Annotated in this window: 47 protein-coding genes (1 of these 47 running past the window's edge); 25 read left to right on the forward strand and 22 right to left on the reverse strand. The window is 71.8% G+C overall.

The genetic code is table 11. From position 1 onward, the window contains the following. The first annotated feature begins 28 nt into the window (after positions 1–28). Together TR46_RS05930 and TR46_RS40725 are read left to right on the forward strand one after the other, a co-directional pair. Entirely contained in the window at positions 29–523 is a 495-nt protein-coding gene (locus TR46_RS05930; RefSeq protein ID WP_084717976.1) for an SRPBCC family protein, read from the forward strand. Positions 524–1214: 691 nt separating this feature from the next. Beyond that, the gene (locus TR46_RS40725; RefSeq protein WP_063770534.1) at positions 1215–2867 is read left to right on the forward strand and encodes a hypothetical protein; all 1653 of its coding nucleotides are present in this window, start codon (positions 1215–1217) and stop codon (positions 2865–2867) included. 375 nt (positions 2868–3242) lie between these two features. Here the strand turns inward: TR46_RS40725 and TR46_RS05950 are convergent, their stop codons facing one another. From TR46_RS05950 to TR46_RS05965, 4 genes are all read right to left on the reverse strand, one after another. After that, positions 3243–4763, reverse strand: a complete 1521-nt coding sequence (locus TR46_RS05950; protein WP_152626311.1) for a hypothetical protein — start codon at positions 4761–4763, stop codon at positions 3243–3245. A gap of 131 nt (positions 4764–4894) precedes the next feature. Then, positions 4895–5281 carry a nuclear transport factor 2 family protein gene (locus tag TR46_RS05955; protein WP_201776371.1) on the reverse strand — a complete coding sequence of 129 codons (387 nt, stop codon included), beginning with the start codon at positions 5279–5281 and terminating at the stop codon, positions 4895–4897. A gap of 145 nt (positions 5282–5426) precedes the next feature. Further along, a complete protein-coding gene (locus tag TR46_RS37695; protein WP_052432571.1) occupies positions 5427–9356 on the reverse strand; it encodes a glycoside hydrolase family 3 C-terminal domain-containing protein in 3930 nt (1309 codons plus the stop codon). A 385-nt stretch (positions 9357–9741) separates the two neighbouring features. Further along, positions 9742–10629, reverse strand: a complete 888-nt coding sequence (locus TR46_RS05965; RefSeq protein ID WP_042394652.1) for an SDR family oxidoreductase — start codon at positions 10627–10629, stop codon at positions 9742–9744. Between the two features lie 83 nt (positions 10630–10712). Between TR46_RS05965 and TR46_RS05970 the strand changes: the two genes are divergently transcribed. After that, positions 10713–11285: a TetR/AcrR family transcriptional regulator gene (locus TR46_RS05970; RefSeq protein WP_042394655.1), complete on the forward strand. Its 573-nt coding sequence runs from the start codon at positions 10713–10715 to the stop codon at positions 11283–11285. Here TR46_RS05970 and TR46_RS05975 read toward each other — a convergent pair. Next, positions 11269–12255: a LysR family transcriptional regulator gene (locus TR46_RS05975; RefSeq protein ID WP_042394659.1), complete on the reverse strand. Its 987-nt coding sequence runs from the start codon at positions 12253–12255 to the stop codon at positions 11269–11271. The genes TR46_RS05970 and TR46_RS05975 overlap by 17 nt on opposite strands. A gap of 135 nt (positions 12256–12390) precedes the next feature. Here TR46_RS05975 and TR46_RS05980 point away from each other — a divergent pair, with 135 nt between their 5' ends. The 3 genes from TR46_RS05980 to TR46_RS05990 all read left to right on the forward strand — a co-directional run bounded on the left by TR46_RS05980 (position 12391) and on the right by TR46_RS05990 (position 15454). After that, positions 12391–13665 carry an MFS transporter gene (locus TR46_RS05980; RefSeq protein ID WP_042394662.1) on the forward strand — a complete coding sequence of 425 codons (1275 nt, stop codon included), beginning with the start codon at positions 12391–12393 and terminating at the stop codon, positions 13663–13665. A 69-nt stretch (positions 13666–13734) separates the two neighbouring features. Continuing rightward, on the forward strand, positions 13735–14118 hold the full coding sequence (locus tag TR46_RS05985) for a TIGR03618 family F420-dependent PPOX class oxidoreductase (protein WP_042394665.1): 384 nt from the start codon (positions 13735–13737) through the stop codon (positions 14116–14118). Positions 14119–14185: 67 nt separating this feature from the next. Next, on the forward strand, positions 14186–15454 hold the full coding sequence (locus tag TR46_RS05990; protein WP_042394667.1) for an ion channel protein: 1269 nt from the start codon (positions 14186–14188) through the stop codon (positions 15452–15454). A gap of 100 nt (positions 15455–15554) precedes the next feature. On the opposite strand, the gene TR46_RS05995 is transcribed toward TR46_RS05990, so the two are convergent. The 5 genes from TR46_RS05995 to TR46_RS06015 form a co-directional block, all read right to left on the reverse strand. Next, a complete protein-coding gene (locus TR46_RS05995; RefSeq protein WP_269084242.1) occupies positions 15555–16745 on the reverse strand; it encodes a lipid-transfer protein in 1191 nt (396 codons plus the stop codon). Then, on the reverse strand, positions 16742–17185 hold the full coding sequence (locus TR46_RS06000; protein ID WP_042394670.1) for a Zn-ribbon domain-containing OB-fold protein: 444 nt from the start codon (positions 17183–17185) through the stop codon (positions 16742–16744). Before TR46_RS06000 ends, TR46_RS05995 begins: the two co-directional genes overlap by 4 nt. Before the next feature lie 133 nt (positions 17186–17318). Next, the gene (gene eno, locus TR46_RS06005; protein ID WP_042394672.1) at positions 17319–18602 is read right to left on the reverse strand and encodes a phosphopyruvate hydratase; all 1284 of its coding nucleotides are present in this window, start codon (positions 18600–18602) and stop codon (positions 17319–17321) included. Positions 18603–18681: 79 nt separating this feature from the next. Then, a complete protein-coding gene (gene gap, locus TR46_RS06010; RefSeq protein WP_042394674.1) occupies positions 18682–19680 on the reverse strand; it encodes a type I glyceraldehyde-3-phosphate dehydrogenase in 999 nt (332 codons plus the stop codon). A 285-nt stretch (positions 19681–19965) separates the two neighbouring features. Then, positions 19966–20922, reverse strand: coding sequence for a GlxA family transcriptional regulator (locus TR46_RS06015; RefSeq protein WP_042394885.1), 957 nt, complete (start codon positions 20920–20922; stop codon positions 19966–19968). 220 nt (positions 20923–21142) lie between these two features. On the opposite strand from TR46_RS06015, the gene TR46_RS06020 reads away from it, so the two are divergent. The 4 genes from TR46_RS06020 to TR46_RS06035 all read left to right on the forward strand — a co-directional run bounded on the left by TR46_RS06020 (position 21143) and on the right by TR46_RS06035 (position 24840). After that, a complete protein-coding gene (locus tag TR46_RS06020; RefSeq protein WP_042394678.1) occupies positions 21143–21997 on the forward strand; it encodes an SAM-dependent methyltransferase in 855 nt (284 codons plus the stop codon). A gap of 9 nt (positions 21998–22006) precedes the next feature. Beyond that, positions 22007–22819, forward strand: coding sequence for an SAM-dependent methyltransferase (locus TR46_RS06025; RefSeq protein WP_042394680.1), 813 nt, complete (start codon positions 22007–22009; stop codon positions 22817–22819). Between the two features lie 105 nt (positions 22820–22924). Then, positions 22925–24328: a S1C family serine protease gene (locus tag TR46_RS06030; protein ID WP_063770535.1), complete on the forward strand. Its 1404-nt coding sequence runs from the start codon at positions 22925–22927 to the stop codon at positions 24326–24328. 83 nt (positions 24329–24411) lie between these two features. Beyond that, entirely contained in the window at positions 24412–24840 is a 429-nt protein-coding gene (locus tag TR46_RS06035; RefSeq protein ID WP_042394692.1) for a hypothetical protein, read from the forward strand. Between the two features lie 44 nt (positions 24841–24884). Here the strand turns inward: TR46_RS06035 and pip are convergent, their stop codons facing one another. Next, positions 24885–25841: a prolyl aminopeptidase gene (gene pip / locus TR46_RS06040; RefSeq protein ID WP_042394697.1), complete on the reverse strand. Its 957-nt coding sequence runs from the start codon at positions 25839–25841 to the stop codon at positions 24885–24887. A gap of 49 nt (positions 25842–25890) precedes the next feature. Between pip and TR46_RS06045 the strand changes: the two genes are divergently transcribed. The 5 genes from TR46_RS06045 (at position 25891) to TR46_RS06065 (ending at position 32845) form a co-directional block, all read left to right on the forward strand. Further along, positions 25891–26682, forward strand: a complete 792-nt coding sequence (locus tag TR46_RS06045) for an SGNH/GDSL hydrolase family protein (RefSeq protein WP_084717988.1) — start codon at positions 25891–25893, stop codon at positions 26680–26682. Positions 26683–26926: 244 nt separating this feature from the next. Beyond that, entirely contained in the window at positions 26927–28771 is a 1845-nt protein-coding gene (locus tag TR46_RS06050) for an ABC transporter substrate-binding protein (protein WP_042394699.1), read from the forward strand. Between the two features lie 46 nt (positions 28772–28817). Continuing rightward, positions 28818–29771, forward strand: coding sequence for an ABC transporter permease (locus TR46_RS06055; RefSeq protein WP_052432572.1), 954 nt, complete (start codon positions 28818–28820; stop codon positions 29769–29771). Next, entirely contained in the window at positions 29758–30723 is a 966-nt protein-coding gene (locus TR46_RS06060) for an ABC transporter permease (protein WP_084717990.1), read from the forward strand. Before TR46_RS06055 ends, TR46_RS06060 begins: the two co-directional genes overlap by 14 nt. A 61-nt stretch (positions 30724–30784) precedes the next feature. Further along, entirely contained in the window at positions 30785–32845 is a 2061-nt protein-coding gene (locus tag TR46_RS06065) for a dipeptide ABC transporter ATP-binding protein (RefSeq protein ID WP_042394702.1), read from the forward strand. A gap of 28 nt (positions 32846–32873) precedes the next feature. Here the strand turns inward: TR46_RS06065 and TR46_RS06070 are convergent, their stop codons facing one another. From TR46_RS06070 to TR46_RS06090, 5 genes are all read right to left on the reverse strand, one after another. Continuing rightward, positions 32874–34061 carry an aminotransferase-like domain-containing protein gene (locus TR46_RS06070; protein ID WP_042394705.1) on the reverse strand — a complete coding sequence of 396 codons (1188 nt, stop codon included), beginning with the start codon at positions 34059–34061 and terminating at the stop codon, positions 32874–32876. Between the two features lie 53 nt (positions 34062–34114). Further along, complete coding sequence (locus TR46_RS06075) at positions 34115–34921, reverse strand: class I SAM-dependent methyltransferase (RefSeq protein WP_042394894.1); 807 nt, start codon at positions 34919–34921, stop codon at positions 34115–34117. Positions 34922–35037: 116 nt separating this feature from the next. Continuing rightward, complete coding sequence (locus TR46_RS06080) at positions 35038–35850, reverse strand: glycoside hydrolase family 16 protein (RefSeq protein WP_152626312.1); 813 nt, start codon at positions 35848–35850, stop codon at positions 35038–35040. A gap of 115 nt (positions 35851–35965) precedes the next feature. Continuing rightward, complete coding sequence (locus TR46_RS06085; protein WP_152626313.1) at positions 35966–36493, reverse strand: phosphatase PAP2 family protein; 528 nt, start codon at positions 36491–36493, stop codon at positions 35966–35968. Positions 36494–36771: 278 nt separating this feature from the next. Continuing rightward, positions 36772–37203: a DUF6299 family protein gene (locus tag TR46_RS06090; protein WP_236655214.1), complete on the reverse strand. Its 432-nt coding sequence runs from the start codon at positions 37201–37203 to the stop codon at positions 36772–36774. A gap of 205 nt (positions 37204–37408) precedes the next feature. Between TR46_RS06090 and TR46_RS06095 the strand changes: the two genes are divergently transcribed. Further along, on the forward strand, positions 37409–39580 hold the full coding sequence (locus TR46_RS06095; RefSeq protein ID WP_042394714.1) for a SpoIIE family protein phosphatase: 2172 nt from the start codon (positions 37409–37411) through the stop codon (positions 39578–39580). A gap of 32 nt (positions 39581–39612) precedes the next feature. On the opposite strand, the gene TR46_RS06100 is transcribed toward TR46_RS06095, so the two are convergent. Continuing rightward, positions 39613–39987 (reverse strand): hypothetical protein, encoded by a 375-nt coding sequence (locus TR46_RS06100; protein ID WP_042394718.1) that lies wholly within the window; start codon positions 39985–39987, stop codon positions 39613–39615. A 246-nt stretch (positions 39988–40233) separates the two neighbouring features. After that, positions 40234–41196, reverse strand: coding sequence for a Ppx/GppA phosphatase family protein (locus tag TR46_RS06105; RefSeq protein WP_042394721.1), 963 nt, complete (start codon positions 41194–41196; stop codon positions 40234–40236). A 214-nt stretch (positions 41197–41410) separates the two neighbouring features. Between TR46_RS06105 and TR46_RS39125 the strand changes: the two genes are divergently transcribed. Continuing rightward, positions 41411–42469: an LUD domain-containing protein gene (locus tag TR46_RS39125; protein ID WP_042394724.1), complete on the forward strand. Its 1059-nt coding sequence runs from the start codon at positions 41411–41413 to the stop codon at positions 42467–42469. Positions 42470–42525: 56 nt separating this feature from the next. Continuing rightward, positions 42526–43188 carry a class I SAM-dependent methyltransferase gene (locus tag TR46_RS06115; RefSeq protein WP_201776373.1) on the forward strand — a complete coding sequence of 221 codons (663 nt, stop codon included), beginning with the start codon at positions 42526–42528 and terminating at the stop codon, positions 43186–43188. Positions 43189–43233: 45 nt separating this feature from the next. Here the strand turns inward: TR46_RS06115 and TR46_RS06120 are convergent, their stop codons facing one another. Together TR46_RS06120 and TR46_RS06125 are read right to left on the reverse strand one after the other, a co-directional pair. Then, a complete protein-coding gene (locus tag TR46_RS06120) occupies positions 43234–44322 on the reverse strand; it encodes a mandelate racemase/muconate lactonizing enzyme family protein (RefSeq protein WP_042394727.1) in 1089 nt (362 codons plus the stop codon). Positions 44323–44377: 55 nt separating this feature from the next. Beyond that, on the reverse strand, positions 44378–45532 hold the full coding sequence (locus tag TR46_RS06125) for an ROK family transcriptional regulator (RefSeq protein WP_042394730.1): 1155 nt from the start codon (positions 45530–45532) through the stop codon (positions 44378–44380). 297 nt (positions 45533–45829) lie between these two features. Here TR46_RS06125 and TR46_RS06130 point away from each other — a divergent pair, with 297 nt between their 5' ends. The 7 genes from TR46_RS06130 to TR46_RS06160 all read left to right on the forward strand — a co-directional run bounded on the left by TR46_RS06130 (position 45830) and on the right by TR46_RS06160 (position 57124). Continuing rightward, complete coding sequence (locus TR46_RS06130; RefSeq protein WP_084717992.1) at positions 45830–47965, forward strand: fibronectin type III domain-containing protein; 2136 nt, start codon at positions 45830–45832, stop codon at positions 47963–47965. Between the two features lie 32 nt (positions 47966–47997). Continuing rightward, positions 47998–49035: a carbohydrate ABC transporter permease gene (locus TR46_RS06135; protein WP_042394732.1), complete on the forward strand. Its 1038-nt coding sequence runs from the start codon at positions 47998–48000 to the stop codon at positions 49033–49035. An 11-nt stretch (positions 49036–49046) separates the two neighbouring features. Continuing rightward, positions 49047–49988: a carbohydrate ABC transporter permease gene (locus TR46_RS06140; protein ID WP_042394735.1), complete on the forward strand. Its 942-nt coding sequence runs from the start codon at positions 49047–49049 to the stop codon at positions 49986–49988. A 52-nt stretch (positions 49989–50040) separates the two neighbouring features. Beyond that, positions 50041–52461 (forward strand): glycosyl hydrolase family 95 catalytic domain-containing protein, encoded by a 2421-nt coding sequence (locus TR46_RS06145; RefSeq protein WP_042394739.1) that lies wholly within the window; start codon positions 50041–50043, stop codon positions 52459–52461. After that, on the forward strand, positions 52455–53474 hold the full coding sequence (locus TR46_RS06150) for an acetylxylan esterase (RefSeq protein ID WP_042394742.1): 1020 nt from the start codon (positions 52455–52457) through the stop codon (positions 53472–53474). Before TR46_RS06145 ends, TR46_RS06150 begins: the two co-directional genes overlap by 7 nt. Continuing rightward, positions 53471–54820 (forward strand): ABC transporter substrate-binding protein, encoded by a 1350-nt coding sequence (locus tag TR46_RS06155; RefSeq protein WP_236655215.1) that lies wholly within the window; start codon positions 53471–53473, stop codon positions 54818–54820. The genes TR46_RS06150 and TR46_RS06155 overlap by 4 nt, the downstream gene beginning before the upstream one ends. A gap of 93 nt (positions 54821–54913) precedes the next feature. Further along, positions 54914–57124 (forward strand): alpha-galactosidase, encoded by a 2211-nt coding sequence (locus TR46_RS06160; RefSeq protein ID WP_042394745.1) that lies wholly within the window; start codon positions 54914–54916, stop codon positions 57122–57124. A gap of 91 nt (positions 57125–57215) precedes the next feature. Here TR46_RS06160 and TR46_RS06165 read toward each other — a convergent pair whose 3' ends face one another. Together TR46_RS06165 and TR46_RS06170 are read right to left on the reverse strand one after the other, a co-directional pair. Further along, positions 57216–57386, reverse strand: coding sequence for a DUF5670 family protein (locus tag TR46_RS06165; RefSeq protein WP_042394748.1), 171 nt, complete (start codon positions 57384–57386; stop codon positions 57216–57218). A gap of 155 nt (positions 57387–57541) precedes the next feature. Then, on the reverse strand, positions 57542–57671 hold the final stretch of the coding sequence (locus TR46_RS06170) for a class I SAM-dependent methyltransferase (protein WP_042394751.1). The gene runs 611 nt beyond the window's last position; the window shows 130 of its 741 coding nt (coding positions 612–741); its start codon lies beyond the right edge, outside the window; it ends in the stop codon at positions 57542–57544.

A 57671-nucleotide genomic window follows, 5' to 3' on the forward strand; every position in this document is an offset into this window, starting at 1 on the left:
GCACTACGAGACAAGGATGCGATCGCTCATGACCACACACTCCGCGGGCAGCCGCGAGACGAGCACAGCAGGCACAGCGCGCGCCGAAGGCGGCTACTCGACATCGTTCACGGTTCAGCAGTCACCGCAGGAGGTCTTCGCCGCCGTCCTGGACGTGGGCGCCTGGTGGACCGGTCAGGTCGAGGGGCGCGCCGACGAGTTGGGGGCCGAGTTCAGCTACCGGCATCCCCCTCAGCACTACAGCCTCCAACGCGTCGACGGCCTCGAACCGGACCGTCGCGTGGTCTGGCGGGTGACGGACAGTCATCTGTCCTTCGCTCCGCATCCGGAGGAATGGACCGGCACCGAGATCGTGTTCGACATCGTCCCCACCGCCGACGGCACCGAGCTGCGGTTCACCCACGTGGGCCTGGTGCCGGAAGTCGAGTGCTTCGGCGCGTGTTCCACGGGCTGGCTGCACTACATCAACGGCAGCCTGCGCAGCCTCGTCACCACCGGGGAGGGCCTGCCCGATCCGTGGTGACCGGCCGGCGTGGGCGGCGGGCGCGGGTCGTCGGGCGCGATGGCGACGGGCCGCGGCGGCGCCCGCTCCCGACCGTGGTCCTGCCCGCCGACATGGCGCCCAGCAGCGTCGTCGTGGTGTGGAACGAGGGCGACAGCAACCCGCTGATCTGCTCCTTCGTGCAGATCGCGACGGCCGCCTACCGCGGCTGACGCCCGGGGGATCCGGCTTGTCCCGGATTCGGTCGAAGGGACCTGTAACGGCCTCGTAAGGACTCGCCGGCCGCCTGTGGAGAACATCGACGGCACCCTGCCGCGAAGCTTTCGGCGGTGCTCGCGCGGACCGGCCCCACCAGGGGTTCCGCGCCGCGGGGACGGCGGGCGGGTCGCCTGGGGCGGCAGGGGAGGTTGGTTCCCACCGGGGCCCCATATCCGTGTTTACCCGGATATCCATGGCCCTGGAGCACCCTGCTCCGGTTCTGCAACTATCGGCCAGCAGAGCAGTTCCCCCGCGGGAAGAGGAGCTGCCGTCCCCGAGTGCGGCCGCGAACACAGCATGACGCGGCCGCCGGATAGGAGTGGGTTCGATGGCAAGCAACCGTTCACTGCGCAGGCGCTCACAGCCCCTGCCCATGCCGCCACTGCGCACGCGCCGATCGTGGGGTCAACGAAGCAGACAACGCAGGAGGCGGTCCCTGTGGGCCGTCCTGACGGTGGTGCTCACCGTGGTGGCCGGCGGACTGGCCACCGCCCTCGCGGCCAACAATGCCGCGCCCGCCGCCGCGCCCAACCCGAACTGCTCGCTGATCATTCCGGCCAACCCCTTGACCGCACAGGGCCTCGCCACGCCCTACCAGTTGACCGCGACCAACGCCGGCGGCGGCCCGTGCAACGAGGCCAACGCCAACCAGTCCGCCTTCGTCGAGGCGGCGATCCTCACCAACAACGGCCAGTTGACGCTCTACGACCCCCTGGTGATCGACCAGGGCACCCAGCCCGCCGCTGCCACCGTCACCCCGCAGGTGCCCGCCGGATCGACCGTGGGCATCTGGTTCGGCTTCAACGGCACCAACCTCACCCTGCAGTCGGCCAACGGCGCCAACGCCCTCCAGCAGGGCAACTGCGTCAACGGCACCCAGGGCTCCATATTCGGCCAGTTCTCCTACTGCAACGCGCCGGCGTTCTTCCAGACGGCCAACCAGCAGATCCAGGCCAACATGCTGCAGGTCCCGGCCGCCGGAACGGCCAAGGACGGCCAGGCCTGCCCCACCGTGCGTGACTTCTCCGTGGTCGACCAGGACCAGAGCGACAACGTGGTGACCCACTACGTGGCAACCGGCAACGGGACGACGGCGCAGAACAACGCCGCGAGCAAGGCCGCCCTGCAGAACCAGAACCTCGTCGACCTGGCGAACGGCAGCGACAACCTGCTGCTCACGCAGTTCATCGACCCGGCCCTGGGCTGCACGCCGTGGACCCGGCCCGACCAGTCGAGCGACGGCGCGGCGTCCGCGGCGCTTCCGCTGGACGAACTCTCGGCCGCAGCCAACCAGCAGGCGCCCATCGCCCTGGTTCCGCTGAACGACCCGATGACCGTCAACAACAACAACCAGGACCCCAACAAGGCCAACCTCTACCGCCAGGGCGTGGACCAGACGCCGATCGGTGGCGCGGACAACGGCAGCGGCACCACGTACTGCCAGAGCTTCTTCGGCTCCGCCAACGGCATCCAGCGGGTCTTCAAGGACCAGGCGATGTTCCAGAACGCGCCGTCGGTGGACGCGGCGATGGCCACCAACCTCTTCACCTTCCTGGCCATGCGAGCCAACCAGAGCTTCACCAACCTGGGCTGCGGCGGCCTGCTCAACGCCGCCAACCCGATCACCCTGACGATGAACGGCAACGGCGTCGTCACCGCGGCTACCTTCACCCCGCTCGGCCAGACGACCCCCGTCGCGGCCGCCAGTTGCACGCCGTCCGCGAGCGCCGGCGCGCCTACGGCGGCGGGGACCGCGAGCGCCTCGGCGCCGGCCGGCATGTCGGCCACGCCGACAGCCGGTTCCGCCGGCGCGTCGGCCCCGGCAGCCGGCACCGCACCGGCAGGAGTCGGTAGCGCGACAGCGATGGCGAGCACCGGCACCGCGCCGACGGCAGTCGTCGGTACAGCCACCTCGGTGGCCGGTACGGCAGGCGTGCCGTCGACCGCCGCCGCCATGCCGTCGGCAGGCAGCACCTGCACCGCGGCCGCCGGCTCGTCCGCCCCGGCGGCCGGCAGCAGCACCGGCACGGGTGCCTCGGCTTCGCCCATGCCGACTGCCACCTTCGGCGGCGGCACGGGGATGAGGCACCATCACCACCACATGTGACCGACCCCTGGTCACCGCATAAGAGGTGCCGCAGGCTCCCGGAGCCTGCGGCACCTCTGTGTCTCCGGTGATTTTGTGTCTCCGGTGATTTTGTGTCTCCGGTGACCTGAGCCATTTCCTGCACAGCTGCGCAGTTTCGGTCGACTTTCGAGCGGCCCTCGAAATGCGGAATTCACTGAGCAATGCACACGGAATGGTTCGGCCCCACGCCGTTTCCGCTCAGGTGGTGACGAACTATCAGTGGGAGCCACCCCACCGGACACCCACCCCACCGGCCACCCACCCGGCCGGACACCCACCCGATGGCGCATCAAGCAAGGCACTGGGCCCCCCGAGCGCTTCGCTCGGGGGGCCCAGTGCCTTGGGGTCAGCGGGTCACCAGTGGGAGCCCGCGTTGGTGCTGGAGGAGGGGGTCGGCATCGAGGCCGAGGTGCCCGGTGCGCCGCCAGCCGTCAGCGAGGGCATCGGCGAGACGGACACGCTCGGCGAGGGGGACATGGTGGGTGAGGACGTCGGGGAGGAGGACGTACCCGACAGGCTGACCCGCAGCCGGGCCAGGAAGAGGTGCGTGGTGGTGGGCCAGCTGCCGCCGCGGTGGTAGGAGGCCGGGGTCTGCTGGACGAACGCCCAGGCGAGGTCCCCGTTGCCGAGCACCACGATGTTGCCGGAGACATGGATCGTCAGGACGAGATCCACCGTCAGGAACCGGCCCTGCGAGTCGACCAGCCGGAAGTGCGTACCCGCGTACTGCCCGTTGCGGTAGGCGTCCCAGGTGACCAGCATCGCGTTCCGGCCGTAGGGCGCCATGTGCACGTTGAGGTTCTGGGTCGACTGGTCGCCGGTGAGGACGACCGAGTTCGCCTGCTTCCAGTGGCTGCCGTTGAGGAAGACGAGCACGACCTGGTCGGTCTTCCAGCGCGGGTTCACGCTCCAGGTGAGGCTGCTCTTCTTGTAGGTGACGGGGCCGCGTGCGGAGAGGGCGACGACCTGGCTGCCCTTGCCGTTCGTCATCTGCTCGACGCTGCTGCTCGTCGAGGACCCGGAACCGCCGTCGTCGTAGCAGGTCCCGTAGGAGGTCGAGCCCGAGGAGAGGGAGCGTCCGACGTCGCCGCGGCAGCCCCACTCCCAGCCGCCGGGGAGGACCTGTCCGGAGCCCCCGACCAGGACCATCTTGTCGCCCCACCGGCCGGACGAGGAGCCGCTCGTGCCGTGCACGGTGAAGTACGCCGTGTACTGGCTGCCGTTCCAGGCGAGTTGGCCGTTGAGCGCCGGTGAGCTGTCACGGCTGGACGAGCCGGTCAGCTTGACCACGAAGACCAGCCGGCCGTTGGCGACCCGGATGAGCGCTGCTGCGGTCTCGCCCATCCTGTTGTGATCGGCGACGCGGGTCAGCAGGGTGAAGCCGTTGTTGAAGGCGACCAGGCCGCCGACCTCCCGGGCCCCGTTGATCACCACGTCCGGCCCGCGCCGCTGCAGGTTCCGGTCGACGGGCGTGACGTGGATCGAGTTGGCCGCCTGCCAGGCCACCTCCAGCGTTCCGTTGGGCGCGACCGCGGTGACGGTCCGTGTCCAGGTCGGGATGCCGTTGGTGGACGGGGACAGGAAGCTGAAGGCGGAGCCGAGCTTGACCGTCGTGACGGAGATGTTCGCCGCGAGGGTGCTGCTGCTCATCATGGTGGGCGCGGTGACCGCCGCCGAGACCGGAGCAGGAGCTGCTCCGCCGACCGGAGTCGAGGTGCTGGGCGGTGCCCCGGACACCGGGGTCGACGGCGGCGCGACGTCCGCGAACGCCAATCCGCCGACCGCGGCGAGGGCCATCGCCACCGGGATTCCGATCACGATCCGGCGCTTGCGCCGGGCCGCACGATCCCTGACTTTTATTCGCATGCCGGGCATTTCTGCTCCCTTTCGCTTGGACGGGATACAGACTGCCCCTCCCGGAGCCCAGGAGTCCGCTCCGGAAGCGTTGTGTAAGACAGCGGTAATGCGGCGCCTTCTGCGTCAGGAATTCCCGCTCCCAAGGGAATTCACCCGATCACCGAACTCGCGTGGGCCGCGAGGACTCGCCACGCGCCGTCGGCGTGGACCCAGGTCCGGGTGTAGCGGAGCCGAGCCGCGAAGGACTGGCCTGCGGCCGTGCCCTTGAGACCGGCCAGCACATGGGTGATACCGGTCGTACCGGCGACCCTCAGCCGCAGGTCCTCCTGGTCGAACGCCTCGACGACCAGGGTCCGGGTCCGGTGGGCCTCCAGGTCCTCCTCCTTGGTGAGGCAGCGGCCGTCAGGACCCGTGTAGACGACTCCGTCGTCCAGCAGCCGGTCCAGCGCCTCCACATCGCCCGAGCGAACCGCTGACTGCAGTTCCCGCTCGGCGTCGCTCAGAGCAGCCTCGAGTGCGGTCTGATCCATCGTCATACCCTGGTCCCCCTCGTCCGATCGGCCGCTCGGTGCACGTGGCCGGCTGGGCCACAACGCTACCGTGCGCGAACGGGTCCGGCTCCGCCGCATCCGCGGCGGAGCCGGACCCCGTCCCTCTCATCGGCCTAGCGGTGCGCCGTGCTCACTGCACGACGGACCAGATGAAGGTGGCCGAGCCCGACACCCCCCTCGGGTCGGTCGCGGTCACCGTCACCGTGTAGGTCCCCAACGTGCTGCCGGCGCCGGAGACCGTGCCGTTCGACGCGATCGCGACGCCGGGCGGCAGTCCGGTCGCGGTGAAGGCGAGGGTCTGCGACGCGTCGGAGTCCACGGCCTGCATGGTGAAGGAGGCCGCCGCGCCCTTCGGGCTGCTGTAGCCGAAGGGGTTGACCACGCCGACCGTCTCCGCGCCCGGCACACCGGAGTTCGGTGTGACGTTGGCGCTGACCGCCGTGTTGGTCAGGGAGACGCCCGCGCCGGAGGCTCCTGCGGCGATCTGGCCGGTCAACTCCTTGGCCAGGCTGGTCGATCCGGTCAGCGGCAGGCTGTTGGACGCGTCCCCGACCTTGATCGAGTAGCTGCCCGCCGGGGCCTCCCACTGGTTGTCCGCCGCCGACCAGGAGGCCAGGTCGTGGATGCTCAGCGGGAAGGTGACCGTCGCGCTCTGCCCGGGGTTGAGCGTCTGCCGCTGGAAGCCCCTGAGCTGTTCCGGCGGATCCTGTCCGGCGGCCGGGTCGCCGACGTACAGCTGCGCGACGTCCGCGCCCGCCACCGACCCGGTGTTGGTGACCGTGGCGGTCACCGTGGCCGTGCCGTTGGCGTTGAAGGCGCCGACGTTCAGGTTGGAGAAGGAGAACTTGGTGTAGGACAGTCCGAAGCCGAACGGGAAGGCAGGGGTGATGTTCTGCGACTGGTACCAGCGGTAGCCGATGTTCACGCCCTCGCTGAAGTCCACCCCGGTCGAGGTGCCCGGCCACTGCGCGGTGGTCTGCGCCGGGACCTGGCTCAGACTGCTCGGCAGGGTGACCGGCAGCTTGCCGGACGGGTCGGCCGTGCCGAAGATCAGTGCGGCCATGGCGGCGCCGGTCTCCTGTCCGCCGTACCAGTTCTCGAAGACCCCGGCGACCGAGTTCAGCCACGGCATGACCACCGGCGAACCGCTGTTGATGACCACGACGGTGTTCGGGTTCGCCGCGGCGACGTCCGCGATCATCGTCTCGTCGGTGCTGGACAGGTCCAGCGTGGTGAGGTCGGACTCCTCGCCCTCCGGCGCGTTGACGTAGACGATGGCGTCGGTCGCGGCCTTGGCCGCGGCCACCGCCTGCGGGATGTCGGTGGTGCCGTTGTCGTTGCCCTGGGTGTAGCTGACCTTGACGTTGGGTCCGGCGGCGTTCTGGATGCCGGTGATCGGCCAGATCGTGTTGGAACTGGTGACCGTGCCGCTGCCCCCGCCGGCGAGTTCCACCCCGGCGCCGCCGTCGGTGCCGATCACCGCGATGGACTCGGTGCCGTTCGGGTTGAGCGGCAGCAGGCCGTTGTTCTTCAGCATGACCGTGCCCTCCTCGCCGAGCTGCAGCGCGGTCTGCTGGTGCGCCGCCGAGGTGACACTGGTGGAGAGGTTGCCGCTCTGCGGGTTGTCGAACATCCCGAAGGCGAACATCTGGGTGAGGATCCGGGCGGCGTTGGAGTTGAGCGTCGCCTGGCTGAGCGTGCCGGCCGTGAGGGCGGCGGACAGGGCGCCGGCGTCGGAGAAGGGCATCGCCACGTCCATGCCGGCCACGGTGGAGGGGACGCTGGAGTAGTCGGCGCCCCAGTCGGAGGTGATGTAGCCGCCGTAGTTCGCCTCGTCGTCGAGTCCCTGCTGCTGGATGTCGGCGTTCTGGCAGGAGGCGGCGCCGTTGACGACGGCGTAGGAGCACATCATCGCGGCCGGTGCGGACTGCTTGGCGGCGGACTCGAAGGGCGCCAGGTAGAGCTCCTCCAGCGACTTCTGACTGACCGTCTCATTGTTCTTCCCGTTGGGGTACTGCTCCTGGTCGTAGGCCGCGGTGTGCTTGACCATGGCCATCACGCCCTGGCTCTGCAGACCCTGCACCTCGGCCGTGGTGATCTGGCCGGCCAGGTACGGGTCCTCGCCGTAGGTCTCGTAGGTCCGGCCCCAGCGCGGGTCGCGCACCAGGTTGGTGGTCGGGCCGAGTGAGACGTTCACCCCCTTTCCGGCGAACTCGTTGCCGATCGCCGTGCCCTCCTGCTTGATCAGCGCCGGGTCCCAGGTCGCGGCGGCGTTCTCGCCGTCCGGGAAGGCGGTCACGCCGCCGGCCCCGTCACCGACGCCGTTGGGGCCGTCCTCCATGTTGGTCGGCGCTATGCACAGGTTGGGAATGCCGGGGATGTGCCCGATGTAGGACGTGGTGCCGTCGCCGGCGACCAGGCTGAGCTCCTCCGACTGGTCCATGGTGTCGAGCACCTGCTGCACCCGCTGGGCGACCGGCGCGGTGGAGCCTACCCAGGAGCAGCTGCCGTTGCCGCCGCTGCCGTTGCCGCCGCTGATCGGGGCGACCGTGGTCAGGCCGTAGACGCCGAGCTCGAAGATCGAGTACCCGAACTGGGTGGCGCGCGCGGTCCCGTTCATCCGGACGTAGCGGGCGGTCACCGAGAGCGGGAAGGACTGGTTGCCGCCGGTCCCGGTAGTCGTGGAGTAGACCGTGGTCCAGGCCGAGCCGTCGGTGGACACCTGGAGCGAGAACCCGGTGGCGTACGCAGCCTCCCAGAGCAGGCCCACACTGCAGATCTGCTGCTGCGAGCCGAGGTCGACCTGCAGCCACTGCGGGTCGCTGGCGGCGCTGGACCAGCGGGTGCCCGGGTCGCCGTCGGTGGCGTCCGGTGCGGGGTAGTCGGTGGCGTCCTGGGTCGAGGAGGCCGTGGTCGGGTGGTCCAGGGCGAGGTCCTGGGTGCCGCAGTACTCGGTCGGGCCGCCTCCGCCTCCCCCGCCGCCGCCGCTGGATCCCTGGGTGAAGGCCAGGTAGTGGTAGTTCCAGCCGTTGGCGTCCTGATCGAGGGTCAGTGTCTGCACGCCTGCCGCGAGGGTGATGCCGACGGTGACGGTGGTCCAGGTCTGGTAGCCGCCGGTGTTCGGCACGGCGACCGGGCCGGTGAGGTTGGTGCCCGAGGCGTTCGCGATGTGCAGCGCGTCGGTGATCGCGTAGGGCGAGGCCACCCGGAAGCTGACGGTGTAGATCCCGGCAGTGGCCACGGTGACCGTGTAGTTGAACCACTGCCCCGCCGCCGTCCAGCCGACGTCGTAGGGCGCACCGGCCCCGGTGGCGTCCTGGGTGTCGGCCGTGGACTCCAGGTCGACACCGTCCGACCGGTAGCTGTCCGCGGTGCCGTTGGCGGCGGCGACCTTGTACGCCACTCCGCTGCCGCCGGTGTCGTAGTTGGCCCCCTGCACCGTGCCCGGCACCGCACCCGGCGTGCCGCCGAAGGGCTGGTCGCTGCCCGAGCCGCCGGATCCGCCGCCGGCCGAGCTCAGGGTGAAGGCCAGGTTGTGGAAGTTCCAGCCGTTGGAGTCCTGGTCGACGGTCAGCGTCTGCACCCCGGCCGGCAGGGTGACGCTGGCGGTGACGGTGGTCCAGGTCTGGTAGCCGCCGGTGTTCGGAACGGCGACCGAACCGGTGAGGTTGGTCCCCGAGGCGTTCGCGATGTGCAGCGCGTCGGTGATGCCGTAGGGCGAGGCCACCCGGAAGCTGACGGTGTAGATCCCCGCGGTGGCCACGGTGACGGTGTAGTCGAACCACTGGCCCGCTGTGGTCCAGCCCACGTCGTACGGGCCGCCGGCCGCGCTGGTGTCCTGCGTGTCCGCCGTGGACTCCAGGTCGATCCCGTCGGCGCGGTAGGCGTTGGCGGAGCCGTTGGTGGAGGCGACCTGGTACGCCACGCCGCTGCCGCCGGTGTCGTAGTTGGCGGCCTGCACCGTACCCGGCACCGCTGCCGGAGTGCCCCCGAAGGGCGCGCTGCCCGCGGCGAACGCCGCGCTGCGCACGCCGACCAGCGACACGGCGAGCAGGGCCACGACGGTGAGCAGTGCACGGAACGCGGGCCTGCGACGGGCCGGCCGGGATCTGCCGCGTGCGGACGCCGGCGGCCGTGGGAGGGGGAAAGGCTTCATTGCGTTCCCTTCAGTTGCCAACAGGGCATGGCGTATGCCGGTAGGGCATGGCGTATGCCGGTAGGGCATGGCGAAGCACAGCCGGGTGGTGGTGGCTGGGCGCTCAGGTGTCGTCACAGCAGTCTCAGAGAGCGCTCTCTAGAGAGGTTTAAGGTAGCGCTACGGACATGTCAAGCGTCCCGCCGACCGCACCGGTACCGGAACCTGTCCACCCCTCGCCCGACAACTGACGGGGCCTCACCTGTCGCTACAGGCAAGGCCCCGCCGGAGCTGTTCGCAGTGGTGCCGGTCAGGCCGGGTAGTCCCCTGCTGCGAGGTCTTCGAGCAGGCTCGGACCGGTGGGCTGCCAGCCGAACCTCTCACGGGTGACGGTGCTGGTGGACGGCTGGTCGATGCCGAAGATGGTGCCGAGGAAGCCGAAGCCCTCGGCCGGGACCGCTTCGGTGGGCAGTCCGAGTTGGCGGCCGATGGCCTCGGCGATGGCGCGCATCGGGTCGCCTTCGTCGGCGACCGCGTGGGCGACGGTTCCCGGGGCGGCCTCCTCCAGGACCAGCCGGAAGAGTCGGGCGGCGTCCTGGCAGTGCACGGCCGGCCAGCGCTGGGCGCCGTCGCCGACGTAGCCGGAGACACCGGTGCGCCGGGCCGCCTGGATCAGGACGGAGGCGAAACCGAACCCGGTCCGCTCGCCGCGGCCGTGGACCGAGCGCGGCAGCCGCACCACTGCCGAGCGCACGCCCTGGGCGGCGAGGTCGAGCACGGCTCGGGCGTTGCGGCCGCGGCCCCCGGCCGGGCCCTCGGTCGGCGCCGGGTCGTCCTCGGTCGAGGGACGGCCCGCGACGGCGGGGGTGCCGGACGCGATCACCAGCGGTTTGCCGCTGCCCTTGAGGGCGGCGCCGAAGGCCTCGACGGCCAGGCCCTCCTCGGCGACCGACCCGGCGAAGTTGCTGAAGTCGTGACCGAAGGCGAGGTGGATCACCCCGTCCGCCTCGCCGGCGCCGGCCCGCAGGCTGTCGGGGTCGGCGAGATCGCCGCGGAACGCGGTGGCCCCCGCGGCGGTGACGGCCTGCGCCGAGGCGTCGGAGCGGGCCAGGGCCAGGACCGTGTGGCCCGCGGCGATGAGTTCGGGGACGACTGCGGACCCGATCAGCCCGCTGGCACCGGTGACGAAGACGCGCATGGGAACTCCTCCAGGCTATGGGACCTTTGTCCCATCACCGTACACCAGTGATGGGACAAAGGTCCCATGGATAGGATGGACCAATGCCCCGATGGGAACCCGACGCACGCGAGCGGCTGGTCGCAGCCGCACTACACCTGTTCACCGAACAGGGCTACGACAACACGACCGTCGCGGAGATCACCGAACGCGCCGGCGTGGCCAAGAGCACCTTCTTCCGGCTCTTCCCGGACAAGAGGGAAGTCCTGGCCGCCGGGCAGGAGGTGCTGTCGCGGCTCCTCACCCAGGGCATCGCCGCAGCGCCCGAGGACGCCTCGCCGCTGGCCGCGGTCGCCGCCGGTCTCGACTGCGCGGCCGAGGCCATGACACCCTTCAACCGCGAACTCGCGCCCCGCGTGCGCGCCGTCATCGCCACCAGCGCCGAACTCCAGGAGCGCGACCAGCTCAAGCAGGTCGGCCTGGGCGCGGCCATGGCGGACGCGCTGCGCGCCCGCGGCGTGCCGGACCCGGCCACCGCCCTGGCGGCCGAGATGGGCGTGCTCGCCTTCAAGGACGCCTTCGCCGCCTGGACCGTCCCCGGCAATGAGCGTGAGCTGGGCGAGCTGGCCCACGAGGCGCTGGACCGGCTGCGCGGCTCACTCACCGACCTCGGCTGACAACCGCCCCCTGCGCACCGGAAGGTGACGGCCCGGTAGCGGGGATCGTCCAGTCGGGCATCCAGGTCCCGGCGTCCTCGCGGCCGGGAGCGGTGGCGGCGAGGTGGGCGCGGAGGGCGGCCAGCGCCGGGTGGGGGTTGTCGCGGTGCCAGAGCAGCGAGTGCGGGTAGACGGGCGTCGGGTCGGTCACCGGGATGCGGCGCAGCCCGTAACCGGCGGGCCAGACCAGGCGGGTGTGCCCGCCCGTGAAGGTGGCCAGGGCCGGGGTGTCGGCGACGGTGTCCAGGAGCGCGTCGGAGCCGAAGTTGGGGCCGGTCGCCTCGATGGTCAGACCGAACTCGGCGACGAGGTCGTCGTAGTAGGCGGCCCACTCGGTCCCGGGGACGATGCCGGGCATCCAGATCCGGTGCCCGGCGAGCTGGGCCAGGGTCACCGACCGGGCGCCCGCCAGCGCGTGGGCCGAGCCGGTGAGCAGGTCGAGGTGTTCGTCGAGCACCCGGACGCACTCGATGTCCTCCGGCAGGGGCCGGCCGGGCACGGTGACGGCGCGGAAGGACGCGTCGATCGCACCGGACCGGATGGCGGCGACAGCCGCGTCGATGTCGAACATCATCACCACGTCGAGCTCGATCTCGGGCTGCGCGCGATGGAAGCCCCGCATCAGGCCCGACGCCGCGCCGCGCGAGGAGAGGATGTCGACGCGCAGCGGACGGCGGCCGGTGCGCACGGACGCGACCGCGCGCTCGGCGATGCGCACCAGTTCGCGCGCGTGGGGCAGGAAGGCCTGACCGTCGATGGTGAGCTCGGCGCCGCGCGGGGTCCGGGTGAAGAGCCGTACGCCGAGGTTGCGCTCCAGCGCGGCGATCCGCTTGGAGACGGCCTGCTGGGTGAGTCCCAACTCGGCGGCGGCCTGCTGGAACTGCCCCGCATCGGCGGCGGCGGCGAAGGTCCGGACGGTGTCGAGGTCCACGTCGGCACCCTACAGGTACAACCGTTGGTTGTGGCTGGACGGCTCCGTGGTTGTTTGACCTCCGGGTACGGCACTCGCTTTGATGCTGCTGATCGCGGATCGGTTGTGCGGGCGAGTGGCGAGGGGCGGTCGGACATGAGCAGCGGGCACCGGCTGGGAGACCTGCTCGGGCATCGGCTGGGGTGGCGGTTCGGGTGGCTCTGGGGAGCCTACGGGACCAGCGCGCTCGGCACCTGGCTCGCCTTCGGCGCGTTCCCGCTGATCGCCATCCGGGTGCTGCACTCCGGACCGGCCGAGGTCGCCGCGCTCTCCTCGGTGGGGGCGGCGGTGGGCGCGGCCGTGGCGGTGCCGCTCGGCCCGTGGGTGGAGTTCCGCCGCAAGCGGCCGGTGCTGATCGCGATGGACCTGGCCCGGTTCGCCGCACTGCTGACCGTCCCGGCCGCGTTCGCGCTCGGCGTGCTCACCTTCGTCCAGCTGCTGCTGGTCTCGGTCGTGGTCGCGGCCGCCGACATCACCTTCCGAGCCGCCTCGGGCGCCTACCTCAAGACGCTGTTGCCGGCCGAGGACCTGCTGGTCGCCAACGCCCGGTTCGAGTCCACCTCGTGGACCACCACGATCATCGGACCGCCGCTGGGCGGCGCGGCGATCGCCCTGCTCGGTCCGGTGGCGACGGTGGTGGCCGACGCGGTCAGCTACCTGCTCTCGGCGCTGGGCATCCGCGCGAGCGGGAGCCAGGAGCCCCGGCCGGAGGACCGGGCGGGCGTCCGTATGCGGCCCGGGGACCTGCTCGACGGCTGGCGCTACATCCTCGCCGACCCGACGCTGCGCCCGCTGTTCTTCAACACCGCCCTGTTCAACGGTCTGGTGATGGCCGCGCAGCCGCTGCTGGCGGTACTGATGCTCGGCCGGCTCGGGTTCGCTCCGTGGCAGTACGGCCTCGCCTTCGCCGCCCCCTCGGTCGGCGGGCTGCTCGGTTCGCGACTGGCCCGACCACTGGTCACCCGGTTCGGGCAGCACCGGGTCCTGGTCGCGTTCGGGGCGCTGCGCGTGCTCTGGCCCGTCGGCCTGGCGTTCGTCGGACCGGGCAGTCGTGGGCTGCTGCTGGTGATCGGCGTGGAGCTCGGGATCATCTTCTGCTGCGGGGTCTTCAACCCCGTCTACGCCACCTACCGCCTGGAGCGCACCGCGCCCGAACGGGTCACCCGCACGCTCTCCGCCTGGACTGTGTCGACCAAGGCCTCGACGGCGCTGCTGACCGCCGTCTTCGGCGTGCTGGGAGGCCTGCTCGGCCCGCGTACGGCCATCGGGCTGGCCGGCGTGCTGCTGCTGGCGACCCCGCTGCTGCTCCCCCGCCGCGCGGCGGCAGGTCACCCCGAGGCGGCGCCGGCAGCGTCGCCCAGCCGCGCCTGACGCGTCGACAGCTCGGATCGCTCTAGAGTGCTTGAGTCTCCAGAAGGACCCCCGGGAGGAGAACTCCGGATGCTCACCCCTGACGTACGCCGCGCCCTCGACGGCACCTCGCTGGCCCACCTGGCGAGCGTGCTGCCGAACGGGTCGCCCCACTCCGTCCCGCTCTGGATCGGAACCCGGGGCGATCACATCGTGTTCCTCACCGGCCCGAACTCGCGCAAGGCACGCAACCTGCGCCGCGACCCCCGAGTGGCACTCTCCCTGACGTCGGCGGACAACCCCTTCGAGCCGGTCATCGTGCGCGGCCGCGTCGTCGAGTGGCTCGAGGGCGACGCCGCTTGGACCGTCATCGACGAGTTGGCCGTCAAGTACACCGGTCAGCCGTACTCGCGCAGCGAGGAACGCGTGGTCGGGGTGATCGAGCCCGAGCGGCAGCGGGTCGGTATCGGCTGAGCGGTTCGGGTCACGACCCCGTGTCGTGATCCCTGTCCGTCATGGATCGGTGACAGGGTCGACGACCATGGCGACCGATACCACCGTGCCCCTCCCCGGGAAGCTCGTTGCCGTCCAGCTGAGACTGCTGCCCTGGGCGGCGCTGATCGGGATCGCCTGCTCGGCCGTCCTGCTCGGCGTCGGCAAGGTCGAGGAACTGATCCACCACCTGCTGTGGCAGCACCTGCCCGGTTGGCTGGGCATCCACGACGGCGCCCACAACCGCTGGTGGATCGTCGCCGTGCTGACGTTCGTCGGCCTCGCCGTCGGCCTGACGGTCCGTTACGCCCCTGGCCACGCCGGGCCCGACCCGGCCACCGAGTCGCTCGTCGCACCGCCGATGCCGGTGGCCGTGCTGCCGGGACTGCTGCTGGCGACCGTACTGGCGCTCGGCGGCGGCGTCAGCCTGGGGCCGGAGAACCCCATCACCGCCGCCAACATCGCCCTGGCCTGGTGGTTCGCCCACACGGTGCTCAAGCGGCAGGACACCGCGACCTGGGTCGCCCTGGGCGCCGCCGGCACCGTGGGCGCACTGTTCGGCACCCCCGTGGCCGCCGCACTGATCCTGTCAGAGGTGCTGGTCAGCCGTCCCGGGCAGCGCATGTGGGACCAACTGCTTGCCCCGCTTCTGGCGGGCGCCGCCGGTTCGCTCGCCACCACGGTGATCGGCGCGCCGTCACTGTCGCTGACGCTCCCGCCCTACCGGGGCTTCGAACTCGTGGATCTGGTCTCCGGCACCGTGATCGTGCTGTCGGCGACGGCCCTCGGAGTCGCCGGCGCCTACGCCTTCCCCTATCTGCACACGTGGTTCCACTCGATGCGCGCCCCGGTCCTGATGCTCGGCGTCGGCGGCCTGTGCCTGGCCGTCCTGGGCGCGATCGGCGGGGAGATCACCTTGTTCAAGGGCCTGGACCAGATGAACGAACTGGTGACCGGGCTGCCAGGATTCGGCAACGCCCAACTGCTCATGTACGCCTTGGTCAAGCTTGCCGCCCTGATCACCGCCGCGACCTGCGGCTTCCGCGGTGGACGGATCTTCCCTGCCGCGTTCGTCGGCGTCGCGGCCGGCTGCCTCTCCCACGGGCTCGTGCCCGGCGTCCCGCTCGCTCTGGCCATCGGCGCCGGCGTGATGGGCATGGTGACCGCAGCGACCCGGCAGGGCTGGCTCAGCCTCTTCATGGGCGTGGCGATCACCGGCGACCTCAAGCTGCTGCCGGTGCTGTGCGTGCTGATCATCCCGGCCTGGCTGCTGTGCGTCGGCCGCCCGCCGCTGCAGATCGAGCACCCGCAGGCATGACCAGCCACCGGACCTGTCGCGCTGAAACCGACGTACGGCGGCACCCCGGTCTACGCCCCGATCACGCTCCGGCTCCACGGCAAGCAGGGCTGAAGTGCCGTCAGGTGCTCAGCACGACGGCCGAGCCGTGGCCGAACAGGCCCTTGTTGGCGGTGATGCCGACCCGGGCACCGTCCACCTGGCGTCCGCCCGCGCGGCCCTGGAGCTGCCAGGTGATCTCGCAGACCTGGGCGATGGCCTGAGCGGGCACCGCCTCCCCGAAGCAGGCCAGCCCGCCGCTGGGGTTGACCGGGATCCGCCCGCCCACCGCGGTCTCCCCGTCCCGCAGAAGCTTCTCCGCGCCACCCGCCTCGCACAGCCCCAGGTGTTCGTACCAGTCCAGTTCCAGCGCCGTGGCCAGGTCGTAGACCTCGGCGACGTCCACGTCCTGCGGGCCGATGCCGGACTGCGCATAGGCCGCGTCGCCGATCGAGTCCATGAACCCCCGTGTCGGCGGGGCGGCCACGGCCGTGGAGTCGGTGGCGATGTCCGGCAGCTCCAGCACCGTGTTCGGATAGGTCGGCGTGACGCTCGCGACCCCCCGGATCCGCACCCCGGGCGACGCCCCGCCGTGTCGGCGGTAGGCCGCCTCGCTCATCAGCACCAGCGCCGCCCCGCCGTCGGAGGTCGCGCAGATGTCCAGCAGGTGCAGCGGATCGGACACGATCGGCGAGGCCAGCACCTCCTCCGCGGTGACCGCCTTCCGGTACCGGGCCCGGGGGTTGGCCAGACCGTGCCGGGCGTTCTTCACCTTCACTTCCGCGAAGTCCTCGGCGGTGGCCCCGTGCAGGTCCATCCGGCGGCGCGCCGCCAGCGCGAAGTACGCCGGGTTGGTCGCCCCCAGCAGCCGGAACCGCAGCCAGTCCGGGTCCGCGGGCCGATCACCGGCGTTCGGCGCCAGGAAGCCCTTGGGCGTGGTGTCCGCCCCCACCACCAGGGCGATGTCACACAACCCGGCCAGAATCCGGGCCCGCGCCGTGTCGATGGCCATCGCGCCCGAGGTACAGGCACCGTAGGCACTCGCCACCTGCGCCCCCGACCAGCCCAGAGCGCGGGCGAGGGTGGCGCCGGCGACGTACCCCGCATAGCCGTTGCGGACCGTCTCCCCCGCTGCCACGAACTGCACCTCACGCCAGTCCACCGCGGCGTCCGCCAGGGCCTCCGAGGCGGCCCGCACGCCGTACTCGACGAACGGACGGCCCCACTTGCCCCAGGGGGTCATCCCGACCCCGGCCACGATCACGTCGTTCACCGCGCCACCCCCGCCGGACGCCACTTCCAGATCGTGTACTCGTGCTCGTCGTCGCAGAACAGCGTGTCCACCACCAGCTCCACCCGCGCCCCCACCCGCAGGTCCTCCACCGAGACCCCCGCCACCGCCTGGCCCAGCACCACCAGCCCGCTGCCGTCGACCTCCACCGCCACCAGCGTGCACGGCTCGTACGGTTCCAGGGCCGGAACGAAGGGAGCCGGCGGCTGGTACCGCAGATCCGTGTAACTCCACACGGTGCCCCCGGGCCCCAATCTCACCTCGGTGAACTCGCTCCCGCCGCAGGCCGGGTTGGGACAGCGGAAGCTCGCGGCCGGAAACGCCACCGCGGCGCAGCCGTCGCACCTGCTGCCGACGAGGGCCGGTCCACCGTCCTCGGTGAACCAGCCCTCCGCGCCCAGCGCGGGCGTCCTCGTCCTCATCGCACCCCTTCCCAAGCCCGGAGCCGGAGCCGCAGTTCAGGTCGTACCTGACGGGTCTAGCCCATGGCGCTGTGACTTGGAAGGGGCACGCGACCGGTGATCGCTCACGCCGGCCCTGCGGGACTACGGCGGGTCAGGCGCGCACATACAGCGCCGAGCGGCCCGCGTACCGGGCCTGGGAGCCGAGTTCCTCCTCGATGCGGATCAGCTGGTTGTACTTGGCCGTGCGGTCCGAGCGCGACATCGAGCCGGTCTTGATCTGTCCGCAGCCGGTGGCGACGGCCAGGTCGGCGATGGTGGTGTCCTCGGTCTCGCCGGAGCGGTGCGACATGACCACCGTGTAGCCGGCTTTGTGGGCGGCGTCGACCGTGGTCAGCGTCTCGGTCAGGGAGCCGATCTGATTGACCTTCACCAGGATGGAGTTGGCCACCCCCTCGCGGATGCCGTCGCGCAGCCGGTCGACACTGGTGCAGAACACGTCGTCGCCGGTGAGTTGGCACCGGTCGCCGAGGACGTCCATGAGCAGCTTCCAGCCCTTGAGGTCGTCCTCCGCCATCGCGTCCTCGATGGACGCGATCGGGTAGCGGGAGACCAGGCCGGCCAGGTACTCGGCATGCTCCTCGACGGTGCGCTCGACGCCCTCGCCCGCATAGTGGTAGACGCCGTCGCGGAAGAACTCCGAGGTGGCCGGGTCCATGACCAGGGTGATGTCCTCGCCCGGGGTGTAGCCGGACCGTTCGATGGCGTCCACCACGAACTGCAGCGCCTCGTCCGCGGTGCTCAACGCCGGGGCGAAGCCGCCCTCGTCGCCCACGCCGGTGCTGTGGCCGGCGTCGGACAGCGACGTGCGCAGGGTGTGGAAGACCTCGGAGCCCATCCGGACCGCGTCGAAGAAGTTCTCCGCCCCGATCGGGGCGATCATGAACTCCTGGAAGTCCAGGGCGTTGTTGGCATGCGCCCCGCCGTTGATGATGTTCATCATCGGCACCGGCAGCAGGCGCGCGCCGGCGCCGCCGACGTAGCGGTACAGCGGCTCGCGGTGGGCGAGGGCGGCGGCCTTGGCCGCGGCCAGCGAGGCGCCGAGGATCGCGTTGGCGCCGAGGTTGCCCTTGTTGGGCGTGCCGTCGAGACGGATCATGGTCTCGTCGACCAGGGCCTGGTCCTCGGCGTCCAGACCGAGGAGCTCCCTGGCGATGGCGCCGTTCACGGCGTCCACCGCCTTGCGCACGCCCTTGCCGTGGAAGCGCGCGGGGTCGCCGTCGCGGAGCTCGACGGCCTCGTTCGCGCCGGTGGAGGCGCCGGAAGGAACTGCCGCCCGACCGAGCGAACCGTCCTCCAGCAGGATGTCGACCTCGACGGTCGGGTTGCCCCTGCTGTCGATGACCTCGCGTCCCAGGACACGGGTGATCGCAGTCATGTCTCTCCTAGGGTCGTCAGCTGAAAGCGCATCAGCTGCATCTGCATCAGTGCGGGTGGGGTGATGAACCGCTGTGCGGTCAGGAGGCGGCGAGCAGCTGAAGGGTGTCGATCACGCGGTTCGAGAAGCCCCACTCGTTGTCGTACCAGGCGACGACCTTGATGTGGCGGCCGTCGACCCTGGTGAGGGCCGAGTCGAAGATCGCCGAAGCCGGGTTCCCGGTGATGTCGGCGGAGACCAGCGGGTCGTCCGAGTACTCCAGCACCCCGGCCAGCGGGCCCGCCGCGGCGGCGCGGTAGGCCTCCAGCACGTCCTCGCGGGTCACGTCGCGGGCGACGGTGGTGTTGAGCTCGACGATGGAGCCCACCGGGACCGGCACCCGGATCGAGTCGCCCGACAGCCTGCCGTCCAGCTGCGGCAGCACCAGGCCGATGGCCTTGGCTGCGCCGGTCGTGGTCGGCACGATGTTGACGGCGGCGGCGCGGGCGCGGCGGGGGTCGCGGTGCGGCCCGTCCTGCAGGTTCTGCTCCTGGGTGTAGGCGTGCACGGTGGTCATGAAGCCGTGCTCGATGCCCGCCAGTGCGTCCAGGACCGCGGCCAGCGGGGCCAGGGCGTTGGTGGTGCACGAGGCGTTGGAGACGATGGTGTGCAGGTCCGGGTCGTAGGCGTCGTTGTTGACGCCGAAGGCGAGGGTGACGTCGGCGCCGTCGGACGGGGCGCTGACCAGGACCCGCTTCGCGCCCGCGTCCAGGTGCACCCGGGCGGCCTTGGCGGCGGTGAACCGGCCGGTGGCCTCGAGCACGATGTCGACGCCGAGTTCGGCCCACGGCAGCTGCGCCGGCTCGCGCTCGGCGAGCACCTTGATGCGGCGTCCGTCGACGACGAGGGTGTCCCCGTCGACGGCCACCGGGCGGCCCAGGCGGCCGGCCGTGGTGTCGAAGGCGAGCAGCCGCGCGAGGGCGGCCGGCTCGGTCAGGTCGTTGACGGCGACGACGTCGAGGTCGCTGTCGCGCTCCAGCAGCGCGCGCAGCACATTGCGTCCGATGCGGCCGAAACCGTTGATGGCGATGCGGGTCATGACGCTGTCCTTCCAGGTCCGTTCGGGTACGCCTCCAGGCTCGCCCGGCGCGCGCCGCCGTGACAGCGGCGTGATCGCCATGGTCCGCAAGGATCGTGCCACCCCGGCCGGCGGCCCGACTGGGGGCCGCTGGCTGGCTGGGCGCGCACGCAGCGAATGAAGCAGAGCCCCGCCCCCCGGGGGGCTGCAACCGAACCGCGGTGGGCAAGTTGCAGCCGCACAGGGGCGCGGGGACTGCGCGCCCAGCCGGCAACGGTCAGCAGTCGACTCCGGGCCCCGCAGTGGCTACTCGCCCCGGGTGAAGGTGCGCCGGTACTCGCTCGGTGTGGTGCCGAGGATGCGCTGGAAGTGGAGCCGCAGGTTCGAGCCGGTACCGAGGCCGACCTCGGCGGCGATCTGCTCGATGCCGAGATGCGAGCGCTCCAGCAGCTCGCGGGCGGTGTCGATGCGGGCACGCATGATCCACTGCATCGGCGTGTACCCGGTCTCCTCGGCGAAGCGCCGCGAGAAGGTCCGGGGCGAGACCGCCGCCTCCCGGGCGAGGATGTCCAGGGTGAGGGGCTCGCCGAGCCGCCGCAGCGCCCACTCGCGGGTGGCGGCGAACCGCTCGCCGAGCGGCTCGGGCACGCTGCGCGGCACGTACTGCGCCTGTCCGCCGCTGCGGTAGGGGGCCGCGACCAGGCGTCGGGCGGCGTGGTTGGACGCGGCCACGCCGAGGTCGCCGCGCAGGATGTGCAGGCACAGGTCGAGGCCGGAGGCGGCGCCCGCCGAGGTCAGCACGCTGCCCTCGTCGACGAAGAGCACGTTCTCGTCGACCCGGACCAGCGGGTGCTTCGCCGCCAGCGCCCGGGTGTAGTGCCAGTGGGTGGTGGCGCGCCTGCCGTCGAGCAGGTCGGTGGCGGCCAGCGCGAACGCCCCGGTGGAGATCGCGGCCAGCCGCGCGCCCCGCTCGTGGGCGGCCAGCAGCGCGTCGACGACCGCCTGCGGCGGATCCTCGCGGTCCGGGAACCGGTAGCCGGGGATGAAGACGATGTCGGCCCAGACGAGGGCCTCCGGACCATAGGCGACGCTGTAGGACAGCCCGTCGCCGCCGGTCACCATCCCGCGCGCCGCACCGCACACCCTCACCTCGTACGGCATGCTGGCGCGGGTCGTGAACACCTGCGCGGGAATGCCCACGTCGAGCGGTTTCGCACCCTCCAGGACCAGGACGGCGACACGGCGGCGACGCGAGACGGGCACGGGACGATCGTACGTGCTGGACCGGCCTGGCCTGCGCACGCCGCGATCCGGCGTGGTGTCCGAGGCGACCGGGTCCTCCGCGTCGGACCCGGACTCGCGCTCGGGCGTGCGGCTCGGATCGAGTAGCATTCTCACGATCATGCAGATGATGCCATGTCAATATCGGGCATCCCCCTGCATGTTGGGACCTCCACAGCGAACTGACGGGTCGAGGAGAGACATGACTGCCGAGAACTGGGACTGGGCCGTATCCGACGGCAGCCTCCCGGCCAGCGTCGACCTGCGCACGGACATACCGCACCCGGCCCGGATGTACGACTACTACCTGGGCGGGAAGGACAACTTCCCCGCCGACCGCGCCGCCGCCGCACAGGTGGTCCAGCTGCTGCCGAGCGCCCCGGCCGGCTCCCGGGCCAACCGGCGCTTCCTGGGCCGGGCGGTGCGCTACGCCGCCGAGTTGGGCATCCGTCAGTTCCTGGACATCGGCACCGGCATCCCCGCCTCCAACAACACCCACGAGGTCGCCCAGGCGGCGTCCCCGGACGCCCGGGTGGTCTACGTCGACAACGACCCGATCGTGCTCACCCACGCCAGGGCCCTGCTGCGCGGCACCGCCGAGGGCCGCACCGCCTACATCGACGCCGACTTCCGCGACCCCGACTCGATCCTGCAGGCCGCACAGACCAAGGAGCTGCTGGATTTCACCCAGCCGGTCGCGCTGCTGGTGGTGGCCCTGCTGCACTTCTTCTCCGACACCGACAACCCGCAGGCGCTGCTGGCCCGCTATGTCGAGGCCCTGCCGCCCGGCAGCCTGCTGATCCTGACCCACGGCACCGGCGAGCTGATGGACCCGGAGATCGCGGCCCGGATCGAGGACACCTACACCAAGTCCGGACTCAACATCCGCTCCCGCACCCATGTCCAGGTGCTGGAGTTCTTCAAGGGCCTGGAGCTGGTCGAGCCCGGTCTGGTGCCGGTGCACGAGTGGCGCCCGGACCCCGACAACGAGGACGACCGGCTGATGACCCGCGAGGAGGTCGCCGGCTACGGGGGCGTCGCCCTCAAGCGCGGCTGAACGGACGCCATGTCCGGACTTCGTGTCGATCTGCCCCATCCGGCCCGGATGTACGACTACTACCTGGGAGGCAGGGACAGCTTTCCGGCGGACCGCAACGCCGCCGCCCGGGTCGTCGCGCTGTTCCCGCAGGTCCGCAGCACGGCCAGGGCCAACCGCCGGTTCCTCGGCCGGGCCGTGCGCTTCGCCGCACGGCAGGGGATCCGGCAGTTCCTGGACATCGGCACCGGTATCCCCACCGCCGACAACACGCACCAGGTGGCGCAGACGGTGGCCGCCGACGCCCGGGTGGTCTACGTCGACAACGACCCGATGGTGCTCAGCCACGCCCGCGCCCTGCTGCGCGGCAACGCCGAGGGCCGCACCGCCTTCGTCGACGCCGACTTCCGCGAACCGGCGGAGATCCTGCGCTCGCCGCAGGTCACCGAGGTGCTGGACTTCTCCCTGCCGGTCGCGCTGATGGTGGTCTCGCTGCTGCACTTCGTCCCCGCCGAGGACCGCCCGGAGCAGGTGCTGCGGCAGCTGAAGGACGCGCTGGCCCCCGGCAGCGCGCTGATCCTCTCGCACGCGACCGACGCGTTCACCCCGCCGGAGATCGCCGCCCACGTCCTGCGGACCTACACCGGCGCGGGGACCAGCCTCACCCCGCGCAGCCACCGCGAGGTGCTGCGCTTCTTCGACGGCCTGGACCTGGTCGAACCCGGCCTGGTGCCGGTGCACCGGTGGCGCACCGAGGACGCCGAAGACCTCGGCCTGACCAGCGAGGAGGTCGCCGGCTACGCCGGCGTGGCGCTGAAGCCGGGCCCGGGAATTGCAACCTGATCCTCATCCCTTCTTGACACGGTCCTCAGGACCGGAGCACAGGATGAGGGTTCAGGAGAAGCGGAGACCCGGACAGGTCCGGGTCGGCGGCTGCTGGAGGCTCTCGTGAGTGACGGCCAGGGACAGTACGGCGCGACGGGCACGGCAGGCGGCGGCTGGGGGCCGCCCTACCCGCCGGGAGAACCCTCTGCCGAGGGCAGCATGAGCGGCTACCCCCCGCCGCCGGTCCACGGCGCCCCTCCCGCCGGTCCGCCGCCGAGGCGGCCGCGCAGGCGGGGCCGAAGGCTGGGCACGTCGGTGATGCTGCTGGCCGCGGTCGGGGTGGGCATCGGGATCGACCACGCGTTCTGGCGTCCCGCGGCTGCTGCCCCGGCTTCGTCGTCGGCGTTCGGCGCGAACGCGACTCCCCAGCCGGGCGCCTCGCTGCAGCCCGGCGCCGGGGGCGCGACGCCCTCCCCCGCCTTCCCGACCACGCCCACTGCTCCGTCCACCCAGGGGGCGGGACCGGGGGCGGCCGGCGGTGACCCGGCGGTGGCGGCCAAGGTCGAACCGGCACTGGCGATCATCAACGTCACCCTCGGCTACCAGGACCTCCAGGCGGCGGGCACCGGCATGGTGCTCACGTCCAGCGGTGAGATCCTCACCAACAACCATGTGATCAGCGGAGCCACCCAGATCTCCGTCACCGACGTGGGCAACAACCGCACCTACACCGCCGCCGTGGTCGGCTACGACGCCGCCGAGGACATGGCGGTCCTGCAGTTGCAGAACGCCTCGGGCCTGACCACCGTGCAGATCGGTTCGTCCGCCAAGACCGCAGTGGGCGACCAGGTCACCGCCATCGGCAACGCCGGCGGGACCGGCACGCCCACCGCGGCCTCCGGCAGTGTGACCGCGTTGAACCAGTCGATCACCGCCGGCGACGACGCCACCGGCTCCTCCGAGCAGCTGCACGGGCTGCTCCAGGTGGACGCGGACATCCAGCCGGGCGACTCCGGCGGCCCGCTGGTGAATTCCTCCGGCCAGGTCATCGGGATGGACACGGCCGGCTCCGCCTCCTCCGGCTTCCGGCAGAACGCCACCCAGGGCTTCGCCCTGCCGATCGACTCGCTGGTGCCGCTGGCCCAGCAGATCGAGGCGGGCAGGGCGAGCGCGGCCGTGCACATCGGCGCCACGGCATTCCTCGGTGTCGAGGTCAGCAGCGGCAACAGCGCCGGCGGCGGCCTGGGCAACGGTGGGGGCAACGGCGGCGGCAGCGGCAACAACGGCACCGGCGTCAACGGCGCGCTGGTCGCCGGGGTGCTCAACGGCTCGCCCGCCGCGCAGACCTCGCTGGCGCAGGGTGACGTGATCACCTCCGTCGGCGGTCGGACGGTGTCCGGTTCGGCGGCATTGAGCGCGATCATGGCCACCCACCGTCCGGGCGACAAGGTCACCGTGGTGTGGACCGACACCTCCGGCACCCGGCACAGCGCCACCCTGGTCCTGGCCAGCGGCCCGGCGACCTGACCAGGTGCCGGGGCGGGTGCTCGGCACGGAGGCGGGGTGGCGCATAATCGGTGGCACCGACCGGCAGAGAGGTGACCCGCGCGATGATCCCGACCGGTGCCGCCGTAGCGGCTGCCGTGACCTTCGTCTGGCTCGGAATGGTTCTGGCCATCTCCTTCCTGGAGGCGCCGCTGAAGTTCCGCGCCCCCGGGGTGACCATCCCGATCGGGCTGGGCATCGGCCGCCTGGTGTTCCGCGCGCTGAACCTCGTCGAGGCGGTGCTCGCGGTCGTGGTCGTCGTCGCTGTGGTCGCTGACCGGGCGTCAGCGACCACCGTCTCGCTCACTGCTGTCGTCGCCGTGCTGCTGGCCGTCCAGCTGGGTGTGGTCCGCCCCCGGCTCAACCGCCGCTCCGACCGGGTCCTGGCCGGCGAGGAGTTGCCCCGCTCGCGGGGCCACCTCTCCTACGTGGCCCTGGAGACGGCCAAGGTAGTCGCCCTGCTCGCCCTCGGCGTCGCCGTTCTGGCGGGCTGATCTCCGTACCGTGGTGTCCTTCGGGGCCGCCGCCCGCCCGGGCGTCAGCGGTGCTTGAACTCCTCGATGGCTCCGCGGGTGGTCTGCGCCATGGCGTCGCTGCCGGCGTGCCCGGAGTCCTCGATGATGTGCAGCCGCGCGTCCGGCCACGCCTTGGCCAGCTCCCACGCCGTCTGCACCGGGCTGCCCATGTCGTGCCGGCCGTGCACCAGCACGGCCGGGATCCCGGCCAGTCGGCCGACGTCGCGCAGCAGTTGGTCCTCCTCCAGCCACGCGCCGTTGCTGAAGTAGTGTGCGCAGATCCGCACGAAGGCGATCTGCGCGTCGACGTCGCGGTCGCTGTACATGCCCGGCACGCCGTTGGGCTCGTTGGAGATGACCGCGTCCTCCCAGGCGAGCCAGTCGGCGGCGGCCTTCTCCCGGACCGCCCGGTCGGGGTTCTCCATCAACCGTGCGTACGCCGCCAGGAGGTCGTCCCGCTCGTCCTCGGGGACGCCGTCGCGGAACCGGTCCCAGGCTTCGGGGTAGAACCGCCCGGCGCCCCGGTAGAGCCAGTCGGTCTCGGCGCGGCGGGTGGTGGTCACCGCGGGGATCACGATCTCGGTGACCCGCTCCGGGTGCTGCTGCGCATAGGCCAGGATCAGCGTCGAACCCCAGGAGGCGCCGTTCAGCAGCCACTTGTCGATGCCGAGGTGCTCGCGCAGCCGTTCCATGTCGTCGATCAGGTGCTGCGTGGTGTTCAGGCTCATGTCCGCCGCCGGGTCGGCGGCGTGCGGGGTGCTGCGGCCGCAGTTCCGCTGGTCGAAGCGGATGACGCGGTAGCACGCCGGGTCCCAGGCCCTCGTCGGCCGCTGCGGCGCGCCCGAGCCCGGACCGCCGTGGACGTTCAGGGCGGGCTTGCCCTCGGGATTGCCGAGCTGCTCGTAGTAGATCCGGTTGCCGTCACCGGTGTCGATAAAGCCACTGTCGTACGGACTTGTCGGAGGATAGAGGTCAACCATGGTCGTCGATCGTACGGGACCGGCCGTTGCCAGGTGGCAGCATGGGCCAATGGCCGCCTATCAGCACGTCGTCGCCCTGGGGAGTTCGTTCGCCGCCGGACCGGGAATCGATCCGATCGTCGACCGGGGCGCGCTGCGGTCCGGTCGCAACTACCCCAGCCTGCTCGCCGAGCGGCTGGGCGCCCGGCTGACCGACCTGACCGTGTCCGGGGCGACCACGGCGACCATCCTGGACACACCCCAACACGCCTTGTGGCGAAGGACGTTCGCTCCTCAGCTGGAGGGGGTCCCGGACGATGCCGACCTGGTGACGGTCACGGCCGGCGGCAACGACCTCGGCTACATCGGCTCCATGGTGCGCGCCGCCTCGGCCGGACGGCTGCGATCCCGGCTGCTGACCCGGCCGTTGGCCGCGATCGTGGGCCGCGGCGGCCTCCCCGCCGCGAGCGACGAGGCGGTGGAGCAGGCGGTGGACGGGCTGACCCGGGTGGTGCGGGCCGCCAGGGTCCGCGCGCCGAGGGCGCGGGTGGTGCTGGTCGACTACCTGACCCTGGTCGGCGGCTCCACCCGGCCCGATCCCGGAACGCCGTTCACGACGGCCGAGATCGCCGCCTTCCGGCTGCTCGCGGAGCGCCTCGCGGACGCCTTCGCCGTGGCGGCCGAACGCACCGGCGCCGACCTGGTGCGGGCCTCGGCGCTGAGCGGGCGGCACGGCCTGGGATCGGCCGATCCGTGGGTGACCGGGTTCCGAACTCCCCGGCGCGGCGCACCCTTCCACCCCAACGCGGCGGGCATGGAAGCCGTCGCCGAAGCCGTGTGCACAGCCCTCGGCACCGGGTGACGCTCCGTCAGTGACGTCGGCGGGAACTCCGGTCAGGCCCTGGCACATTTCGCAATCCTGCAACATTCGCCGCATTGTGAGCGTCGTGGCCCGCTGCTATCAATGAGTCATGATCGCGACAAGGTCCGGCATGGAGCATCCGGGCCCGGGGTAGACCCATGCGAAGGCTAATGGCATGGGCATGCCGCACTTATTAGGTTGATTCGGACATGACACTACGCTTTCGAAGGAGGCGAGGACACCCATGAGAGTGGTCCAACGGCTGAAAGTCGCCGCAGTCGCGACGGTCCTGGCGCTGGTCGCGGTCGGGTGCACCGGGAGCAGCAGCGGTGGCGGCGGTGCGATCAACAACGGCGAGAGCGCGACGGCCGGCAAGGCCGCGGTGAAGAAGGGCGGGACGGTCACCCTCGCGGAGGTGGGAACACAGCCCGACTTCATCTTCCCGTTGGTCCCGGCGACCAACCAGAACGGCTACAACGTCAACCTGACCCAGCCCATGTGGCCGTTCCTGGTGTACGCCGGCGACGGCGCCAACTCGGTGGTGAACAAGGACAAGAGCCTGTTCACCTCCCTTGACTACTCCAATGGCGACAAGCGGATCACCATCCACCTCAAGACCTGGAACTGGTCCGACGGCCAACCGGTCACCAGCCGCGACTTCTCCTTTGTCTACAACCTGCTGAAGGCCAACGCCTCCAACTGGAGCGCTCATCTGGTGGGGCTCTTCCCCGAGGACGTCGCCAAGGTGTCCACCCCCGACGCCCACACCGTGGTGCTCGACCTCACCCAGGCGTACAACCCGGACTTCTACACCGACGACGTCCTCAGCACCATTCCACTGCTGCCGCAGCACGCCTGGGACAAGACCTCCGACACCGGCGCGGTCGGTGACGACGACACCACCGCCACCGGGGCCAAGGCCGTCTACGCCTACCTGCAGAAGGAGGGGGCGAAGACCACCGCCTTCACCAGCAACCCGCTGTGGCAGGTCGTCGACGGGCCGTGGAAGCTGTCCGAGTTCCGCAGCAACGGCTACTACAGCTACGTACCCAATACCCAGTACTCCGGCTCGGACAAGCCCAACCTCGACAAGATCGTCTTCTCCCCGTTCACCACGGACACCCCCGAGATCAACGCCCTGCGCTCGGGCAGTTCCCTGGACATCGCCGCGCTGCCGCTGAACGACCTCAAGCAGGCCCAGGCGCTGGAGTCCAGCGGCTACGCGATCGCCAGCGTGCCCATCCCGGGTGTCGCCGAGATCCAACCCAACCTCTACAACTCCTCCGTCGGCGCGGTGTTCCGCCAGCTCTACATCCGCCAGGCGCTGGAGTACCTGATCAACCGCGACCAGATCGTCGCCAAGGTCTACAACGGCTACGCGGACCCGGGCAATGGGCCGGTCCCGGTCAAGGCCGCCGGCACCTGGGCCTCACCGCTGGAGAAGAGCGGCGGCCCCTACCCGTACGACCCGGCCAAGGCCAAGTCACTGCTGCAGGCGCACGGCTGGAAGGTGGTGCCCAACGGCACCACGACCTGCGCCGACCCCGGGACCGGCCCCACCCAGTGCGGCGCGGGCATCAGCGCGGGCCAGGCCCTGACGTTCGGTCTGGCCTACTCCTCCGGCCGGGCCACCACGGACCAGCAGAACGCCGCCATCAAGTCCTCCGAGGCCCAGGCCGGCATCACCGTCAACCTCAAGTCGGAGCCGTTCAACACGCTGATCAGCACGATCGGCACCTGCACCGCGGCCTCGCACCCGGCCTCGGGCTGCGGCTGGCAGCTGGCCGAGTTCGGCTACGAACCCTACCCGCTCTACCCCAACGGCACCGGCTACTTCGACACCGGCGGCTCCGGCAACTCCGGCGGCTACTCCGACCCGACGATGGACCAGCTGATCAAGGCCACCGAGTACGGCGCCTCCTCCCAGGCGTTCACCCAGTACGAGGACTACGCGGCCAAGCAGCTCCCCTGGCTCTGGCTGCCGCTGCGCGAGAGCCTGCTGGTCTACCGCAAGAACCTGCAGGGAGTGGTCCCGCTCAACCCGTTCTCGCAGGCGCAGAACTTCGAGGACTGGGGCTTCACCTCGTGACGGCCCATCACCCCGCACCGGGCGCCCGCGGAGCGGCGGGCGCCCGGTGACCGCCTACCTCCTGCGGCGGACCGGCCAGGCACTGGTGGTGGTCTTCGGAGTCATGGTGCTGACCTTCGTGATGATCCACCTGGTCCCGGGCAGCGCCGCCCGGGCCAGCCTCGGCACCCGCGCCACCGCCGAACGGATCGCCCTCTTCAACGCGGCCAACGGCCTGGACCGACCGCTGGCCGCACAGTTCGTGTCCTTTGTGCAGCAGGCCGCCGAGGGCAACTTCGGCACCTCCTACTCCCTGCACCAGCCGGTGTCCACGCTGATCGCCCAGCGGCTGCCACGCGACGGGGTGCTGCTGGGGCTGTCCACCCTGCTGGCGCTCTCGGTCGCGCTGCCGATGGGGATCTTCCAGGCGGTGCGGCGCGGCCGGGTCGCGGACCACGTCCTCACCGTGGTGTCGTTCGTGCTGTATTCGATGCCGGACTTTTTCTTCGCCCTGCTCCTGGTCGCGGTCTTCTCGGTGCAGCTGCACCTGCTGCCCTCCCAGGCCCCGCAGGCGGAGAGCGTCGCCGGGATCCTGGCCGACCCGCGCGCCCTGGTGCTGCCGGTGGTCACACTGACCCTGGTCAGCGTGGCGGGTTTCAGCCGCTACATGCGGTCCTCGGCGATCGGCACCCTGGCTCAGGAGTACGTCCAGGTGGCCCGCTCCAAGGGACTGCCGGAGCGGCTGGTGCTGCGCCGGCACGTGCTGCGCAACTCGCTGCTGCCGGTCGTCACGGTGCTGGGGCTGTCGGCCCCGACCGTGGTGGCCGGGGCGGTCATCGCGGAGTCGGTCTTCAACTACCCAGGCATGGGACTGCTCTTCTTCCAGGCCGCCACCAGCAAGGACTACCCGGTCATGCTCGGCTCGACCCTGGTGGTCGGCGTGGCCACCGTCATCGGCAGCCTGCTCGCCGACATCGCCTACAGCCTCCTCGACCCCCGGATCCGCTATGTCGACGCTTGAACCCCTGGAGACCTCCGGACCCGAAGGACCGTCAGGACCCGCAGGACCCGCAGGTCCCGCAGGACCCTCAGGACCTTCGGGACCGCTGGGCGCGCCGCCCGCGCCGCGCGGCTCCGGACGGCTGCTGGTGGCGGCGTTCGTCCGCAACCGGCGCGCCCTGGTCGGGCTCGGCATGGTCGCGGTGATCGCTGCCTTCTGCTTCATCGGACCGCTGCTGTACCGGACCGACCAGGTCACCGTGCGGCTGGACCTGGCGAACCTGCCGCCCGGCACCGGCAATCCGCTGGGCACCGACGCCTCCGGGTACGACGTGCTGGGACGGATGATGGCGGGCGGCCGGTCGTCGCTGGAGCTCGGCTTCGCGGTGGCCCTGACCACCACCGTCATCGGCACCCTGTACGGCGCGGTCGCCGGCTATCTCGGCGGCATCGTCGACGCGGTGATGATGCGGGTCATCGACACATTCCTCGCGATCCCCGGCATCGTGCTGCTGCTGATCATGGTCAGCATGATCACGCCGACCCTGTGGAGCATCGTCCTGCTGCTGTCGCTGCTGTCCTGGCTCGGTGCCGCACGCCTGGTCAGGGGAGAGGTACTCGCCCTGCGGACCAGGGAGTTCGTGCTGGCGGCCCGGATGATGGGCGGCACCGGGGGGCGGATCGTGCTGCGGCACCTGGTGCCCAACGCCGCCGGGGTGATCATCGTCAGCGGCACCTTCACCATCGCCGACTCCATCCTGACCCTGTCGGCCCTCAGCTTCCTCGGGCTCGGGCTGCCGCCGCCCCACGCCGACTGGGGCACCATGCTCTCCGCCGGGCTGAACTCCCTGTACGACGGCTACTGGTGGCTGGTCTACCCGCCCGCGCTGATCCTGATCACCACCGTGGTGGCGTTCAACCTGATCGGCGACGCCGTCCACGACGCCCTGGACGTCCGGCAGCAACGCCCCTGACCTGCCGCGACCACCTGCTCCGGACATTTCTGACGCCGCAACGGATCCGAGGACCACGCCCATGCCGCCCCTCCTTGAGGTCAGGAACCTCACCACCCACATCAGGACCCGGCGCGGAACCGTCCGGGCCGTGGACGACGTGTCCTTCACCCTGGAGGCCGGCGAGACCCTGGGCCTGGTCGGCGAGTCCGGCTGCGGGAAGTCGATGACCGGCCTGTCCCTGATGGGACTGCTGCCGCCCGGCGGCGCCATGGTCGGCGACTCCTCGGTGGCGCTGGACGGGCGCGAACTGGTCGGGCTGCCCGAACGCGACCTGCGGCGGGTGCGCGGCAATGACATCGCCATGGTCTTCCAGGACCCGATGACCTCCCTGGACCCCACCAAGACCATCGGCCACCAGGTCGCCGAAGGCGTGCTGCTGCACCGCGGCTGCAGCCGGGCCGAGGCCGCCGACCGGGCCGCCGAGGTGCTCGGCCTGGTCGGGCTGCCGCATCCGCGCGAGCGGCTGAAGGACTACCCGCACCAGCTGTCGGGGGGTCTGCGGCAGCGGGTGCTGATCGCCATGGCCCTGGCCAACGAACCCCGGGTGCTGATCGCCGACGAGCCCACCACCGCGCTGGACGTCACCATCCAGGCGCAGATCCTGGCCCTGCTGGCCGACCTGCGCGCCCGGCTCGGCATGGCGATGATCCTGATCACCCACGACATGGGCGTCACCGCGGGCCACACCGACCGGGTCAACGTCATGTACGCCGGCCGCATCGCCGAGAGCACCGGCACCGACCGGCTGTTCCACGGCATGCGCCACCCCTACACCCAGAGCCTGCTGGCCTCCGTGCCCCGGCTCGACCAGGACCCCGGCAAGGAACTGCCCACCATCCCCGGGATGCCCCCGGACCTCACCGACCCGCCCGGCGGCTGCCGCTTCGCCGGCCGCTGCCGCTACGCCACCGACCGCTGCCGCACCGACGAGCCCGAGCTCACCGGCTCGGACCAGCACCGCTACGCCTGCTGGCACCCGACCGACGGCCCGCTGCCACCGAGCGCCACCGCCGCGGTGCCGCGCGCGACCGAGGCCGCGGCGCCGGCCGTCCACGACCGGCCGCTGCTCGAAGCGCGCGGCCTGGTCCGGGAGTTCCCGGTCCGCGGGGCCCGGATCCCCGGCCGCGGCCGTCGCGTCGTGCACGCCCTTTCCGGCGTCTCCCTCGAACTGGCTCCCGGCGAGACCTTCGGCCTGGTCGGCGAGTCCGGCTGCGGCAAGACCACCCTCGGCCGGCTGCTGGTCGGCCTGGACCGCCCCGACACCGGCACGGTCACCCTGGACGGCACCGACCTCGGCCTACTGCGCGGCCGCGAGCTGCGCCGGCGCCGGCGCGACCTGCAGATGATGTTCCAGGATCCGTTCTCCTCGCTCGACCCCCGGATGCGGGTCGGCGGCATCCTGCGCGAGCCGCTGCAGATCCAGGGCATCGGCACGGCCCGCGAGCAGAAGGCCCGGGTCGCCGAACTGCTCGCCGAGGTCGGGCTGCCCGAACGCGGCGCGGAGCTGTACCCGCACGAGTTCTCCGGCGGCCAGCGCCAACGCATCGGCCTGGCCCGCGCGCTGGCGCTCACGCCGAAGCTGATCGTCGCCGACGAGCCGGTCTCCGCGCTGGACGTGTCCGTACGGGCCCAGGTGCTCAACCTGATGAACCGTCTGCAGGCGTCGCACGGCCTGTCCTACATCGTCATCTCGCACGACCTCGCGGTGGTCCGCTACCTGGCCGACCGGATCGGGGTGATGTACCTGGGCCGCATGGTCGAGGTCGGCAGCGCCGACGACATCCACCTGCGGGCCGCCCACCCGTACACCGCCGGACTGCTCAAGGCCGTCCCGGTGCCGGACCCGCAGCTGGAGCGGGCCAAGCTCGGCACCGGGATCAGCGGCGAACTGCCGAGCCCGGTCGACCCGCCCTCGGGCTGCCGCTTCCGCACCCGCTGCCCCCTGGCCCGCGAACGCTGCGCCGACGAGGAGCCCGCCCTGCGGCTCTTCGGCGCCGGCCACACCGCGGCCTGCCACTTCCCCCTGCAGCAGCCGCTCCCCGACACCCCGGCGAAAGCCGCCACCGACGCCTCCGCCTGACGGTTGAGCCGGTGGTTCAGGCGACAGTTCAGCGGAACACCTTGGCGAGGCGGGTCAGGCCCTCGCCGATCTCGTCCGGGGTGTGCGTGGTGAAGGACATCCGCAGCGCGGTGGGGTCCGGGGGACCGGCGAAGAAGGGAGCGCCCGGGACGTAGGCGACGTCACGGGCCACCGCCTCGGCCAGCAGGGCGGTGGCGTCGTGGCCCTGCGGCAGCTGCACCCAGAGGAACATCCCGCCGTCGGGACGGTTCCACCGGCTGCCGGTCGGCAGCGCGTCGGGCAGCCCGGCCAGCAGCGCGTCCCGCCGGGCGTGGTAGGCGGTGCGGACCCTGGCCAGATGGGCGTCCAGGTCGTTGTCCGCGAGATAGCGGGCCGCTGCGGCCTGGTCGACGGTGGAGGTGTGCAGGTCGGCGGCCTGCTTGGCGATGACGCAGGCACGGCGCAGGGCCGCGGGGGCGCGCAGCCAGCCCAGCCGCATCCCCGGGGCCATGATCTTGGAGAAGCTGCCGAGCAGCACCGTGCGGTCGGCCGCCGCCTCCAGCGATGCGATCCACGGCTGCGGCTCCCCCTCGAAGCGCAGATCGCCGTACGGGTCGTCCTCGACGATCCACAGCCCGTGCCGCTCGGCGACCTCCGCGACGGCCCGGCGGCGCTCGGCGGGGAGGGTCCGGCCGGTCGGGTTCTGGAAATTGGTCACCAGGTAGAGCAGCTTGGGCCGCTCGGCGACCACCAGGTCCGCCAGCGCCGCCGGATCGAGGCCGTGCTCGTCCGAGGGCACCGGCAGCACCCTGGCCCCGGCGAACCCGAAGCTCTGCAGAGCGGCGAGGTAGGTGGGGTCCTCGACCAGGACGACGTCGCCCGGCTCCAGCAGCGCCGCGGCGACCAGCGTCAGCCCCTGCTGCGATCCCCCGGTGACCAGCAGGTCGTCCGCGTCCGTGGCCAGCCCCCGGACGCCGAGCCGGGCGGCGACCGCGGCCCGCAGCGCGGGGTCGCCCTCGGTGGTCGAGTACTGCAGCACCCGCCGCGGCTCCTCGGCGAGGACCTGGTCGTACGCGGCCCGCAGTCCCTGATGGTCGAACAGTTCCGGTGCGGGCAGCCCGCCGGCGAAGGAGATCACCTCGGGCCGCGCGGTCAGCGCGAGGATCTCGCGCACGGGCGACGCACCCACGGAGACGGCACGTGAGGCAAGGGCGGGGACGGCGGCTCGGCTGGTCATACGCGCAGCCTACGAAATCCGGCCGTCCGCGCCACCGCCCTTTCACCATCCGGTCAGCGGCGGACGCGGGCCAGCAGCGCCGCATGGGGCAGCGCCAGCCGGCCGTCGGGCCGCGCGAACTCCGGGCAGAGCAGCTCGAACTGACGCTTGATCTCGCTCCGTACCTGCTCGGACTGGTTCAGCACGATCTGCCCGACGCAGCCGACGCCCGCCGCCGCCCCGCCCCACCACTGCTCAGCGGTGGCCAGGTGGTCCCAGCGGACCGTCTCGCACCCGGCGCCGTGCAGCCCGGCCGACTCCATCAGCCCGACCAGCCCCTGCGGGTCGCGCGAGAAGTCGTGCCCGGGGTCGAGCGGCGGCAGCTCCGGCGGCCGGACCGCGCCGGCGGCCTGCTGGGCCCGGCCCAGCAGCGCCTGCCCCGACGCCGGCGGAACGGCCCAGACCGTCACCGCGACCGAACCGCCGGGGCGCACCACCCGGCGCAGCTCGGCCAGGGCGTCCCGGGGCCGCCCGACGTGGTTGATCACGAAGTTGCTCACCACCGCGTCGAACTCACCGTCGGCGAAGGGAAGTTCCGGCAGGACCGCCACTTTCACCTCGGCCGCGGGGGCCGCCTGCCGGGCCAGCTCCGCCATGCCGGGCTCGGCGTCGACCGCGGTCACCTTCGCCCCGCGCGCGCAGGCCGCCGCCGCGGCCGTGCCGGGACCGGTCCCCACGTCGAGGACCCGGGTCCCCTCGCGCACCCCGGCGGCATCCAGCAACTGCGGCACCGTGTACGCGCACAGAGCCGCGAAGCTGTCGGCGTACGCGCCGGCCCGGCCGGACCACATCCGCCGCTCACTCTCGTCGAAGCCCGTCACCACGACCATCCCCTCCCGGATCCACCGCGAGAGATCGACACCGCGGTGGCCCAGGACCCTAGCGCACGGCCCGGCCCGCAGGGTCGGCGGCGGCGCCGGGCCGCACCCGGTGGGCGTCAGCGGTAGACGCGGATCCGGTCGATCTGCATGGTGATGGGGTGGGTCGAGGCCGGGAACCGGCCCGGTTGGGCCGAGACGCTGAGGTTGGCGATGAGATAGGCGTGCCAGTCCGCGCCGACGCCGGTGTGGTCGCTCTTCGCGAGCCGGAGGCCGTGGGTGTCGTCCCCGAGGTACCAGCTGACGTCGGTCGCGCCGATGCGCACGGCGACAGTGATCCACTTGCCGAAGCCCACCAGCGGCGAGTGGTGGAAGTCGAACGAGTCGGCGCCCCCCGAGTGGTTGGCGAACTCGGCGATGTCCGGGGTCTCGCTGTGCCACTCCACCACGTCGACCTCGTTGCCCCCGCGCCAGGTCCAGATCCCCGGCCAGGCGCCGTGACCGCCGCCGTCCTGGCGGCCTGGGAGCTTCAGCCGCGCCACCACGTAGTCGCCGGCCCTGAGCTGGAAGCCGTTTCCGCCCGTCGTGCCCGAGGCGGACGGCTCCGTGCTGAGCAGTCCCGTCCCCCAGGAGCCGTGCGCGGTCCTGGCCTTGGCGGTGATGTTCAGGGCGCCGTGGCTGATGCTCATCGCGCCCGGCTGGAGCTGGTCGAGCTTGGCGTCCCTCCGGTCGCTCCGTCCGTCCTCGTAGGCGACGGTGGTGTCGGTCCACACCGCGCCGCGGTGTCCCCAGCTCGGCGAGTTGAACTCCTCGTCGAAGACCAGGGCCTGCGCCCGGACCGCCCCCGCCCGAGGCGCCCCGGCCCGGGCCGCCGGCGTCGGCAGGAACAGGGCCAGCAGCGCTACGGCCGCCAGGAGGCGCAATGCAGACACACCCGGGATGACGCGCATATCGCTCCAGAGCTCGGCGCGGGAGGGCAAGGGAACGGTTCGAGCCATTCCCTGCGGCGAACGCCGCAACTCCGAGTTCCCCTGTTCGGCCCAGCCGCTACCTGACTGCCCAGAAGACGGCGCCGGCCACCAGGGTCCCCGCCACCGCACCCGCGATGACCTGCGCGGTGGTGTGGTCCTTGAGCACCACGCGGGACCAGGCGACGACTGCGACCAGGATGTATCCGGCAAGCAGCCAGGGGCCCAGCGCGATGGTGAGCATCGCGACGGCGCCGCCGAGCGCGCCGGTGTGCAGCGAGATCTTCCACTTGGCGGTGATCGCGGTCACCGGGATCAGGGTGGCGAACTGGGCGATGATCATCGCCGTGAGATCGCCCGGCGCGTGGCCGAAGCGCAGCAGCACGACGCCGACCGCGACGGATACCATGATCAGCGGCAGGACGGTCATGCGTCGGGCCCGGTCGTGGACGTAGCGGTCGCCGACGCTGCCCTTGCGGACCGCCATGGCTATGCCCAGTTGCGGCACGACGCCGGCGCACAGCGCCCCGACCAGCCCCCAGGCCGCTCCGTCCCAGCCGTCCCGGACCGCCCCGACGGTCACCATGACGACGAGGATGGTGTTCATCGGGTCGAGGCTGCGGGTCACTGCCCAGGCGAGCCGCCCGCGGCCATCCAGTGCGGCACTGGGGCGGTCGGACGTGCGAACGGTCGTCTCAGTCATGATCAGGCCAGACTGCCGTGGGGCGGCGTTGGGCCGCGGCAGGGCGCAGCGGATGGCAGGCCGATTCGCTGTGGCCGTTGCCTCACCCCTCTGTGCTCGATGGAGGCTCGGGACCACAGCGCCTCGGCATGCTACTACGGCCGGTCGGCCGGCCCCCCGCTGGTCGGCGTCGACCGACGGATTCAACTCGCCGCAGTGAGCGTGGTGTTCTGCGAGCCGCGGGCCACCAGGTCCGGCATCGGAATGAGCGACCCCGACGACCACTCCAGATGGACGAGCGAGGCCTGGACCGTGACCGGTCCGTCGGCGACCGGGGTGAACGGTCGGCCACTGCTGCTCCAGCTGTGCTCCTCACCGTCGCAGACGGCGGGGACACTGCTGCCGATGCTGCTGGTCTCGTCCCCCGTCGTCAGCGAGCTGCTGACCACCGTGCCCTGGGACAGGTCCGGGGAGCAACGGTAGGTCCCGGACACGGTGACCGTCCCGTCCTTGGCGACCGCCGCCTGCGGTGCGACGGTCACCGTGTTCACTGCGTCGCTCGCCTCGGCCACGGGGGCGGCGGCCCCCAGGCACAGCATGCCGACGATTCCGACGGTAAGCGTTCGATATCCCACAGTAGCCTCCAGATGACGACGAATCGCCATATCTGTACCGCGACCTCGGCTCCGGTCCGCCTCACTCGTCCATTCGACGGCGAGTCGGCCCGGCGGGCGGAACTCCCGGGCCGGAAGCGCCTCGGCGGCTTCGACTTGTTCCCCCGCACGGGCGGGGTCAGGCTGATCCCATGCAGTCTGGAAGCCAGGGCCATGGAGTGCGGTCATGAGCGGGCCCCCCGACCTCGCGGTCGGCCCGGACCTGCTGGCGGGCATGTTCGCACACGCCCCGGTGATCTTCGCCGCGCTCAGCGGTCCCGAGCACCGCCTCGCCGGAGCCAACGACCCCTTCTTCGAGGCCATCGGGGTAGGCCGGGGCCGCGAGCTGATCGGCCGCCCGACCACGGAGGTCGTCCCCGAGCTGGTGCACCAGGGCCTGGTGGCGCTCCTCGACGGGGTCTACCGGCAGGGGGTGCCGTTCGTCACCCGCAACGCCTCGGTGCTGATCGGGCCGACCGGCAAGGCACGGCTGCGCTACTACGACTTCAGCCTCGAACCACGCTACGACCAGGACGGCAAGATCCAGGGCGTGGCCTTCGTGGCGGTGGACGTCACCCGGCAGCGCGCCGCCCACCGGCTGGCCGCCGAGCAGCAGGTCCTGCTCGAACAGATCGCCCGGGACGCGCCGCTGGGCGAAGTCCTGGACGGGATGTGCCGGGCCATCGAGAAGCTCTCGCCCAAGGTGCTCAGCTCGGTGCTGCTGCTGGACCCGTCCGGGCGCCGCCTGGTGCACGGGGCCGCCCCGAGCCTCCCCGACTTCTTCAACGAGGCCGTCGACGGCAACCCGATCGGGCCGAAGGAGGGTTCCTGCGGTACCGCCGCGTACCGCCGGGAGATGGTCGTGGTCGACGACATCGCCAGGGATCCGCTCTGGGACTCCTACCGGGACCTGGCCCGCCGGGCCGGCCTGGCGGCCTGCTGGTCCTCCCCCATCATGTCCAGCACCGGGGAGCTGCTGGGCACCTTCGCGATGTACCACCGCACGCCGCAGCTGCTGCGTGAGGACGACCTGGACCTGAGCATCGTCTTCACCCGTACCGCCGCGCTGGCGATCGAGCGCCACCGCGCCGAGCAGGCGCGCAGCCGGGCCCATGAGAGCGAGCAGGCGCTCAGCTCGGATCTGGCCTTCGTGCTGGAGACCGGCATCGCGGTCAGCGAGGAGGCCCACTACCCGCAGAACCTGCAGTCGCTGGCCCGGCTCGCGGTCCCGGCGCTGGGGCCGGTCTGTGTCATCGACGTGCTGGACGACGGCCGGATCCAACGGGTGGCCGTCGCCGTGGCCCCCCAACTGCCGCAGCGGGTCCAGGCGCTGCTGGAGGCCGAGGAGCCGACGCTCGACGCGTCCGCCGTCGGGCGGGTGCTCGCCACCGGCATGAGTCAGACCAGCGCGGGCGCGCCCCCGGGGCCGTGGCGGGAACTGGGCCTGCCGGTGACCGCGCAGGTCTGCGTCCCGCTCACGGCACGCGGGCACACCTTCGGAGTGCTCACCCTGGCCGCCACCGCGGACCGGCCGCTGGACGAACGGACGATCGCGCTCGCGGAGTCGCTGGCCCGGACCGCGGCGGCCGGCGCCGAGACCACACGCCAGCACGACCAGCGGGCCCGGCTGGCACGGGACCTGCAGGCCGGACTGCTGCTGGCGGCCCTGCCCGTGGTGCCCGGGGCGCAGTTGGCCGCCTCCTACCGGCCCGCGGGCGAGGGGCTGGACATCGGCGGCGACTTCTACGACGTGTTCCCGCTGCCCGGGGACTGGTGGGGGCTGGTCATCGGCGACGTCTGCGGCCGCGGGGCCTATGCGGCGACCACCACCGCCCTGGTCCGCCACACGGCTCGCGCGGTGGCGCCGCTGCTGGCGACCCCGAACGCGGTGGCACAGGCGATCAACGACGCACTGCTGGCCCGGCCCGACGACAGCGAGAGCTTCGTGACCCTGATCTACGCCGAACTGCGCCGCACCCGCGACGGCCTCGCGGTCAGCATGGTCCGGGCCGGACACCCCGCGCCGGTACTGCGGCGGGCCGACGGAACCGTCAGCAGCCCGAGCCCGGCCGGGCAGCTACTGGGCGTCTCGCCCGAGCCCGATCTGGACCTGGAGGTCTTCACCGTTGCCCACGGCGACAGCCTGGTCCTGGTGACGGACGGCATCCTGGAGGCCCGCGACGCCGACGGGGCCTTCTTCGGCGAGGAGCGGCTGCGCGAGGTGCTGGCCGCGGGGGCGGGCGGCGCCGACGCACAGCAGATCCTGGACCGGGTGACCGAGGCCGTCGACGGGTTCACCGGGTCCCTCACCGACGACGATCAGGCGGTGCTGGTGCTGGTCGCCGAGCCCCCGGGGTAGCGACCTTCCTCGCCGCGGCGTGTGCGTGGCGTCTACGATCCGCAGCCGAATTCGAACAGGGCCCGTTCCACCGCGGCCAGTTGCAGGCGCAGCTCGGTGAGCCGCCGGGCCTCGGCCGCGTGGGCTGCCAGCAGGGTCAGCATGGTCTCCGGCGGCAGCCGGTCGGTGTAGAGCTCAGCCGCCTCCCGGCCGGACTCCCCCAGACCGTCCACGAGTCGGCCGACGGCCACCATCAGCTGGGTCGTCAGCGCCCACGGCTGATCCCGGAGCGCCTCGACGCGCCACCGCTCGGACGGCACCGTCTCCCGCAGCCAGTCGACGACGCGCGCGGGCAGCGCGGGATCGTCGGGCGGCGGCAGGGCTTCGGGCCAGTTCAGCGGTGGGACCCCGCACTCGCGTTCGCACATACATTCGATTATGCATCCGCAAAGACGCGTTCTGCCAGCTGAGTGCCGAGGTGAGTGGGGCTTCCGAAGCCGCTGTCGGGGGCGTCGGGTCCACCGGTCCGCGGGTCCGCGGGTTGGGGGCGGCCAGTGTTGCTGAGCACCGGGCCGCCCCCGCCTCGGCCCGAAGGCCACCCACGCGGCGAACCGCCTACCCGACCAGGCCGGTCCCACACCTGACCCGTCATGTGCGGGAGCGCGCACCCGGCCCTACGGCACCTCGGCGGTGCGCGGGGCGAGGCGCTCCAGGAGCAGGCCCTCGCGGGTGGACCAGGGGCAGATCCGCACGCTGTCGGCGCCGCAGGCCTCCATCAGCGCCTCCGCGACCAGCGCGCCGGCCAGCGACTGCTCCGCGCGGTGCGGGGAGATCCCGGGCAGCCTGCCGCGGCGCACCGGACCGGCCGCGGCCAGCAGCGGGATCACGGCGCGCAGGGCCGTCAGCGTCAGCGTGCCGGCCGCCCGGGGCGTCCGGGCTGCTCCGGAGGTCCGCGGCGGCCTGCTACGGGCGGCGGCCAGCCGGGCGAGCTGGGTGAAGGTCTTGGAGCAGGCCAGCACGTCCGTTCCGGATTCCGCCCGCGGCAGGTCGGGGACCTCGTCCAGCGAGCTGCGCAGGTAGTGCCGCACCTCGGCCAGCTGCTTCCGGCCGGTGACCCGACCGCCCGGCAGCCGGTCCCGGGTGATCCGGCGGGCGCCCAGCGGCAGTGAGCACACCGCGTCGGGCTGGTCGCCGCTGCCTGCGGCGACCTCCACGGTGCCGCCGCCCACGTCCAGCACCAGCAGCGGGCCCGCTGCGGGGCCGACCCAGTTCCGGGCGGCCACATAGGCCAGCCGGGCCTCCTCCTCGCCGGGCAGCACCCGCAGCCGGACGCCGGTGGCCGCCGCGACCTGGGCGATGATCTCGTCCCGGTTGGGCGCGTCCCGGATGACCGAGGTGGCGAAGGCGAACACCTCCGGCATGCGCAGCTCCGGATCCTCGGCCACCGCCCGGGCCACCGCCTCCTGCACGCTGAGCACCCCGGACCTGCGCAACCTCCCACTGGGACCCAGACTCTGATGCAGCCTCAGCCGAACTTTGCGCGAGAACACCGGCTCCAGTCCGCCGCCCGAGCGCCGCCGCGTCACTGTGAGCAAGGCGCTGTGGCACCCGACATCAAGAACCCCCGCCTTACGCATTCCACTCCCCCCGTACCGTCCTCTGTCCCACCTGGCGTGCCGCCCCGTCCTCCCGCAGCACAGGTCGCGCGGTCGCGGTCGCAGTCAATCACACGGCCAACCGAACGCCCGTTCGCCGGAGCCGCATCCGCACGCGGTCCCTCACCTCACACTCCTCGGAGCTGTCTCGTCGTACTCGTGAGAGGGAAACGGACACTACGGAAGAGGAATCCTGATGACCGACTTCCAGGCCATCGCCGACCGGGTCGAGATCGAGGCGCTGCGCGGCGAGTTCACCGACTGCGTGATGATGCGCGACCGGGCCCGGTTGGCTTCGCTGTTCACGTCGGACGGCGTGCTGCGGATGCCCGACGTCCCGGTCGAGTTCGTCGGCCCGGAGGCGATCCGGGTCGGCGGCGAGCGGCTGCAGGAGCAGTGGGACTTCTTCGTGCAGGACACGCACCCCGGCACGGTCCGGATCGACGGCGACACCGCGACCGGCCGTGCCTACATGCACGAGACCCTCCGGCTCCGCAATGGTTTCCAGGGGCTGAACCACGCCGTCTACCACGACCGCTACCAGCGCACCCCGGACGGCTGGAGGTTCGCCGAGCGGACCTACGAGATCCGGTACCTCGACACCACCCCGCTGACCGGCCGGGCCCCGGGGAGCACGACCGGGGCAGAGCCCTTCACCGCCGCGGCGACCGGCGACCGCCTGGAGCGGACGGCCGCCGCGCTGACGGCGAACGGCTTCACCGTCGAGCTGCTCGACGACGTCGACGCGGCGCGCAGCCGGGTCAAGGAGCTGATCCCGGAGGGCGCCGAGGTCTTCACCGCGGCCAGCGAGACCCTGCGGCTGTCCGGCATCGACGAGGACATCAACGGCAGCGGCAGGTACCGGGCCGTCAGGCCGCTTGTCCTGGCCATGGACCGGGTCGCCGAGGCCGACGGGTTCCGGCGGCTGCTGGCCCGCCCCGACGTGGTCGTGGGCAGCGTCGCCGCGGTCACCGAGACCGGCTCCCTGGTGATCGCCTCGGGCAGTGGAAGCCAGCTGCCCGCCTACGCCGGCGGAGCGGCCCAGGCGATCTGGATCGTCGGGGCGCAGAAGGTGGTCCCTGACCTGCAGACCGCGCTGCGCCGGGTCGAGGAGCACGCGCTGCCGCTGGAGAGCGCCCGCACCGAGGAGGCCTACGGACAGCCCAGCGCCGTCAACCGGCTGCTGGTCCTCAACGCGGAGCCCCGTCCCGGGCGTGGCACCGTGCTGCTGCTGCGCGAGGCCGTCGGATACTGAGACCAGCGGATCCCGTCGCCGTGGGTCCGGTGTCCGTCGCAGGAAAGAGGACGACGATGTCGAAGCCGCCCGGGACCCCCGCCGACGACCCGTTCGGCGGTCGCCGGCCGACCAGCCATGAACGGATGACGGGCCGTCCGTGGGACGCGTCCTACCACGACGGCCCCGCGCCCTGGGACGTCGGCCGCCCGCAGCCGGCCGTGGTGCGGGCGGCCGCCGAGGGCGGCTTCGCCGGAGCAGTGCTCGACGCGGGGTGCGGATCGGGCGAGAACGCGCTGCACCTCGCCTCGCTGGGGCTGTCGGTCCTGGGCATCGACGTGGCCGGAACGGCCTTGGCGCGTGCCCGGGCCAAGGCCGACGAACGCGGGATCGCGGCCGAGTTCGCCGAGGCCGACGCGTTCGGACTGCAGGCTCTCGGGCGCAGCTTCCGGACGGTGCTGGACTGCGGGCTGTTCCACACCTTCGACGCCGACGAGCGGCCGGCATATGTGGCGAGTCTGGCGTCGGTGACCGAGCACGGCGGAATGCTGTACGTGCTGTGCTTCAGCGACGAAGGCCCTGACACCGGCCCGCACCCGGTCAGCCGGGCGCAGCTGACGGCGGCCTTCGGCCCCGGCAGCGGCTGGGACGTCGTCAGTGTCGTACCGGACCGGGTGCTGACCAGGTTCCACGATGAGCACGGAGCGCCGGCCTGGTTCGCGACGATCGGACGGAGCTAGGGCCGGACCGGCCCCGACAGGACCCGCCGCGTCCGGACCCGCCGTTCAGGCCACGCACAGGTCGTCCAGGGCGTCCTCGTCCCAGTCGATGCCCAGGCCCGGCGTCTGCGGCGGGACCACGTAGCCGTCGGTGATGGCCAGCGGGGTGCGGGTGACCGCGTCCAGCTGCGGGATGTGCTCGACGTACATCCCGGCCGGAACCGCGCAGGCCAGGCTCGCGTGCAGCTCCATCAGGAAGTGCGGCGCGACCTGCACATTGAACGCCTCCGCGGTGTGCGCGGTCTTCAGCCAGGGAGTGATGCCGCCGATCCTGGCGACGTCGGGCTGGACGATGCCGGCGGCGCCCGCCGCCAGGTACTCCGCGAAGCGCGCCGGGCTGTAGACCGACTCGCCCACCGCGATCGGGATGGGTGTCGAGGCCGAGAGCCGTACGTGTCCTGACAGGTCGTCGGCGGGCAGCGGCTCCTCGAACCAGGCCAGGTCGTAGGGCTCGAAGGCGTGGGCGCGACGGATCGCCTCGGCGGCGGTCATGGACTGGTTGGCGTCCACCATGAGCACCCAGTCGGGGCCGACCGCCTCGCGGACCGCGGCCAGGCGTTCGGCGTCCTCGCCCGCGGTGGGCCGGCCGACCTTCACCTTGCCGCCGCGCAGCCCCCTGGCCTTCGCCTGCCGAGCGTTGTCGGCCAGCTCCGCGGCGGACAGGTGCAGCCAGCCGCCCTCGGTGTCGTAGACCGGCAGCCGCTCGTGCGCCCCTCCGGCCAGCCGCCACAGGGGCTCGCCCGCGCGCAGGCAGCGCAGGTCCCACAGTGCGGTGTCCACCGCGGCCAGCGCGAGCGAGGTGATCGCGCCGACGGAGGTGGCCCTGGTCGTGGACAGCAGCCGGTGCCACAGTGCCTCGATGTCCCGGGCGTCCGCGCCGAGCAGCAGGCCGGTGAGGTGGTCGCGCAGCAGCGCCAGCACGGAGCTGCCGCCGGTGCCGATGGTGTAGGTGTAGCCGGTGCCGGTCAGGCCGTCGTCGGTGGCGACGGTGACCAGGACGGTCTCCTGGCGGACGAAGGTCTGCTGCGCGTCGGTGCGCAGGACCTCGGGTTCCAGGAAGACCATCCTGGTCCCGACGCCGGTGATGGTGGTCATGGGACTCCCCGTCAGGTCACGTGGTCAGGTCACGTGGTCAGGTCGCTCGGTCAGGTCACTTGGTGGGCGCGAACAGGCGCTGGGCGGCGACCGCGGCGCCGCCGCGGGCCCACTCCTCGAACGGCAGCGGGCGGACCACCAGGTCGCACTCGGACGCCGCGCCGAACGCGTGGGCGGCGAAGGTCTGCCGGATCTGGTCCTCGTAGAGGTCGTAGGAGGCCACGCCCTCGCCGGAGATGATGATGCGCTCCGGGCCGATCAGGTTGGCCACCGAGGCGAGGGCGAGGCCCATCACATGGCCGGCGTGGGAGAACACCGCCCGCACCGCACCGTCGCCGGCGTGCGCGAGCCGTACCGCCTCGTCCATGGTCAGCGCCGGGTCTCCGCTGGCCTGCCGGGCCTGCTCGGTTATGGCATGGGTGGAGGCGACGGCCTCCACGCAGCCGGTGTTACCGCAGGTGCAGACGCGGTCGGTGCCGCCGACGGGCAGATGTCCGACCTCTCCTGACACCCCGTGGGCGCCGGAGACCACCCGCCCGCCGATGGAGATCCCGCAGCCGATCCCGGCCCCGACCGTGACCACGGCGAAGGAGGACAGTCCGACGCCGGCGCCGAACCACTGCTCGGCGACGGTCAGCGCCCGCACGTCGTTCTCGATCACCGTGGGGGTTCCGGTGGCCGTCTCGACCAGCTGGGCCAGCGGCACCCGGCGCCAGTCCAGGAACGGCGAGTACTGCACGGTGCCGGTCTGCCCGTCGACGTCGCCGGAGATGGTGACGCCGATGCTGTGCACCTCGCGCTCCCCCATCGCGTCGGCCTCGGCGCGCAGTTCGCCGACCAGCCGGGCGATGGCCAGCACGACGTTGCCGACGTCGCGCGAGGCGAGCGCGGTCCGGGCGGTGGCGAGCGGCTGCGCGGTGAGGTCGGCGAGGACGCCGATCAGCTCGTCACCGGTGACCTTCACCCCGACGAAGCGTGCCCGACCTGCGTGCACCGCGATCAGCGTGGCGGGGCGGCCGTTGGCCCGTTCGACGGCAGGACGGCCCAGTTCGGTGATCCAGCCGTCGGCGAGCAGCGGCGCGGTGACCTTGGTGACCGCGCCCGGGGACAGTCCGGTCCGGCGGCCGACCTCGGCCCTGGTGAGCGGGCCGTGGGCGAGCAGGGTCTGGAAGACCAGGGCACCCGCTGGAGGCTGGTCGGCAAGCGTCATGGCTGGATCATACATTTCCTCGGGAAACTAAGGAAGGGTGGACAACGACCCTTGTCATCCGATGTATCTGCCGATCAGACGGCGTTTCCGGGACATATCCGCATGATCATCGGGCCAGTCCTCGGATTATTTGTGCTGACTATGTTGACGATGGAAGGAAACCCTGGCTACATTCGCCGCATTCCGCACCCCTCGGTGGTGTTCCGGGACGACCGCCACCGAGGGAACGCGCTACGGGCAGCCACGTCCTGCTGCCCGCTACCGGGCACCGACTCCGCGCCGAGATGGAGTGACCTCATGGTTCGTCAGGCAGCATCCCCACCGGCATCACGACGGGGCGGCGCACTGCGCACCCTCGCCGTACCGCTGATCACCGTCACCGCACTCGCGGCGACCTTCGCCGTACCGGCGGCCGCGTCCGCCGCCGCCCCCGCACAGACCGCCGCGTCAGCGACCGCTCCCACGGCCGCCTCCACCGCGAGCGGCACGCCCGCAGCCGTACTGGCCGACAAGCCGTACATGGGCTGGAGCAGTTGGAGCCTTGAGTCCACCAACTTCCCCGGCTACGGCGGAGAGGGCTGGCTCACCGAGGCCAATGTGCTGCAGCAGGCGAACGTGGTCGCCTCCAAGCTGAAGTCGCACGGCTACGACTACGTCAACGTGGACGCCGGCTGGAACGTGGACAACGGCAAGAACGTGTCCGACGGCTACGCCCGGCCCACCGCCGACCTCAACAAGTTCCCGCACGGGATGAAGTACCTCGGCGACCAACTGCACGCCAAGGGACTCAAGTTCGGCATCTACCTGGCCGTCGGGCTGTACCAGGACTACTACAACGACGGCAACACCCCGATCTACAACGCGCCGGGCTGCAGCACCAAGGACATCGTCTACCCGGACCTGCGCAAGACCAGCGGCTGGGACAACGTCTCCTACCAGCTGAACTTCGCCAGCCCCTGCACCACCAAGTACATCCAGTCCATCGCCGACGAACTCGCGGGCTGGGGCGTGGACTTCCTCAAGATCGACGGGGTCGGACCGGGCTCCAACCAGGGCGACGCCGCGCACAACAACGTCCCCGACATCGAGGCCTGGCACACCGCGCTGCAGGCCACCGGCCGGCCGATCCAGCTGACCCTGTCCTGGTCGCTCAGCCACACCCAGGCCGCCACCTGGCAGCAGAACTCCAACGGCTGGCGGGTCGACACCGACGTCGAGTGCTACTGCAACACCCTGACCACCTGGAACAACTCCGTAAAGGAGCGCTGGAACGACGTCGTCCAGTGGATCCCGGACGCGGGTCCCGGCCACTGGAACAACCTGGACTCCCTCGATGTGGGCGTCGGCGCCATGGACGGCCTGACCGACCCGGAACGGCAGAGCTACGAGACGCTGTGGGCGATCGAGTCCGCTCCGCTGTTCTCCGGTGACGACCTCACCAAGCTCGACTCCTACGGGCTCAAGCTGCTCACCAACGACGAGGTCATCGCGGTCGACCAGGCCGGCAACCCGGCCAAGCCGGTCAGCCAGACCACCGACCAGCAGGTCTGGTACTCCCGCAACGCCAACGGCAGCTACACCGTGGCGCTGTTCAACCTCGGCTCGGGCTACAGCGACGTCACCGCCGACTTCTCCGACCTCGGCATCAGCGGCAAGGCCTCCGCCCGGGACCTGTGGAGCCACAAGACCCTCGGCAGCTTCTCCGGCAGCATCACCGAGAACCTCCCGCCGCACGGCTCCAGGCTGCTCACCGTCACCCCGAGGAGCACCGGCACCGCCCCCGGCACCCCGCTGGCCGTGCACGGCACCGCGTCCACCGCCACCAGCGTCTCGCTGGCCTGGGACAAGGTGAACACCGGCGCCTCGGCCACCACCGGCTACGACGTGTACTCCGGCACCACCAAGGTGGCCACCGTCAGCGGCACCGCCGCCACCGTCGGCGGGCTGACCGCCGGCACGGACTACTCGTTCACCGTCGTCGCCAGGGATGCGAAGGGACGGACCTCGGCGAGCAGCAAGGCGGTCCCGGTCACCACACCTGCCGCCGGCGGACCCACCGGCTACGAGGCGGAGGCGTCCGGCAACACCCTCAGCGGCTCCGCGAGCGTCGGCGGCTGCTCCGGCTGCTCCGGCGGACAGAAGGTCGGCAACCTCGGCGGCAGCGGCAACACGCTGGCGATCAACAACGTGACCGCGCCGAAGGACGGCACCTACCTGCTGAAGCTCGACTACGTCGACGGCGACTCCAGCCGCACCCTCGTCGTCACCGTCGACGGCAGCCCGATCCACGTCCCCGTGGCCGGCACCAATGACAACAACTGGGGCCAGTCCCAGTCCGTCACCCTCCCGGTCCGGCTCAAGGCCGGCAGCAACACCGTCACCTTCGGCAACGCGACCGACTACGCCCCGGACGTGGACAAGATCACCGTCTGACCCGCCCGCCCGCCAGACAAGTAAGGAGTGCCGTGGTGGTCACATCGCAGGGCAACCACACGACGCCGGTGCAACCATCGGCCGGCTCAGCCGGCGCGGTGGCCACCACGGCCGCCTCGCAACACAGCACGGAACGCCGCAGCAGCGCACAGCGCCGGTCCGCCGGCCCGAAGCACAACGCCCCGACCCGGTCCGCGGCCGCGCGCCGCAAGGACCTCCCGGTCGCCCTGCTGCTCATCATCCCGTCGGTCGTCGGCTTCGCGGTCTTCTACGCGTACCCGACCCTGCGCGGCATCTACCTCAGCTTCACCGACTTCCATGTGCTGAGCCCGCCCTCCTGGGTGGGACTGGCCAACTTCCGCGAACTGGTCCACGACGGCGTCTTCTGGCACTCGCTGTGGGTGACCCTCTACTTCGTCGTTCTGTCCGTGGTCTTCGGCACCCTCGTCTCGCTGTTCACCGCAGTGGTGCTGCACCGGGTGACCCGCTCCTCGTTCCTGCGCGGCGTCATCCTGCTGCCCTTCCTCATATCCAACGTGATCGCCGCCCTGGTGTGGCAGTGGATGCTCGACCCCACCCTGGGCATCATCAACATCGCGCTCAAGGACGTGACCGGGCACTCGATCCTCTTCTTCGGCAGCGGGCCCTGGGCGATCCCCTCGCTCGCCGCCATCAGCGTCTGGAAGTGGATGGGCTACTACTCCCTGCTGATCTTCGCCGGACTGCAGACCATCCCGGAAACGATCTACGAGGCGGCCCGGGTCGACGGCGCCGGCGAAGCCCAGATGTTCCGCCGGATGACGGTCCCCCTGCTCCGGCCGATCCTCGTCATGGTGGTCGTCCTGACAGTGATCAACTCCTTCCAGGTCTTCGACATCGTGCAGGTCACCACCAAGGGCGGGCCGGCCAACGCCTCCAACGTGCTGCAGATGTACATCTACGAGAAGGCGTTCAACGAGTTCGACTTCGGCTACGCCGCGACCATGTCGCTGGCCCTGTTCGCGCTGCTGATCACGGTCACCTTCACTCAGCTGCGGCTCGCCCGCGCCAACGAATCCGACCTGAACTGAAGGAGGCCGCCATGGCTGTCATCGCCGCACCCGCCGCACCCGCACCCGCCGCAACCCCGCGAGGCACCGGCGTCCGCCGGAGGTTCGCCCCCGGCAAGGCCCTCGCCTGGACCTACCTCGGCGCCGTCGTGCTGGTCACGCTCTTCCCCTTCTACTGGATCCTGCGCACCGCGCTGTCCAACAACTACAAGCTGGCCACCCACCCCTCCTCGCCGCTGCCCGTCGGCTTCACCTGGGGCGCGTTCGAGCGGGCGCTCGGCATCGCCACCACCGCGCAGGCCCAGGCCCAGGGCGGATCGGGGGCATCCCTCGACATCCTGCTCTACCTGCGCAACTCGGTGGTCTACGCGACCAGCCAGACCCTGCTGATCGTGCTGATCTCCGCGTCCGGCGCCTACGCCTTCTCCCGACTGCACTGGCGCGGCCGCAACCTGGTCTTCAACATCCTGATCAGCGCGCTGATGGTGCCCGGCGTGTTCACCCTGCTGCCCAACTTCGTGTTCGTGAAGAACCTGGGCCTGACCAACACCTTCGCCGGACTGATCCTGCCCGGCGCGCTCTTCCAGGCGTTCGCGCTGTTCTTCCTGCGGCAGTTCATGCTCGGGCTGAGCAGCGAGATCGAGGAGGCCGCGATCATCGACGGCGCCGGGCCGCTGCGGATCTTCTTCCGGATCATCCTGCCGATGACCGCGGCGCCCATCGCCACGGTGTCACTGCTGATGTTCGTGAACGCCTGGAACGACTACCTCTGGCCGCTGCTGATCACCAACTCGCAGAGCGTCGAACCGCTGACGCTGGCCCTGGGCGTCTTCAAGCAGTCGTCGCCGCAGGCCGCCCCCGACTGGGCCGGGCTGATGGCCGCCGCGCTGATCGCGGCGCTGCCGATGCTGCTGCTCTTCGTCGCCTTCGGCCGGCGCATCGTCAACTCCATCGGCTTCTCCGGCCTCAAATGACCGGCGGCACCCGCGCCTTGGACAGCATCCCACCCCCTTGGACGGCACCCTCATGCATCCCACCGATCTGCTGCTGAGCTGGCCCGCACCCGCGGCCGACTGGAACGAGGCCGCGCCCGTCGGCAACGGCCGACTCGGCGCCATGGTCTTCGGCGGCGCCCACCGCGCCCGGATCCAGATCAACGACTCCACCGTATGGTCCGGCACCCCCGGTGTCCCGGCCGCGGCCCTGGCGGCGGTCCGCGCGGCCGGAGCCGGGCCGGAGCGGCTGGACGAGGTCCGGGCCGCGGTCCGGGCCGGCGACCACGACCGTGCCGAGGCCCTGCTGATGGCCTTCGAGGGCCGCTACAGCCAGGAGTTCCTGCCCTACGCCGACCTGTGGCTGACCGTGGCCGGCGGCGAGGACGCCGACTACCGCGGCCGGACGCTCAACCTGGACACGGCGGTGGCCCAGGAGGACTTCGACCTCGACCGGACCCCGGTCCGCCGCCGGGTCTGGTGCGACTCCGTCACCGGCACCCTGTGCGCGGCCGTGGAGGCCCGGGGCGGCACGATGGACCTGCACGTCGACCTGTCCACGCCGCTCCGCGAGGTGCACCGCTCGGCAGCCGCCGAAGGGCTCACAATGGGCGTGGAGATTCCGGTGGACGGCGCTCCGGCGCACGAGCCCGACGTGGCCGAGCCGCTGCGGTACGCCGACGGACCGGTCGACGGCTACGACCCGTTCGGGGCGCTCGCCCTGGCCGTCGCCACGGACGGCGAGGTGACCGCGGACGACGGCGGCCTGCTGGTCACCGGCGCCACGCGGCTCCTGGTCACGCTGGCCGGCTCCACCAACGCCGAGCGCCACTGGCACGGCAGGGCCACCGCGGACCGCGCCGCGCACCTGGACGGCGCAGCCGCGACAGCCGCCCGCGCCGCCACCCGAGGCGCAGCCGCCCTGCTCGACGCCCACGAGGCCGAGGTGCGCGGCCTGCTCGGCGGCACCTCGCTGCGCTTCGGCGCACGCCGCGCGGGCACCCACGACGTCGCCCGGGACATCCTCAGCGGGAAGGACGAACACCTCACCGCCACCGTGCTGTTCCAGTACGGCCGCTACCTGCTCGCCGCCGCCTCCCGTCCGAACGGCGGCCCCCCGGCCAACCTGCAGGGCATCTGGAACGGCGACCTGCGCCCCGCCTGGTCGTCCAACTACACCATCAACATCAACACCCAGATGAACTACTGGGGCGCCGAGGCCGCCGGCCTGAGCACCTGCCACGAGCCGCTGTTCGACCTGCTGGACCACCTCGCCGTACAAGGTGCCGAGGTGGCCCGCGAGTTGTACGGAACGCGCGGCTGGATGGCGCACCACAACACCGACATGTGGGGCTGGGCCCTGCCGGTCGGCATGGGCCACGGCAACCCCTCCTGGGCGATCTGGCAGATGGGCGGCGCCTGGCTGTCCCAACACCTCTGGGACCACTATGAGTTCACCCAGGACGCCGAGTTCCTTCGGAACCGCGCCTGGCCGCTGCTGCGCGGCTGCGCCGCCTTCCTGCTGGACTGGCTGGTCGAGGACCCCGACGGGGTCCACCTCGACACCGTCCCCTCCACCTCACCGGAGAACCTGTTCCTCACCCCCGACGGCGCGCCCGCCTCGCTCACCCACTCCAGCGCCATGGACTGCGCCCTGATCCGGGCCACCTTCGAGCGGACCCTGCGCACCGCCGGGATCCTCGGCCTCAGCGACCCTCTGACCGACGAGATCCGCGCCGCCCTCCCCCGAGTGCGGCGACCCCAGGTCTCCGCCGGCGGCTGGCTGCAGGAGTGGGCCGACGACCTCCCCGAGGCCGATCGGCACCACCGCCACCTCTCCCAGCTGATCGCCGTCCACCCCCTCAGCTCGATCGACCCCGTCCTCACCCCCGAACTGGCCGTCGCAGCAGCCAAACTGATGGACCGTCGCGGCCCCGGCGCGATGGGCTGGTCCTGGGCCTGGAAGATCGCCCTGCGGGCGCGGCTGCGCGACGCCGGCAACGCCCGGTCGCTGTTCCTGGAGGCAGCCAACCGGCTGGCCCACGACCCCGGCACCGACGCCCCGGTCGACGGCTCGCAGTGGGGCGGCCTGCTGCCGAACCTCTTCTCCACCCATCCGCCGTTCCAGATCGACGGCAACTACGGCTTCACGGCCGCTCTCACCGAAATGGTGCTGCAGAGCCACACCGGCGTCCTGGACCTGCTGCCCGCCCTCCCCGCCCAGTGGCCCGACGGCGAGGCCGTGGACCTGCGCTGCCGCGGCGGCCTCGCGGTCGACTTCGGCTGGAGCGGCGGCGCACCGACCACCGTGACGGTCCGCAGAATCGCGGGGGACGACAGCCGACCGGTCCGGATCCGTCACCGCGACCGCACCACCGAGGTCTCCGTCCCCACCGGCAGTCAGCTCACCCTCGACGCGGAGCTGCGCCCCCGAGGGGAGCCGACGCCGTGCTGACGGCCGGCGACCTCCCCGAGCTGTTCGGCTACCGGAGCGACTACCGGGAACCCGCGGACTTCGACGCCTTCTGGAAGGGCACCCTCGCCGACTCGCGCGCCGACCGGGGGGCCGGGCTCGACCTGACTCCGGTGCACACCGGCCTGGAGACCGTGGAGGTCTTCGACGCCGCCTTCCCCGGCTTCGCCGGCCATCCGGTGCGCGGCTGGCTGCGGCTGCCCCGGCACCGCAGCGGGCCGCTGCCCGCCGTCGTGCAGTTCCACGGCTACGGCAGCGGACGCGGCGCCCCCGTGGACGACCTGCTGTGGGCGTCGGCCGGCTACGCCCACCTGGTCATGGACACCCGCGGGCAGGGCGGCGCCTGGGCCGGCGGCGGCGCGACGCCCGACCCGGTCGGCTCCGGCCCCTCCCACCCCGGCTTCCTCACCCGCGGCATCCAGGACAAGGAGACCTACGTCTACCGCCGGGTCTTCACCGACGCGGTACGGGCGGTGGACGCGCTGCGAGCCTGTGAGCACGTCGACGGCGAACGGATCGCGGCGATCGGCAACAGCCAGGGCGGCGGCATCGCCCTCGCCGTCGCCGGACTCGTCCCCGACCTGGCGGCCGCGCACATCCAGTCCCCGTTCCTCACGGACGTCCGCCGGGCCACCCGGCTCACCGGCGAAGCCCCCTGGGACGAGCTGATCGGCTACCTCGCCGCCCGGCGCGAGCTGGTCGAGCAGACCTTCACCACCCTCGGCTACTTCGACGGCCTGGCCTTCGCCGCCCGCGCGACCGCACCGGCCTGGTTCTCCGCCGGACTGCGGGACACCGTCTGCCCCCCGCAGACCGCCGTCGCCGCCCACCACGCCTACGCCGGTCCCAAACAGCTGCGGCTGTGGGAGTTCAACGGCCATGACGCCGGCGGCTCCGAGGACCTGGCCATCGCCCTGAGCGCGTTCGGCGCGCTCCTCAAGACGTCGTCCCACCCGCACCCGCACAACGATCCGTCCCGAAAGCAGGCATCATGAGAATCCAGAAGATCGTCGCCATGGGAGCCACCCTCGCCCTGGCGGCCGTGGTCTCCGGCTGCTCGTCCGGCTCCACCTCCGCGAGCGGCTCCAAGACCGTCAACTGGTGGACCTGGGACGACAAGCAGGCCGCCGCCTACCAGGTCTGCGCCACCGATTTCGAGGCCGCCAACCCGGGCGTGACCGTCAAGATCTCCCAGTACGACGTGGCGGACTACTTCACCAAGCTCACCGCCGGATTCGTGGCCGGGAACGCCCCCGACGCCTTCCAGAACAGCGTGCAGTTCTTCCAGGCCTACGCCTCGCAGCACCAGTTGCTGCCGATGGACAGCTACATCGCCAAGGACAAGTTCGACCTGTCCCGCTTCTCGGTCGGCGTCGACGCCTGGAAGTACACCGACGGCAAGCAGTACGCCCTGCCGCTGGACTGGGCGGCCGCGGGCATCTACTACAACGACGCCACCCTGGCCAAGGCCGGATACACCCGGCAGCAGGCCGACTCGCTGACCTGGAACCCCGACGACGGCGGCACGCTGGGCAAGATGATCGCCCACCTCACGGTCGACGCCAAGGGGGTCCGCGGCGACCAGCCGGGCTTCGACAAGAACAACGTCAAGACCTACGGCTACGGCGAGATCGCAGCCAAGGACTTCATCGGCCAGACCACCTGGGGCCCGCTGGTCGAGTCCACCGGCTGGCGTATCAGCGACAAGGAGTCCTGGCCCACGGTGTTCAACTACGGCGACCCGCGGTTCGTGAAGACCATGGACTGGATCCGCTCCCTGACCGACAAGGGGTTCGCCCCCAAGATCGGCCAGTTCGGCGACAGCGTCAGCGACATCGACCTGCTGTCGTCCGGAAAGGTCGCCATGGAGAGCGCCGGCTCCTGGGAGGCCGCCACCTTCGTGAAGATCCCGGGCCTCAAGGTGGGCATCGCCCCCATGCCGTACGGCCCCGACGGCAAGACCCGGGCCGTGCTCAGCAACTCCAACGGCAACAACATCTGGGCCGGAACCAAGAACCCCGACCTGGCCTGGAAGTGGGTCTCCTACATGGGCTCCGAGGCCTGCCAGTCCAAGGCCTCGCTGACCGGCACCTTCTTCCCGTCGATCCCGGCCTCGATGGACGCCTCGGCCAAGGCGCTGGCCGCCAAGGGCGTCGACCTGTCGGTCTTCACCGGCATGCTGAAGAACAAGGAACTCATCGCCTCCCCGGTCTACGTCAACGGCGCCGCCCTCCAGGCCGCGGTGGAGCCGCTCTTCCAGGCCTACTTCGCCGGTCAGAAGAGCGACTCCGTCTTCACCGACATGCAGAACCAGAGCAAGACCATCCTCGCCAAGAAGTGAACCGGAAACCCGACAGCACCTGGTGATCCGGACCATCGGACACGGCCCACGACCGGGCCGGTCCGGTGGTCCGGACAATGGAAAGGACTCCCAGTGGCGGACACCTCCGTGCGGATCGTCGCCCTGCGCGCGAGCGGCACCTCACTCGTCGTGGAACTCGCCGAGCCGCTGCCCAGAGTCCTCCACTGGGGAGCGGACCTCGGCGACCTGACGGCGACCGACCTGGCCGCGCTCGCCCTCACCGACGAGCCGGCGGTGCTCAACAACTCCATCGACGTCCCGCGCAGGTTCACCGTCTGGCCCACCGAGGCCGACGGCTGGTCGGGCACCCCCGCCCACACCGGCCACCTCGACGGCGCCTCGGGCGCGCCCCGGCTCGCCCTCAAGGGCGTCACCCACCGCGAGCACCCCGAGGGCGGCGGCGAGCTCGTCCTGGACCTGGCCGACACCGGCTCCGGCCTGGACGTCACCCTGACCTACCGGCTGGAACCCTCCGGCGTCCTCGCCGTGGTCGCCGAACTCACCCGCCGGGCAGCCGACTCCGCACCCGCCGGCACCGCAGTCCTCCAACCCGCGCCCTACGACCTCGGCCACGCCCTGGCCCTGCTGCCGCTCCCCCGCCGGGCCACCGAGATCCTGGACTTCACCGGCAAGTGGAGCCGCGAGCGATCCCCCCAGCGCCGCCCGCTCGGCCACGGCACCCACTCCCGCGAGGTGCGCCGCGGCAAGCCCGGCGCGGACTCGCCCTACCTGCTGACGGTCGGCACCCCCGGCTTCGGCTTCCGCAGCGGAGAGGTGTGGGGCGTGCACGTCGCCTGGAGCGGCGACCAGCGCTACCTGGTGGAGCAGCTGCCCGAGGGCGCCGGCAGCCACGCCTCGGTACTCGGCGGCGGCGAACTCCTGCGCGCCGGCGAGATCCGGCTCGCCCCGGGCCGGAGCTACCGCACCCCGGTGAGCCACTTCGCCTGGTCCGCCGACGGCCTGGACGGCCTGGCCGACCGCTTCCACACCCTGGTGCGGGCCCGCCCGGGACACCCGCGCGCCCCCAGGCCGCTGGTGCTGAACAGCTGGGAGGCGGTCTACTTCGACCACGACCTGGACCATCTGCGGCGGCTCGCGGACCGGGCGGCCGAGGTCGGCGTCGAACGGTTCGTGCTGGACGACGGCTGGTTCACCGGCCGTCGGGCCGCCGACGCCGGGCTCGGGGACTGGAGCGTCGACCCGACCGTGTGGCCGGACGGGCTGGGCCCGCTGGCCGACCACGTCCGCGGGCTCGGCATGGACTTCGGCCTCTGGGTCGAGCCCGAGAGCGTCAACCTCGACTCCGCGCTGGCCCGCGCCCACCCCGACTGGGTACTCGGCCCGGCGGCCGGCCTCGGGCCGTCCTTCCGCGACCAGTACGTCCTGGACCTGGCCAACCCCGAGGTGTGGTCCTACCTGCTGCAGTCCCTGGACGAGCTGGTGACCACGTATCAGATCGCCTTCCTGAAGTGGGACCACAACCGCGAGCTGCACGAGGCCGTGCACGGGCCCGGCGACCGCCCGGCCGCGCACGCCCAGGTCGACGCCCTGTACCGGCTGCTGGACACGCTGCGCGAGCGCCGTCCCGGGCTGGAGGTCGAGAGCTGCGCGGGCGGCGGCGGACGGATCGACCTGGGCATCCTCGCCAGGACCGACCGGGTCTGGCCCTCGGACTGCAACGACCCGGTGGAGCGCCAGACCATCCAGCGCTGGACCGGGCAGCTGCTGCCGCCCGAACTGGTCGGCACCCACTTCGGCCCCTCCCCCAGCCACACCACGGCGCGGACCGGCAGCGACTCCTTCCGGCTGGCCACCGCGCTGTTCGGGCACGCCGGGATCGAGCAGGACCTGACCCGGTGCTCGCCCGGTGAACTGGCCCGGATCACCGCCTGGACCGCGCTCCACCGCGAGCTGCGACCCCTGCTGCACGGCGGCCGCACGGTCCGCGCCGACCTGGAGGACGACGCCCGGCTGCTGCACGGCGTCGTGGCCCCCGACGGCTCGGCGGCGCTGTACTGCTGGGTGCGGCTGGCGACCTCGGCCGAGGGGCAGTCAGGCCGGGTGCTGCTGCCCGGACTCGCAGCCGACGCCCGCTACCGGCTGCGGATCCGCACCGACCTCGGCCTGCCGTCCTTCCACCAGACCAGCGGCCCGGCCTGGCTGACCGGGGCGCTGCGGGACTGGATCCCGCTGCCGGGCTCCGTCCTCGCCCTGGCCGGCCTGCCGATGCCCACGCTCAACCCCGAACAGGCGCTGCTGATCGAGATCCGCCGGACCGCATAGCGGGCTTGCCCCCAGGGGCGCCCGCACAGGCAGGAGGGCCGACACCGCGCAGGGTGCCGGCCCTCACCGATCCGCCGTCAGCAGCCGCCGGTCACCATCGGTACCAGCGTCCGCGCGCACCGGCGGATCCGGCGCCGCGGAACACGAAGCCCAGCAGCCACAGCACCAGTACGACGATCGCGATCCACCACAGAACGTGAACCGCGAAGCCCAGTCCACCGAGGAGCAGGGCCAGCAGCAGGACCAGAAGCAGTGCACCCATAGTTATCATCCTCCTGACCAGCGCGTGCCCCGGAACGCCGAACGCATGCACGCGATTCGACCGGCACGTTGCGTCCCCCGTCCAGCGGCGGTCTGTCAGCCGTCGCCGCCCCGGCCCGCATCCGGGTCCTCGACGGCGCGACCGCAGCTCCGGCTTCAGGACAGCACCAGCAGGTCCATCCAGCTGACGGCGGGTTCGGTGGGGGCCGCGGCCGCGGCGGCGTGCAGGCGGGCGAGGCCCCGGGCGTAGTCCTCGTCGGACAGGGCACGCAGTTTGGAGTCCGCG

Source organism: Streptacidiphilus carbonis (assembly GCF_000787775.1).
GTDB lineage: Bacteria > Actinomycetota > Actinomycetes > Streptomycetales > Streptomycetaceae > Streptacidiphilus > Streptacidiphilus carbonis.

Excerpts from the sequence above, each read along its gene's own strand:
- TR46_RS06065 (WP_042394702.1), top strand. The coding sequence starts at position 30,785 with ATGCCGCCCCTCCTTGAGGTCAGGAACCTCACCACCCACATCAGGACC.
- TR46_RS06000 (WP_042394670.1), bottom strand. The coding sequence starts at position 17,185 with ATGAGGACGAGGACGCCCGCGCTGGGCGCGGAGGGCTGGTTCACCGAG.
- eno (WP_042394672.1), bottom strand. The coding sequence starts at position 18,602 with ATGACTGCGATCACCCGTGTCCTGGGACGCGAGGTCATCGACAGCAGG.
- TR46_RS06085 (WP_152626313.1), bottom strand. The coding sequence starts at position 36,493 with ATGAACACCATCCTCGTCGTCATGGTGACCGTCGGGGCGGTCCGGGAC.
- TR46_RS06020 (WP_042394678.1), top strand. The coding sequence starts at position 21,143 with ATGACTGCCGAGAACTGGGACTGGGCCGTATCCGACGGCAGCCTCCCG.
- TR46_RS06105 (WP_042394721.1), bottom strand. The coding sequence starts at position 41,196 with ATGCGTAAGGCGGGGGTTCTTGATGTCGGGTGCCACAGCGCCTTGCTC.
- gap (WP_042394674.1), bottom strand. The coding sequence starts at position 19,680 with ATGACCCGCATCGCCATCAACGGTTTCGGCCGCATCGGACGCAATGTG.
- TR46_RS05930 (WP_084717976.1), top strand. The coding sequence starts at position 29 with ATGACCACACACTCCGCGGGCAGCCGCGAGACGAGCACAGCAGGCACA.
- TR46_RS05965 (WP_042394652.1), bottom strand. The coding sequence starts at position 10,629 with ATGCGCGTCTTCGTCACCGGTGCCAGCGGGCTGATCGGGTCCGCAGTC.
- TR46_RS06145 (WP_042394739.1), top strand. The coding sequence starts at position 50,041 with ATGCATCCCACCGATCTGCTGCTGAGCTGGCCCGCACCCGCGGCCGAC.
- TR46_RS05990 (WP_042394667.1), top strand. The coding sequence starts at position 14,186 with ATGGCGACCGATACCACCGTGCCCCTCCCCGGGAAGCTCGTTGCCGTC.
- TR46_RS06070 (WP_042394705.1), bottom strand. The coding sequence starts at position 34,061 with ATGACCAGCCGAGCCGCCGTCCCCGCCCTTGCCTCACGTGCCGTCTCC.
- TR46_RS05985 (WP_042394665.1), top strand. The coding sequence starts at position 13,735 with ATGCTCACCCCTGACGTACGCCGCGCCCTCGACGGCACCTCGCTGGCC.
- TR46_RS06035 (WP_042394692.1), top strand. The coding sequence starts at position 24,412 with ATGATCCCGACCGGTGCCGCCGTAGCGGCTGCCGTGACCTTCGTCTGG.
- TR46_RS06025 (WP_042394680.1), top strand. The coding sequence starts at position 22,007 with ATGTCCGGACTTCGTGTCGATCTGCCCCATCCGGCCCGGATGTACGAC.
- TR46_RS06120 (WP_042394727.1), bottom strand. The coding sequence starts at position 44,322 with ATGACCACCATCACCGGCGTCGGGACCAGGATGGTCTTCCTGGAACCC.
- TR46_RS05955 (WP_201776371.1), bottom strand. The coding sequence starts at position 5,281 with ATGACGATGGATCAGACCGCACTCGAGGCTGCTCTGAGCGACGCCGAG.
- TR46_RS06100 (WP_042394718.1), bottom strand. The coding sequence starts at position 39,987 with ATGTGCGAACGCGAGTGCGGGGTCCCACCGCTGAACTGGCCCGAAGCC.
- pip (WP_042394697.1), bottom strand. The coding sequence starts at position 25,841 with ATGGTTGACCTCTATCCTCCGACAAGTCCGTACGACAGTGGCTTTATC.
- TR46_RS06140 (WP_042394735.1), top strand. The coding sequence starts at position 49,047 with ATGGCTGTCATCGCCGCACCCGCCGCACCCGCACCCGCCGCAACCCCG.
- TR46_RS06050 (WP_042394699.1), top strand. The coding sequence starts at position 26,927 with ATGAGAGTGGTCCAACGGCTGAAAGTCGCCGCAGTCGCGACGGTCCTG.
- TR46_RS39125 (WP_042394724.1), top strand. The coding sequence starts at position 41,411 with ATGACCGACTTCCAGGCCATCGCCGACCGGGTCGAGATCGAGGCGCTG.
- TR46_RS05950 (WP_152626311.1), bottom strand. The coding sequence starts at position 4,763 with ATGCCCGGCATGCGAATAAAAGTCAGGGATCGTGCGGCCCGGCGCAAG.
- TR46_RS06045 (WP_084717988.1), top strand. The coding sequence starts at position 25,891 with ATGGCCGCCTATCAGCACGTCGTCGCCCTGGGGAGTTCGTTCGCCGCC.
- TR46_RS06095 (WP_042394714.1), top strand. The coding sequence starts at position 37,409 with ATGAGCGGGCCCCCCGACCTCGCGGTCGGCCCGGACCTGCTGGCGGGC.
- TR46_RS06060 (WP_084717990.1), top strand. The coding sequence starts at position 29,758 with ATGTCGACGCTTGAACCCCTGGAGACCTCCGGACCCGAAGGACCGTCA.
- TR46_RS06155 (WP_236655215.1), top strand. The coding sequence starts at position 53,471 with ATGAGAATCCAGAAGATCGTCGCCATGGGAGCCACCCTCGCCCTGGCG.
- TR46_RS05980 (WP_042394662.1), top strand. The coding sequence starts at position 12,391 with ATGAGCAGCGGGCACCGGCTGGGAGACCTGCTCGGGCATCGGCTGGGG.
- TR46_RS06165 (WP_042394748.1), bottom strand. The coding sequence starts at position 57,386 with ATGGGTGCACTGCTTCTGGTCCTGCTGCTGGCCCTGCTCCTCGGTGGA.
- TR46_RS06125 (WP_042394730.1), bottom strand. The coding sequence starts at position 45,532 with ATGACGCTTGCCGACCAGCCTCCAGCGGGTGCCCTGGTCTTCCAGACC.
- TR46_RS05970 (WP_042394655.1), top strand. The coding sequence starts at position 10,713 with ATGCCCCGATGGGAACCCGACGCACGCGAGCGGCTGGTCGCAGCCGCA.
- TR46_RS06130 (WP_084717992.1), top strand. The coding sequence starts at position 45,830 with ATGGTTCGTCAGGCAGCATCCCCACCGGCATCACGACGGGGCGGCGCA.
- TR46_RS06115 (WP_201776373.1), top strand. The coding sequence starts at position 42,526 with ATGTCGAAGCCGCCCGGGACCCCCGCCGACGACCCGTTCGGCGGTCGC.